At 45.1% G+C, this 57,215-nt stretch carries 65 protein-coding genes and 1 riboswitch (1 of these 66 only partly in view); of the genes, 51 read left to right on the top strand and 14 right to left on the bottom strand.

The window, feature by feature from the left end; all coding sequences use genetic code 11:
- Positions 1-115: 115 nt before the first annotated feature.
- From E4665_RS09585 to E4665_RS09550, 8 genes are all read left to right on the top strand, one after another.
- Positions 116-1,111, top strand: coding sequence for a thiamine pyrophosphate-dependent dehydrogenase E1 component subunit alpha (locus E4665_RS09585; RefSeq protein ID WP_135348574.1), 996 nt, complete (start codon positions 116-118; stop codon positions 1,109-1,111).
- 33 nt (positions 1,112-1,144) lie between these two features.
- Complete coding sequence (locus E4665_RS09580; RefSeq protein WP_135348573.1) at positions 1,145-2,179, top strand: alpha-ketoacid dehydrogenase subunit beta; 1,035 nt, start codon at positions 1,145-1,147, stop codon at positions 2,177-2,179.
- 81 nt (positions 2,180-2,260) lie between these two features.
- Complete coding sequence (locus E4665_RS09575) at positions 2,261-3,499, top strand: dihydrolipoamide acetyltransferase family protein (RefSeq protein ID WP_135348572.1); 1,239 nt, start codon at positions 2,261-2,263, stop codon at positions 3,497-3,499.
- A 226-nt stretch (positions 3,500-3,725) separates the two neighbouring features.
- Positions 3,726-4,802 (top strand): AI-2E family transporter, encoded by a 1,077-nt coding sequence (locus tag E4665_RS09570; RefSeq protein ID WP_135348571.1) that lies wholly within the window; start codon positions 3,726-3,728, stop codon positions 4,800-4,802.
- Between the two features lie 135 nt (positions 4,803-4,937).
- Positions 4,938-5,438 (top strand): FMN-binding protein, encoded by a 501-nt coding sequence (locus E4665_RS09565; protein ID WP_135348570.1) that lies wholly within the window; start codon positions 4,938-4,940, stop codon positions 5,436-5,438.
- 30 nt (positions 5,439-5,468) lie between these two features.
- On the top strand, positions 5,469-6,398 hold the full coding sequence (locus E4665_RS09560; RefSeq protein ID WP_241654780.1) for an FAD:protein FMN transferase: 930 nt from the start codon (positions 5,469-5,471) through the stop codon (positions 6,396-6,398).
- Positions 6,386-7,273 (top strand): RnfABCDGE type electron transport complex subunit D, encoded by an 888-nt coding sequence (locus E4665_RS09555; RefSeq protein ID WP_135348569.1) that lies wholly within the window; start codon positions 6,386-6,388, stop codon positions 7,271-7,273. The genes E4665_RS09560 and E4665_RS09555 overlap by 13 nt, the downstream gene beginning before the upstream one ends.
- 76 nt (positions 7,274-7,349) lie before the next feature.
- Positions 7,350-7,832, top strand: a complete 483-nt coding sequence (locus E4665_RS09550) for an NUDIX hydrolase (protein WP_135348568.1) — start codon at positions 7,350-7,352, stop codon at positions 7,830-7,832.
- Positions 7,833-7,868: 36 nt separating this feature from the next.
- Here E4665_RS09550 and deoD read toward each other — a convergent pair whose 3' ends face one another.
- Positions 7,869-8,573: a purine-nucleoside phosphorylase gene (gene deoD / locus E4665_RS09545; RefSeq protein WP_135348567.1), complete on the bottom strand. Its 705-nt coding sequence runs from the start codon at positions 8,571-8,573 to the stop codon at positions 7,869-7,871.
- 77 nt (positions 8,574-8,650) lie between these two features.
- The gene (gene gloA2 / locus E4665_RS09540; protein ID WP_135348566.1) at positions 8,651-9,043 is read right to left on the bottom strand and encodes an SMU1112c/YaeR family gloxylase I-like metalloprotein; all 393 of its coding nucleotides are present in this window, start codon (positions 9,041-9,043) and stop codon (positions 8,651-8,653) included.
- A gap of 200 nt (positions 9,044-9,243) precedes the next feature.
- On the opposite strand from gloA2, the gene E4665_RS09535 reads away from it, so the two are divergent.
- Positions 9,244-10,185: a cation diffusion facilitator family transporter gene (locus E4665_RS09535; RefSeq protein WP_135348565.1), complete on the top strand. Its 942-nt coding sequence runs from the start codon at positions 9,244-9,246 to the stop codon at positions 10,183-10,185.
- Positions 10,186-10,259: 74 nt separating this feature from the next.
- Here E4665_RS09535 and E4665_RS09530 read toward each other — a convergent pair whose 3' ends face one another.
- Positions 10,260-10,574, bottom strand: coding sequence for a thioredoxin family protein (locus E4665_RS09530; RefSeq protein ID WP_135348564.1), 315 nt, complete (start codon positions 10,572-10,574; stop codon positions 10,260-10,262).
- Positions 10,575-10,726: 152 nt separating this feature from the next.
- On the opposite strand from E4665_RS09530, the gene E4665_RS09525 reads away from it, so the two are divergent.
- Together E4665_RS09525 and E4665_RS09520 are read left to right on the top strand one after the other, a co-directional pair.
- Positions 10,727-11,269, top strand: coding sequence for a cysteine hydrolase family protein (locus E4665_RS09525; RefSeq protein ID WP_135348563.1), 543 nt, complete (start codon positions 10,727-10,729; stop codon positions 11,267-11,269).
- Between the two features lie 45 nt (positions 11,270-11,314).
- Positions 11,315-11,917, top strand: coding sequence for a DNA-3-methyladenine glycosylase I (locus E4665_RS09520; RefSeq protein WP_135348562.1), 603 nt, complete (start codon positions 11,315-11,317; stop codon positions 11,915-11,917).
- A 13-nt stretch (positions 11,918-11,930) separates the two neighbouring features.
- Here E4665_RS09520 and E4665_RS09515 read toward each other — a convergent pair whose 3' ends face one another.
- Complete coding sequence (locus E4665_RS09515) at positions 11,931-13,190, bottom strand: MFS transporter (RefSeq protein WP_135348561.1); 1,260 nt, start codon at positions 13,188-13,190, stop codon at positions 11,931-11,933.
- A gap of 182 nt (positions 13,191-13,372) precedes the next feature.
- Between E4665_RS09515 and E4665_RS09510 the strand changes: the two genes are divergently transcribed.
- The 6 genes from E4665_RS09510 to E4665_RS09485 all read left to right on the top strand — a co-directional run bounded on the left by E4665_RS09510 (position 13,373) and on the right by E4665_RS09485 (position 17,634).
- Complete coding sequence (locus E4665_RS09510; protein ID WP_135348560.1) at positions 13,373-13,915, top strand: NUDIX hydrolase; 543 nt, start codon at positions 13,373-13,375, stop codon at positions 13,913-13,915.
- Positions 13,916-14,027: 112 nt separating this feature from the next.
- Positions 14,028-14,660, top strand: a complete 633-nt coding sequence (spoIIM, locus tag E4665_RS09505) for a stage II sporulation protein M (RefSeq protein WP_135348559.1) — start codon at positions 14,028-14,030, stop codon at positions 14,658-14,660.
- Positions 14,661-14,926: 266 nt separating this feature from the next.
- Complete coding sequence (fur, locus tag E4665_RS09500; protein WP_135348558.1) at positions 14,927-15,427, top strand: ferric iron uptake transcriptional regulator; 501 nt, start codon at positions 14,927-14,929, stop codon at positions 15,425-15,427.
- Positions 15,428-15,645: 218 nt separating this feature from the next.
- Positions 15,646-15,894 carry a DUF4227 family protein gene (locus E4665_RS09495; protein WP_167815173.1) on the top strand — a complete coding sequence of 83 codons (249 nt, stop codon included), beginning with the start codon at positions 15,646-15,648 and terminating at the stop codon, positions 15,892-15,894.
- A complete protein-coding gene (locus E4665_RS09490) occupies positions 15,891-16,796 on the top strand; it encodes a tyrosine-type recombinase/integrase (RefSeq protein ID WP_135348556.1) in 906 nt (301 codons plus the stop codon). Before E4665_RS09495 ends, E4665_RS09490 begins: the two co-directional genes overlap by 4 nt.
- A 28-nt stretch (positions 16,797-16,824) precedes the next feature.
- Positions 16,825-17,634 (top strand): purine-nucleoside phosphorylase, encoded by an 810-nt coding sequence (locus E4665_RS09485; protein ID WP_135348555.1) that lies wholly within the window; start codon positions 16,825-16,827, stop codon positions 17,632-17,634.
- Between the two features lie 111 nt (positions 17,635-17,745).
- Here the strand turns inward: E4665_RS09485 and E4665_RS09480 are convergent, their stop codons facing one another.
- The 6 genes from E4665_RS09480 to E4665_RS09455 form a co-directional block, all read right to left on the bottom strand.
- Positions 17,746-18,519 carry a Cof-type HAD-IIB family hydrolase gene (locus tag E4665_RS09480; protein ID WP_135348554.1) on the bottom strand — a complete coding sequence of 258 codons (774 nt, stop codon included), beginning with the start codon at positions 18,517-18,519 and terminating at the stop codon, positions 17,746-17,748.
- A 143-nt stretch (positions 18,520-18,662) separates the two neighbouring features.
- Positions 18,663-19,130 (bottom strand): NUDIX hydrolase, encoded by a 468-nt coding sequence (locus tag E4665_RS09475; protein WP_206663576.1) that lies wholly within the window; start codon positions 19,128-19,130, stop codon positions 18,663-18,665.
- A 153-nt stretch (positions 19,131-19,283) separates the two neighbouring features.
- Entirely contained in the window at positions 19,284-20,096 is an 813-nt protein-coding gene (locus E4665_RS09470) for an ABC transporter permease (protein ID WP_135348553.1), read from the bottom strand.
- Positions 20,093-21,076 carry an ABC transporter ATP-binding protein gene (locus E4665_RS09465; protein ID WP_135348552.1) on the bottom strand — a complete coding sequence of 328 codons (984 nt, stop codon included), beginning with the start codon at positions 21,074-21,076 and terminating at the stop codon, positions 20,093-20,095. Before E4665_RS09465 ends, E4665_RS09470 begins: the two co-directional genes overlap by 4 nt.
- A gap of 13 nt (positions 21,077-21,089) precedes the next feature.
- Entirely contained in the window at positions 21,090-21,899 is an 810-nt protein-coding gene (locus tag E4665_RS09460) for an ABC transporter permease (protein ID WP_135348551.1), read from the bottom strand.
- Positions 21,899-22,927 carry an ArsR/SmtB family transcription factor gene (locus E4665_RS09455; RefSeq protein WP_167815172.1) on the bottom strand — a complete coding sequence of 343 codons (1,029 nt, stop codon included), beginning with the start codon at positions 22,925-22,927 and terminating at the stop codon, positions 21,899-21,901. The genes E4665_RS09460 and E4665_RS09455 overlap by 1 nt, the downstream gene beginning before the upstream one ends.
- 216 nt (positions 22,928-23,143) lie before the next feature.
- Between E4665_RS09455 and E4665_RS09450 the strand changes: the two genes are divergently transcribed.
- From E4665_RS09450 to E4665_RS09365, 18 genes are all read left to right on the top strand, one after another.
- On the top strand, positions 23,144-24,316 hold the full coding sequence (locus tag E4665_RS09450) for a D-alanyl-D-alanine carboxypeptidase family protein (RefSeq protein ID WP_135348549.1): 1,173 nt from the start codon (positions 23,144-23,146) through the stop codon (positions 24,314-24,316).
- Positions 24,317-24,497: 181 nt separating this feature from the next.
- On the top strand, positions 24,498-24,848 hold the full coding sequence (gene spoIIAA, locus E4665_RS09445) for an anti-sigma F factor antagonist (protein WP_135348548.1): 351 nt from the start codon (positions 24,498-24,500) through the stop codon (positions 24,846-24,848).
- A complete protein-coding gene (gene spoIIAB / locus E4665_RS09440) occupies positions 24,849-25,289 on the top strand; it encodes an anti-sigma F factor (RefSeq protein ID WP_135348547.1) in 441 nt (146 codons plus the stop codon).
- Positions 25,290-25,301: 12 nt separating this feature from the next.
- Positions 25,302-26,060, top strand: coding sequence for an RNA polymerase sporulation sigma factor SigF (gene sigF / locus E4665_RS09435; RefSeq protein ID WP_135348546.1), 759 nt, complete (start codon positions 25,302-25,304; stop codon positions 26,058-26,060).
- 207 nt (positions 26,061-26,267) lie between these two features.
- Positions 26,268-26,717, top strand: a complete 450-nt coding sequence (spoVAC, locus tag E4665_RS09430; RefSeq protein ID WP_135348545.1) for a stage V sporulation protein AC — start codon at positions 26,268-26,270, stop codon at positions 26,715-26,717.
- Positions 26,718-26,732: 15 nt separating this feature from the next.
- Positions 26,733-27,752: a stage V sporulation protein AD gene (gene spoVAD, locus E4665_RS09425; RefSeq protein ID WP_135348544.1), complete on the top strand. Its 1,020-nt coding sequence runs from the start codon at positions 26,733-26,735 to the stop codon at positions 27,750-27,752.
- Complete coding sequence (spoVAE, locus tag E4665_RS09420) at positions 27,749-28,099, top strand: stage V sporulation protein AE (RefSeq protein WP_135348543.1); 351 nt, start codon at positions 27,749-27,751, stop codon at positions 28,097-28,099. Before spoVAD ends, spoVAE begins: the two co-directional genes overlap by 4 nt.
- Positions 28,100-28,127: 28 nt before the next feature.
- Positions 28,128-29,615, top strand: coding sequence for a spore germination protein (locus E4665_RS09415; RefSeq protein WP_135348542.1), 1,488 nt, complete (start codon positions 28,128-28,130; stop codon positions 29,613-29,615).
- A 52-nt stretch (positions 29,616-29,667) separates the two neighbouring features.
- Positions 29,668-29,846, top strand: a riboswitch (Lysine riboswitch).
- A gap of 141 nt (positions 29,847-29,987) precedes the next feature.
- Complete coding sequence (lysA, locus tag E4665_RS09410; RefSeq protein WP_135348541.1) at positions 29,988-31,310, top strand: diaminopimelate decarboxylase; 1,323 nt, start codon at positions 29,988-29,990, stop codon at positions 31,308-31,310.
- A gap of 142 nt (positions 31,311-31,452) precedes the next feature.
- The gene (locus E4665_RS09405; protein WP_135348540.1) at positions 31,453-31,830 is read left to right on the top strand and encodes a GNAT family N-acetyltransferase; all 378 of its coding nucleotides are present in this window, start codon (positions 31,453-31,455) and stop codon (positions 31,828-31,830) included.
- 128 nt (positions 31,831-31,958) lie between these two features.
- Positions 31,959-32,747, top strand: a complete 789-nt coding sequence (locus E4665_RS09400) for a segregation/condensation protein A (RefSeq protein ID WP_135348539.1) — start codon at positions 31,959-31,961, stop codon at positions 32,745-32,747.
- Entirely contained in the window at positions 32,716-33,312 is a 597-nt protein-coding gene (gene scpB, locus E4665_RS09395) for an SMC-Scp complex subunit ScpB (RefSeq protein ID WP_135348538.1), read from the top strand. The genes E4665_RS09400 and scpB overlap by 32 nt, the downstream gene beginning before the upstream one ends.
- 165 nt (positions 33,313-33,477) lie before the next feature.
- Complete coding sequence (locus E4665_RS09390; RefSeq protein ID WP_135348537.1) at positions 33,478-34,629, top strand: D-alanyl-D-alanine carboxypeptidase family protein; 1,152 nt, start codon at positions 33,478-33,480, stop codon at positions 34,627-34,629.
- On the top strand, positions 34,626-35,219 hold the full coding sequence (locus E4665_RS09385; RefSeq protein WP_135348536.1) for a nucleoside recognition domain-containing protein: 594 nt from the start codon (positions 34,626-34,628) through the stop codon (positions 35,217-35,219). The genes E4665_RS09390 and E4665_RS09385 overlap by 4 nt, the downstream gene beginning before the upstream one ends.
- A 1-nt stretch (position 35,220) precedes the next feature.
- Positions 35,221-35,754 (top strand): spore maturation protein, encoded by a 534-nt coding sequence (locus E4665_RS09380; protein WP_135348535.1) that lies wholly within the window; start codon positions 35,221-35,223, stop codon positions 35,752-35,754.
- Between the two features lie 121 nt (positions 35,755-35,875).
- On the top strand, positions 35,876-36,607 hold the full coding sequence (locus E4665_RS09375; RefSeq protein WP_135348534.1) for a pseudouridine synthase: 732 nt from the start codon (positions 35,876-35,878) through the stop codon (positions 36,605-36,607).
- A 221-nt stretch (positions 36,608-36,828) separates the two neighbouring features.
- Positions 36,829-37,551, top strand: a complete 723-nt coding sequence (locus E4665_RS09370; RefSeq protein WP_135348533.1) for a response regulator transcription factor — start codon at positions 36,829-36,831, stop codon at positions 37,549-37,551.
- Positions 37,548-39,308: an ATP-binding protein gene (locus E4665_RS09365; RefSeq protein ID WP_135348532.1), complete on the top strand. Its 1,761-nt coding sequence runs from the start codon at positions 37,548-37,550 to the stop codon at positions 39,306-39,308. The genes E4665_RS09370 and E4665_RS09365 overlap by 4 nt, the downstream gene beginning before the upstream one ends.
- 59 nt (positions 39,309-39,367) lie before the next feature.
- Here the strand turns inward: E4665_RS09365 and E4665_RS09360 are convergent, their stop codons facing one another.
- A complete protein-coding gene (locus tag E4665_RS09360) occupies positions 39,368-39,655 on the bottom strand; it encodes a ferredoxin (RefSeq protein WP_422067253.1) in 288 nt (95 codons plus the stop codon).
- A 178-nt stretch (positions 39,656-39,833) separates the two neighbouring features.
- Between E4665_RS09360 and E4665_RS09355 the strand changes: the two genes are divergently transcribed.
- The 3 genes from E4665_RS09355 (at position 39,834) to E4665_RS09345 (ending at position 42,986) form a co-directional block, all read left to right on the top strand.
- Positions 39,834-40,898 carry a YpbB family protein gene (locus E4665_RS09355; protein WP_167815171.1) on the top strand — a complete coding sequence of 355 codons (1,065 nt, stop codon included), beginning with the start codon at positions 39,834-39,836 and terminating at the stop codon, positions 40,896-40,898.
- On the top strand, positions 40,899-42,467 hold the full coding sequence (locus tag E4665_RS09350) for a RecQ family ATP-dependent DNA helicase (protein WP_135348529.1): 1,569 nt from the start codon (positions 40,899-40,901) through the stop codon (positions 42,465-42,467).
- Positions 42,468-42,539: 72 nt separating this feature from the next.
- Positions 42,540-42,986, top strand: a complete 447-nt coding sequence (locus tag E4665_RS09345) for a DUF2663 family protein (protein WP_167815170.1) — start codon at positions 42,540-42,542, stop codon at positions 42,984-42,986.
- A 289-nt stretch (positions 42,987-43,275) separates the two neighbouring features.
- Here E4665_RS09345 and E4665_RS09340 read toward each other — a convergent pair whose 3' ends face one another.
- The 3 genes from E4665_RS09340 to E4665_RS09330 are packed head-to-tail and all read right to left on the bottom strand — an operon-like array spanning position 43,276 to position 44,401.
- A complete protein-coding gene (locus E4665_RS09340; protein WP_135348527.1) occupies positions 43,276-43,845 on the bottom strand; it encodes a manganese catalase family protein in 570 nt (189 codons plus the stop codon).
- 57 nt (positions 43,846-43,902) lie between these two features.
- On the bottom strand, positions 43,903-44,172 hold the full coding sequence (locus E4665_RS09335; RefSeq protein ID WP_135348526.1) for a spore coat protein CotJB: 270 nt from the start codon (positions 44,170-44,172) through the stop codon (positions 43,903-43,905).
- Positions 44,173-44,176: 4 nt separating this feature from the next.
- Positions 44,177-44,401: a spore coat associated protein CotJA gene (locus tag E4665_RS09330; RefSeq protein ID WP_135348525.1), complete on the bottom strand. Its 225-nt coding sequence runs from the start codon at positions 44,399-44,401 to the stop codon at positions 44,177-44,179.
- Positions 44,402-44,771: 370 nt separating this feature from the next.
- Between E4665_RS09330 and E4665_RS09325 the strand changes: the two genes are divergently transcribed.
- The 13 genes from E4665_RS09325 to spoIVA all read left to right on the top strand — a co-directional run.
- Positions 44,772-45,389, top strand: a complete 618-nt coding sequence (locus E4665_RS09325; protein WP_135348524.1) for a genetic competence negative regulator — start codon at positions 44,772-44,774, stop codon at positions 45,387-45,389.
- Between the two features lie 149 nt (positions 45,390-45,538).
- Positions 45,539-46,816, top strand: a complete 1,278-nt coding sequence (locus E4665_RS09320) for a Glu/Leu/Phe/Val family dehydrogenase (RefSeq protein WP_241654779.1) — start codon at positions 45,539-45,541, stop codon at positions 46,814-46,816.
- 293 nt (positions 46,817-47,109) lie between these two features.
- The gene (gene sleB / locus E4665_RS09315; RefSeq protein ID WP_422067252.1) at positions 47,110-47,958 is read left to right on the top strand and encodes a spore cortex-lytic enzyme; all 849 of its coding nucleotides are present in this window, start codon (positions 47,110-47,112) and stop codon (positions 47,956-47,958) included.
- A 16-nt stretch (positions 47,959-47,974) separates the two neighbouring features.
- Complete coding sequence (gene ypeB, locus E4665_RS09310; protein WP_135348522.1) at positions 47,975-49,303, top strand: germination protein YpeB; 1,329 nt, start codon at positions 47,975-47,977, stop codon at positions 49,301-49,303.
- A gap of 133 nt (positions 49,304-49,436) precedes the next feature.
- Complete coding sequence (locus E4665_RS09305; protein ID WP_135348521.1) at positions 49,437-50,120, top strand: flagellar brake protein; 684 nt, start codon at positions 49,437-49,439, stop codon at positions 50,118-50,120.
- A 91-nt stretch (positions 50,121-50,211) separates the two neighbouring features.
- On the top strand, positions 50,212-50,889 hold the full coding sequence (gene cmk / locus E4665_RS09300) for a (d)CMP kinase (RefSeq protein WP_135348520.1): 678 nt from the start codon (positions 50,212-50,214) through the stop codon (positions 50,887-50,889).
- Positions 50,886-51,467: a lysophospholipid acyltransferase family protein gene (locus tag E4665_RS09295; RefSeq protein WP_135348519.1), complete on the top strand. Its 582-nt coding sequence runs from the start codon at positions 50,886-50,888 to the stop codon at positions 51,465-51,467. The genes cmk and E4665_RS09295 overlap by 4 nt, the downstream gene beginning before the upstream one ends.
- A gap of 102 nt (positions 51,468-51,569) precedes the next feature.
- A complete protein-coding gene (gene rpsA / locus E4665_RS09290) occupies positions 51,570-52,730 on the top strand; it encodes a 30S ribosomal protein S1 (RefSeq protein ID WP_135348518.1) in 1,161 nt (386 codons plus the stop codon).
- A 326-nt stretch (positions 52,731-53,056) separates the two neighbouring features.
- Positions 53,057-54,373: a ribosome biogenesis GTPase Der gene (gene der, locus E4665_RS09285; protein WP_135348517.1), complete on the top strand. Its 1,317-nt coding sequence runs from the start codon at positions 53,057-53,059 to the stop codon at positions 54,371-54,373.
- A gap of 15 nt (positions 54,374-54,388) precedes the next feature.
- Positions 54,389-54,991 (top strand): glycerol-3-phosphate 1-O-acyltransferase PlsY, encoded by a 603-nt coding sequence (gene plsY, locus E4665_RS09280; protein WP_135348516.1) that lies wholly within the window; start codon positions 54,389-54,391, stop codon positions 54,989-54,991.
- 53 nt (positions 54,992-55,044) lie between these two features.
- Entirely contained in the window at positions 55,045-56,091 is a 1,047-nt protein-coding gene (locus E4665_RS09275; RefSeq protein WP_135348515.1) for an NAD(P)H-dependent glycerol-3-phosphate dehydrogenase, read from the top strand.
- A gap of 68 nt (positions 56,092-56,159) precedes the next feature.
- The gene (locus E4665_RS09270) at positions 56,160-56,423 is read left to right on the top strand and encodes a stage VI sporulation protein F (RefSeq protein WP_135348514.1); all 264 of its coding nucleotides are present in this window, start codon (positions 56,160-56,162) and stop codon (positions 56,421-56,423) included.
- 351 nt (positions 56,424-56,774) lie between these two features.
- Positions 56,775-57,215, top strand: the 5' end (the start) of a protein-coding gene (spoIVA, locus tag E4665_RS09265; RefSeq protein ID WP_135348586.1) for a stage IV sporulation protein A. 1,047 nt of this gene lie beyond the right edge of the window; 441 of the gene's 1,488 nt are visible here — the first part of the coding sequence; its start codon is at positions 56,775-56,777; the stop codon falls past the right edge of the window.

The following is a 57,215-nucleotide window of genomic DNA, read 5'->3' as shown; positions in this document are numbered from 1 at the left end:
GGTACCGGCCGGATATGCTTTGCAATATTGATAGGAATAGGCTATCATAAACGTGTAAGAAAACGCTTACATGTTTATTTTTTATATGCAGGCACATAAGACGGGAGGAGTCAGAATGCAAGCTGAAAAAAAAGCATCCGCAAAAGACATGACCGCTCTTAAGGCAAGTTGGATCTATCAAAAAATGCAGGAGATCCGGCAGTTTGAAAACGCAGTCCATGAAATCTTTGAAAAGGGAGAAATTCCGGGATTTGTGCATCTTTACGCCGGTGAAGAAGCTGTTGCGGTGGGAGTCTGTGCCCATCTGACAGACAAAGACAGTATCACAAGCACCCACCGCGGACACGGGCATTGTATCGCAAAAGGTTGTGACATAGATGGAATGATGGCGGAAATATTCGGCCGTTCAACAGGACTGTGTAAGGGAAAGGGGGGGTCAATGCATATTGCCGACGTTTCAAAAGGAATGCTTGGAGCAAATGGTATTGTAGGAGCTGGTTTGCCGCTTGCAATCGGTGCCGGATTGACAGCCAAGGTTAAGAAAACGGATGACGTAGCTGTTTGCTTCTTCGGTGACGGAGCGAGCAACCACGGTACATTTCATGAAGCGGTGAATATGGCAGCTATTTGGAAACTGCCTGTTCTTTTTGTCTGCGAAAACAACGGATTTGGAGAGGCCTCCACTTTTGACTATGCCGCGGCAACGGACAGGATCTCTGAGTACGCGAAAGCTTATAAAATTGTCGGTGAAACCGTGGACGGCCGTGATCTTCCCTCAGTGTACGAAGCAGCGGGAAATGCTGTGGCACGCGCGAGAAGAGGCGAAGGGCCCACCATCCTGGAGTGTCTGACTTATCGTGATTACGGGCATTTCGAGGGAGACACTCAAACTTATAAAGATAAGGATGTCCAGGACCGGGCACTTAATGAAGATGACGCGATTCTGAGATTCCAGAACTACGCAAAATCAAATCGACTGCTTGGCGAAGATGAGATCAAGACCATTGATGCTTTGGTCAAAGCTGAAATAGATCATGCGATCAAATTTGCTGAAGAAAGTCCGTTTCCTGACGCGTCGCAAGTAACGACAGATGTCTATGTCTCCTATTGATTTCCATCCGAAAAAATCCGGAGGTGAATATTCATGACAATAAAAATGTCTTATTCAGATGCGATTAATGACGCAATTCGGCTGGCCATGCGTAAAGATGAAAACGTTATCTTAATCGGAGAGGACGTGGCCGGAGGCGCTGAAGTTGATCATTTACAGGACCAGGGCGCCTGGGGTGGTGTTTTCGGTGTGACTAAAGGGATTGTAGAAGAATTCGGGCGCGGCAGGGTCATTGATACACCTATTGCCGAAGCGGGGTATATGGGGGCTGCTGTCTCAGCCGCCGCAACGGGATTGCGGCCAATTTCAGAACTCATGTTTAATGATTTCATCGGAAGCTGTCTGGATGAGGTTATGAATCAGGCTGCTAAATTCCATTACATGTTCGGCGGGAAAGCGAAAGTCCCATTAACTATCAGAACGATTGACGGAGCCGGATTCAATGCGGCGGCGCAGCATTCACAAAGCCTTTACGCACTGTTCACACATATACCGGGACTGAAGGTTGTTGTTCCAAGCAATCCGTCTGATATGAAAGGTTTGCTTCTTAACGCGGTTTTTGATGATGATCCAGTCATTGTTTTTGAAGATAAAACACTTTACGGAATGAAGGGAGAAGTCGAAGAAGGCTTTTACACGATTCCTTTTGGCAAAGCTGAAATTAAACGGGCAGGTAGTGACCTGACCATAGTGGGTATAGGCAAACAGGTACTGACGGCATTAAAGGCCGCTGACCAACTGGCGAAAAAGGGATTTGAAACAGAAGTCATTGATCCAAGAACGCTTTCGCCTTTGGATGAAGAGACAATTATTAACTCTGTAAAGAAAACAGGACGCCTTATCATTGTTGACGAGGCTTATCCAAGATGCAGCGCGGCGACAGACATTGCAGCGATTGTAGGCGACAAAGCATTTGATTATCTGGATGCCCCAATCAAAAGGGTGACAGCACCGCACAGTCCCGTTCCATTCTCTCCTCCTCTGGAAAAGCTCTATATGCCTTCACCGGAAAAAATCATCAACGCGTTCAGTTTGATGGTCGGTGATAAAGTTTTTACAACGGCATGAAATTAAAGATTAGTTTGATTTAATAAAGGAGGGCACAGCTTCTGTGTTTTCCTCCTTTTGATCAGAAAGGAGTGGGCCAAGATGGCGACGGAAATAATTATGCCCAAAATGGGCATGGGAATGGAAGAAGGAACAGTTGTAGAGTGGCTGAAACGCACGGGTGATTCAGTTAAAAAGGGAGAATCGGTGGTTTCTATCAGTTCGGACAAAATTGAGAAGGATCTTGAAGCACCTGAAGACGGAGTCCTGATCGATATTGAGGCCGACGTGGATGCGGTTGTGCCCATTGGGCAGGCGCTCGGATACATTGGGGTAGAGGGGGAGTCTGTCGGTCACGAATCTGCTGGATCCCCTGAGGCTTCTATAATGACAAAGGAAACCGTTTCAAATGTGGTTGTAAGTCCTTCTCTACCAGATCTGTCTGAAAAAGACCAACCGCGTCTGCGTGTTTCACCTGCGGCAAGAAAACTGGCAAAAACGGGAAACGTGGATCTGAACAAAGTAGCCGGCACCGGTCCCGCAGGCAGAATTACAAAAATTGATGTGGCAGCGGTAATTGAAGAAATGAAGCGTCAGCCAGCCGCGATTTCTCAGCCTTCCGTCCAAGAAATTGGGAACGCGCCTCTAATTGGCGGTACAACAAAAAAAGTGACCGGCATGAGAAAAGTGATTGCTCAGCACATGCTTGAAAGCCTTCAGAAGACCGCTCAGCTGACGTTGCAGACAACGGCGGACGTCACTGATCTAATCGACTTCCAGAAAAAAGCCAGAGAAGCATATGTGATCAATGATGAAGTTAGACTGACGATTACTGATTTCATTGCCAAGGCAGTGGTCAATGCCCTGCTTGATCATAAGGAAATGAACGCGGTTTATCAGGATGATTCGATTACAACATTTAATGATGTTCATCTAGGGGTCGCCGTGGCTCTTAGTGAAGGCTTAGTTGTACCTGTCATAAGAGATGCGGGCAAGAAAACATTAAGCGCTATCTCACGGGAAATTCGTAGAGCGAGTCAGGCAGCTCGAAAGGGTAGTCTTGACACGCTTCAGCTCAGCGGGTCAACGTTCTCAATAACTTCACTTGGAACCTATGGGATTGGTTTCTTCACTCCGGTCCTCAACCCACCAGAAATTGGTATTCTCGGTGTTGGGACAATCAGTGACCGACCGGTTTATACCGGAGACGAGCTGCAGAGAAGAAGTCTGCTCCCGCTAAGCCTGACTTTTGATCATCGGGCAATTGACGGCGCTCCTGCTGCGGCCTTTCTTGTGGCAGTTAAGGCCAATCTGGAAGCCCCTCTTAAACTCGTACTCTAATCTTAATAAAAAAGATGAAACATAGGCGAACGGTTCGTTCCGGATAATATATCCGGAATTTTTTTTAATGAACCCGAATCCAAATAGTGTCAGTCTGCTTTTCTGTTATATTCTCCAGTAAAAAGGTTACAATTAATATAAGTTAGTTAATTGGCAGATGGCTATTAATGTATTAGAATTTTATTGAACAGAACTAATATTGTATCCATGCTTAAGGGGAATTGTCATGCCGAAATCAAGGTATTTTCGTTTTGCCGTTTGGGTTTTAATCACTTTTGTGATCTTGCTTGTTGGTTCAAAACTGACCTTTATACTCAGCCCGATCGGTGTTCTGTTTACCTCACTCGCGGCGCCGCTGATAATCTCCGGATTGCTCTATTATCTTTTGAGGCCTTTGGTGAGGGGACTCGTCAGTTTAAAAATCCCAAAAATTATCGCAATTCTTATCATTTACCTGATCGCGATCGGGCTCATCGCCTTTCTCATTTTCTGGTTCGGGCCGCTTCTTTATAATCAATTTCTGTCATTGGTTACAAGCATGCCTGGCCTGATCAATCAGTTGGGATATCAACTCAGTAACTTTCAAAATAGTGAACTGTTCTCTAAGCTGAATCTTAACGGTATCTCATATATGGACATCACCAGTAAGTTCTCCAGTTCTCTTTCATCAGTTGTGACGTCTGTGGGGAATAACGTTCTGTCAATCGCTCAGTCTGTGACCGGCACCATGTTGATCATAGTGACGGTTCCGTTTATTCTATTCTACCTGCTGAAAGACGGGGACAGGATGTCTCACGGAGTAATGAATTTTATTCCGGAAGAACATAGGGAAAAAGCAAAAGAAATTCTGACGGATATGGATGAGGCGTTGAGCGGTTATATCCAGGGACAGATGATCGTTTTGCTCTTTGACTTTGTTTTCATTTATATATGGTACTTAATTATTGGGCTTAATTATTCTCTGGTTCTGGCACTCGTCATTCTATTTACCAACGTGATTCCGTTCATTGGATCCTTTATAGCGACCGTTCCCGCAGTGATTGTCGCTTTTATTCAGGAGCCGATTCTGGCTGTCTATGTCATCGTCGGGGTGATCGTCGTTCAGCAAATCGAAGGGAATGTGGTCTCTCCTTTTGTGATGGGGAAAAAGCTGGATGTCCATCCGCTGACCATCATCTGTATTTTACTTGTAGCTGGTAACCTGGCGGGAATTATCGGCATGTTGCTGGCTATTCCCGTTTACGCTGTCTGCAAGGTCATTGTGACGCGGGTTTATCAATTGATTCAGCTGCGCCGTAAGTAAAGTGTCTATATATCCGAAATCATTCAGACTTGAAGGGCTCCCTGAACTGGGAGCTCTTTTTTCAGCAAATCTTCAGATTCTGTTGCTAGACTGTGGATTGTTAAGTAAAAAGACAGTTTAACTGGAGGTTATTTTATGGGAAAACTAAGCCCGAAGTGGATCGCCTTGTGTACGGCAACGATCGGACTTGCTTATACTGCGGGATATATTGTAACCGAGCCTAAGGCGGTTGCTGTTTCATCGGCTGTTCAGGCAAACGTGAACCCGGTTCAAACGCAACCGAGCTCAAACACTTCCGATCAGAGCAGCCAAAGTTCCAGCACGGCTTCTTCCAGCACAGCATCTTCCAGTCAGCCGGCGCAGAATAAATCCGGTTATAAGGATGGCACTTTCTCTGGCCAGGGAATGAACAGAATTGGTTCTGTTGCGGTGAGTGTGACTATTAAACAAGGGAAGATCACTAATGTACAGATTACGGATTGTACAACGTCATATCCTCAAAGCCTGATTGATCCACTGCCCGGGCAGGTTGTCTCCCGGCAAAATGTTTCTGTTGATAATGTTTCCGGAGCGACGGAAAGCACGGATGATTTTGTCACCGCTGTGACTCAGGCATTGCAACAGGCAAAGGCATGAGTTGTGCGGCCAGGTGAGGGGAGGTATCTGATGCCGATGCATTGTAAAAAACGTTTTATCTGTATGGATACCGTTGTAACGATACAGATCATTTCCGGTGAAAGCAAGGATCATCTTGACGCGGAGATCGATAAGGCCGTCGCAATGTTTTATCAGGTGGAGCGGATTTGCACCAGATTTGATCCAGAAAGTGAATTAATGAAGCTTTCAAGCCAAACAGGGGTCTGGGTATCTGTATCCCGGATTTTATATTCAGCCATTCGTTTTGCGGTTGAAACAGCGCGCGAAACGGGCGGTGCCTTTGATCCTTCAATAGGAAGAAAACAGGAACAAAGGGGTTTTAATGAAAATTATTTATCCGGTAAAACAATATCATCTGAATTTGCAGATGTTGAAAATACGAGCTATCGTGACATTATTATTGATGACAAGCGTCAGGCTGTTTTATTAAAGAAGCAGATGGTCATCGATTTGGGGGCGGTGGCAAAAGGGCTGGCGATTGATCTTGCCGCTCAGGAACTCCATGCGCGCAGTTACAAAAATTTTTTGATCAACGCGGGGGGAGATCTGTACGCCTCCGGTTCTGATGAAAATGGAGAACCCTGGATCGTGGGCATCAGACATCCCATTCGGAACAGAGAGCTTGCCGGGACGATCCGTCTCACCGATGCGGCAATTTGTACTTCAGGAGATTATGAACGTTTGAGCCCTGTCTTACCAGGCGAGAATCATATACTGGATCCTCATAAAAATCAATCGCCTGATGTGCTGGCAAGCTGTACAGTGATTGCGCCATTTGCGATGCTGGCCGACTCTTTTTCAACAGCGGCATTTGTCATGGGAATGGATTCAGGAGTTAGGAAGATGGAAAAAATGAATCTCGATTGCTTGATGATCAGCCGATCTATGTCATTTGTTTCAACAAAAAAATTTAAGGAGAAATGGTCATGGCAGGATTAGGAACGACTACCAAAACCGCACGCAATTATCGTGTGGAAACACGAACCGAGCTGAAACGTCAGTCTAAGAAAAAGCATACCTTTAGTTTCACCAAATTCGTTAAATCTCCAAAAGGAATTGTCTTTTTTATTATCTTATTACTTTCTGTTATTGGCCTTGCATATCCGAATAGTTCCGGAGGAGTTAACAATATTATACTTTCAGTAGGCACGGGATTGTTCATGGATTTTGTTATCGCTTATGTGATGTATCGCCCCAAATTTTTTTCGGATGGAGCGCTCATTACAGGATTGATTATCGGGGGTATACTAGGGTCGGCCGTTCCGTGGTATCTGGTGATGTTCGCCACGATTGTCGCACTTGCCATGAAGCATCTTTTCAAGGACAAGAGAAAGCCTGTTTTTAATCCGGCGGCAATCGGTCTTCTTGCCAGTGCAACACTGTTTTCTACCGGGGAGAGCTGGTGGAGCGGATTATCGATGCTTCCCGCCTGGACGGCTGTTCTTATGATCGCGGGAGGTTTCTATCTGGCGAATAGAATAAATAAATTTCCTCTCGTTTTCTCTTTTCTTGCGGTCTACGTCTTATTCTTTATGATTGCCGGACTGGCAGGTGTTCCCGAGGCGGGATACGCGCTCCGCATGCCTTATATGAATGCCGCCTTATTCCTTGCATTTTTTATGCTCACTGATCCGCCAACTTCTCCAGCCAAAGACGGTGAACAAATCGTCTTTGGTATTCTGGCCGCTTTAATCAGTGGTGCCGCTTATCTGTATCTGAGCAAAGTTACATTTCTTCTGATTGGATTGCTGGCGGCTAATGCTCTTAAGGCGCTGCAGGCACGCAGCCGAAGCCCGAGAAGGGCGACTGCCTGAAATCGGGAGACTCCGTAGTGCAAGAGTCATCAGAAATTTATTTCTGTGATATACTTGCTATCATCGGGGTGAGATTATGGGATATATTGAAGATATCCGGCGGCTTGTGGGACACAGACCTCTGATACTTGTCGGGGCTACGGCACTGATAAGTGACGAGGCAGGGCGGATTTTGCTTCAGAAACGCCGATTTCCGAAAGATTGTTGGGGAATTCCTGGCGGACTGATGGAACTGGGCGAGTCAACAGAAGAGACTGCGAAACGTGAAGTCCGGGAAGAAACTGGACTTCATATTGATAATTTAAAACTGTTGGGTGTTTATACTGGATTACGTGGACTCTCTATTGCTCATAACGGTGATCAGTATCAACCAGTTACGATCGCTTATTACACACAAAACTATCATGGAAAATTGGTGACGGACCCCGAAGAATCGCTCAGATTCGAATTCCGGGCACTCGATGACCTACCGGATCATATTCTTAACAATCACTGTGTGATTCTTAATGACTTTCTTGCTAAAATGAAATCTGATAATAATAAAGAGGACCAGCTTTAACGGCTGGTCCTCCCATCTTTTTAGGGAAATTTTTATTCAATTAATGGCGGTTTTAAGCGCGATCCGGATCATGTCATTAAAAGTTGTCTGCCGCTCCTGAGCTGTTGTGTCTTCCCCGCTAAACACATGATCACTGACTGTAAGTATCGTTAATGCCTGTGCACCGTATTTCGCAGCGAGCGTATATAAAGCGCTTGTTTCCATTTCAACAGCGAGGACGCCGTAGTCAGCCAACTTCTTCATGATATCCATACTGTCGCGATAAAAGACGTCCGCTGACAATACGCCACCTGCACGTAGAGAGACTCCTAGTTCCGTACCAATATCGTACGCTTTTTTCAGGAGTTCAAAATCAGCGGTTGGAGCAAAATCTATATTGGGGAAAACAGCATGGTTAACCGCTGAATCCGTTGTTGCTGACATGGCTAGAATGACATCGCGAACGTGGATGCCGTCTTGGATACCGCCACAGGTGCCGACACGTATAAGTTTCTTTACGCCATAGTCCCTGATCAATTCATTGACATAAATGGAGATTGAAGGAATGCCCATGCCGGTTCCCTGTACAGATATCTTTTTCCCTTTATAAAATCCGGTATAGCCAAGCATGCCGCGAACCTGATTATACTGAACCGGATCTTCAAGATATGTTTCTGCAATATATTTAGCCCTCAGCGGATCGCCAGGCAGCAATATGCTGTCGGCGATTTCCCCTTGCCCTGCTTCAATATGTATACTCATTTTTATCCTCCCTGTAATGATTCGGATCGCATACTACCATCCACTAAACATCGTAGTGATGTAAATGCCGTCCTCTGTTATTTTTCATAGATTTCAATTGGAAGATCATCAGGATCCCTGAAAAAAGTAAACCTTTTTCCCGTCAATGAATCTTTTCTCACTGGTTCAGTTTCAATACCCAGTCGCTTTAATGTTTCAGTTGTCTTTTCGACATTAGTTACATCAAACGCCAGATGTCTGAGGCCACAGGCTTCAGGATGGGTTAACCTTTTCGGAGGATCCGGGAAAGAGAATAATTCAATTTGTCCTGAAAATGCGTTACCAATTTTCAGATCCAGCTTATATGATTTCCGTTCCTCCCGATAAGTCTCATTTATAATAGTAAAACCAAGCAGATCAACATAAAAATGTTTGGACTTATGGTAATCGGAACAGATGATCGCACAATGGTGGATACTTGAAAAAAGCATAAAGCGACTTCCCTCCCTACTGGAATCTGAATAAAGTATAACAAAGCGGAAAGGACTTTGTGAAGCTGATTTTTTCCTTGACATTTTTGACAGAAAGCCACATATTGAACATATGAATATCTGCTCATATGTTTAGAATGCTAATACGCCTTAATAAACCAGTTTAAATGCGTATAATTGATTGCGAGGGTGAATCATCCATGGAAAGTGCCGAACTCACCAAAGGTATCAAAGATACCGGAATCAAAAATCATGATCACGGCCATTCGGCCAATCAAGGCGCTCTCTTCGCCAGTTTTTTTCTGATCACGTGCTTTATGATTGTAGAATTCATCGGAGGACTGTACAGCCACAGTCTGGCACTGTTATCTGACGCGGGACATATGCTGAGTGATTCGATTTCATTGGGGCTCAGCTTTACGGCATTGATGGTCGGAGCAAGAGTGCCCGCAAATAATAAGAAAACATTTGGCTACCGAAGATTTGAAATTCTCTCCGCACTCTTTAATGGCGTTTTGCTGCTGGCAATTTCCGTCTGGATTACCATTGAAGCGCTCCTGCGGCTCTCGCGGCCGGTAGAGGTGGCCAGTACTGAGATGTTGGTCATCGCTTCAATCGGAATGCTGGTTAATTTGGCGGTAGCTTGGATACTAATGCGGGGCGAGGCAAAAGAGAATCTTAACGTTCGCAGCGCGTTGATCCATGTGCTTGGTGATCTGCTGGGTTCCGTAGGGGCAATTGCAGCAGCAGTAATTATCGGTTTAACGGGCTGGCAGTTTGCCGATCCGATTGCAAGCATCATTGTTTCGCTGATCATATTAAAGAGCGGTTGGCAGGTGGCCAGAGAATCCGTCAATATTTTGATGGAAAGTAAACCGGATTATCTCAATCTGGACGAAATACGTCTTGAGGTCTGCACCATTAAGGGTGTCGTCGACCTGCATGATCTTCATGTATGGACAATCACTTCAGGATTTCATTCGCTAAGCTGCCATCTGAAGGTGGCCGAAGAGGCGGATCGTGATGATATTCTAAGAAAAGTAGAGCAAATTCTTGAAAAATATAAATTGGAACATTCGACGATTCAGATCGAAGGCGCTCATTATGCGGACTGCCACTCAGATTGCGCACACCAAAAATAAAATCATGATTAATAATTAAAGACCGCTCAGTAAATGGCTGAACGGTCCCTTTGTTTGGGTCATTTTTTCTGTTCTTAGGCGTCGATGGTCTTCAAGTAATCACGTATTTCTTCAGGCGATTGATCATCTGCTCTCAGGTGGGCCGTTTTTTTGCCGTTTTTAAATGCGAGAAGACTCGGAATGCCAAGCACCTGATAATCCTTCCCAAGATCCGGGAACTTGTCTCGATCCGCGGAAAACCATTCAAACTTAAAATCCTTGACAATGTCATCAACATACATATTCAAACGTTTGCAGTCCGGGCACCAGGTCGTCTCAAATTTTATGATGACTGTTTTCGGTCCGCTGATTACTTTTTGAAACTCTTCTACAGATTCTATTGCTTTCATGATGCAGACTCCTTCTTTATATCGGTTTAATGAATTTATCATACCAGATTTCGAAAGGAGTGCAATGAATTTGCCCGATGAGTGCAGTCACTTTTTATCTGCTCAGAAACCTGCTACAGTAAGGTCAGAAAATAAGTAAAGGGGTGTTCGGTATGGCTGATGAAGCTCTGCTGATTATTGATATGAGTAATGACTTTGTAGATGATGAAGGCGGACTGACTGCGGGAAAGCCTGCCCAGAAGATTTTGCCGTTTATCACTGATTTGGCCGATCAGTTTCACCGTGATAAAAAGCTCGTGGTTTTCTGTATGGATGCCCATGAAAAAAATGATCCGCATTTTCAATTGTGGCCGCCCCATAACGTGAAAGGCAGCTGGGGGGCACAGATATACGGAGAACTGGGCCAGTGGTATGACACGCACTGCGAGGAAGAAGGCGTCATTTTTGTTCCGAAACCCGAGTATGACGCGTTCATCGGAACAAATTTGGATCAGATCCTGAAAGCACATCATATTGAAAAGGTCCACCTGACAGGGGTATGCACAGATATATGTGATTTTCTGACAGCGTACGGAGCATATTCTCGGGGATATAAAACAATCGCCTATAATCAAGGAATGGCGACATTCACCAGCCAGCATGCCATGTTTCTGAATCAGATGAAGGCGATCTTCAAAACTGAAATTATTGAATAAATTTCAATTGGGTTACTTGAGTGTAAAATAAAAGGACGTGAATCAATGAATCACCTCGAAAGTAAAATTGAACCACGCAGATGCAACTGGAATACGAAAGATCCGGTTTATTTGGCCTATCATGACACCGAATGGGGAAGACCCTTACACGATTCCAAAGCGCTTTTTGAAATGCTCTGCCTTGAAGGGATGCAGGCGGGACTGAGCTGGATTACGATCCTGAAACGTCGCGAAAGTTATCGCAAGGCCTTTGCCGGATTTGACCCAAAACAGGTTTCGCTTTTTTCTAGAGAAAAACAGGAACAGTTAATGAGTAATAGCGGGATCATCCGTAACCGCCTAAAAATCCAAGCTATTATAGTGAATGCCAAAGGGTACCTTGAAATTGAAAAAGAAAAGTCATTCAGTGATTATATTTGGTCTTTTACAGAGGGAAATCCGATCATTCATCATTACAAGGCACATGACCATATCCCTGCTTTTACGGAAGAGTCTGTGAAAATGAGTAAGGACTTGAAAAAACGCGGGTTCAAATTTGTTGGTCAAACGATATGCTATGCCTTTATGCAGGCTGTCGGGATGGTTAATGATCATGAAACCGACTGCTTCTGTTATGAACCCATTTCCAGATTGAGTGGAAAATATTAATGACTAAGTACATTCAGTCAAACTTTCGTATGCCTGGTATACATAAAATCAGCAGGGTAGAAACGACAACGACAGCGCCCATGATCATCATTGCGAAGCTGCCGCCGACAGCTTTGGCGAACCATCCGGTAAAAAGGTATCCTGCGGGGAGAAGTGCAAAGGAGCCAAGCATGTCAAGACTGGCTACACGGCCAAAAGCTTCCGGTGCGACAAGTTCCTGAAGACTTGTTTCCCAGACGAGTCCGAAGGCCATCATTCCCATGCCTTCGACAGTCATTAAAGCGATGATCAGCGATACCTGGTGGATGAGCGGCATGAAGAAAAGTGAGAGTCCGACGACGCAGATTCCGCCGTAAGCGATGAATCCACGAAAACGCCAGGTCTTGCGCATACCGAAAATGAAAGCTGCCAGAGCTGCTCCAATCGCTTCTCCGGACATGATCAATCCATAGACATAGGCTGGAAAAGCATCGTGGACATTAATCAGCCAGGGAACCAATATCACAATAACTCCGGCCGTGCAGATGTTGAGAAAGCTGAACGCCACTATTGTGACCCAGAGCCAAGTGTTTTTCATAATCACTTGAATGCCTCCGAAGCATTCACGAATAAAGGAGACTTTTCCGGGAGATTTTACAGTCTTGATGATTCTCCCCTCATTGGTGAGAAAAAGTAGGCAAATGAATGAGATGAGATAGGTCAGACCGTCAATGCCAAAACCGATCGGGGCAGAAAGAAAACCAACAATCAGGCCGCCAATTGCCGGCCCGAACAGACGCGTGCTCTGGACACTGAGCTGATTTAGCGCATTGGCCGAATTTCTGATTTCTGGTGCAAAGACAGTGGCGCGTAATGCTGAGAAGGCAGGCTGAAATAAACCATCCATAAATCCGAGAAGAGCCATGATGACGGTTAACACTTGGATGGTGAGCTGCCCGGCTAACCCGAGTAACATAACGAGAAAGGCCAACAGACAGCGGATGATGTCCGCTGATCTCATCAGCTTCGCCCGATTTATTCTGTCGACAAAAATGCCGGCGAAGGGCAGAATGAGAACATTCGGAAGCATGTAGGCAGTCATGATGAGGCCCATGGCAACTGTTGAGTGGCTTAGTGAATAGACCAGAATCGGTACGATGACTCCTGAAATCGAAGAACCGAAAACCGAAAGAGAGTTACCGATCCATAGCGCACGGAAGGGCTTTGAAATGACCAGTGGTTCGAATATCAGCGGGTATTTTTTATTATTGATGATTGGATTGGGTTCAGGCATGATCTAACCTCAGCAGAATTTTTTTCTTCTTTTTTGACTAAAGCACTTTATAAACTATAGAACAAATTAAGGATATCGTCACGGAAAAAAGGGGGAAGATTATGATTAATTAATCATTGCTTAATATGAAAATTACGGATATTGTTGAAATTGAAAAGTATATAAAGTGAGGCGGTATTTTTATGGATGGATTGACAGAAACAAGGACTGAATCAAAGGAAATATTCAAAGGAAAAATCGTTCATCTTTTTTTAGATAAAGTCAGCCTTCCGGACGGCCGCAGTGCATCGCGTGAAGTGGTGAAGCATCCTGGCGCAGTTGCAATTATTGCTGCAGACGACGAAGGTAAACTTCTTCTGGTCAGGCAGTATCGATATCCAATGAACAAAATCCTTTATGAAATTCCGGCTGGCAAGCTGGAACCCGGGGAAAATCCTGATGATGCTGCCCGGCGCGAACTTGAAGAAGAGACGGGGTACCAGTGTGAGGAAATGAAGAAAGTGTCTTCATTTTATTCTTCACCAGGTTTTTCAGATGAACTGCTGCATGTTTATTTTACACATTCCCTTATTTCCGGCAAGCAGCATCTGGATGAAGACGAATTTTTGGAAGTTTACGCTGTTACTTTGGAAGAGGCGGAACATATGGTTGAGGATCACCGGATTGCCGATGCAAAGACGGTTTACGCGGTTCAGTACATGCGGCTGCGCTCTTTGAAAAAATAAAAATTGGTTCTTTCCAATAGAATAGAGCATCCCCTTGTTATAGCTTTCAGAAGTTAATCATAGACTGGTTAATAGACTTTATCCGAAAGAAAGCTGGCGGGGGGATTTGCTTATGTCCGGAAATAGATTCACCAGACTACTGGCAACTCATTTGAAAGATTGCAGGTCTCTGTACACTTTTGTTATTGCATTGTTTTTGATGGGAATTATTTTTGGGGCGATTGTTGTCAATAGTCTGCCTTACGAAACAAAAACAGATCTTTTTCATTACCTGCAACAATTTTTTGGAGAACTATCGCACGGACAGATTGCCGACCCTCAATTGCTGTTCCGAGAAAGCTTACTCAATGATTTGCAGTATATCGGCCTTATCTGGATACTCGGCCTTTCTGTGATTGGACTTCCCATCATATTTATACTGGTTTTTGTCAAGGGAATGGTACTCGGATTTACCGTTGGATTTCTTGTCAGCCAAATGGGGATAAACGGCTTTCTGACCGCACTGGTCAGTGTGTTTCCGCAAAATTTGCTTCTGATACCTTGCGACTTGTTCATCTCAGTGGTTGCAGTCGTCTGCTCTCTTAAAATCATCCGGCAATTATTAATCAAGACGCGCAGGGAACCCCTTTTCCCGCAGATTATCAGCTACGCTTTGCTGTTATTGATCTCAGGGTGCATTGTGGCGTTTGCGAGTGGCTATGAGGCCTATATTTCACCCGCATTGATCCGCTTATTTATTTCGTGATTTTTTGATAAACAACTGATGAACAACCAGAGAAAATATGACATACGATAAACTATAATTGATCATAAGTTTTTTAAAACAAAGCGGGGCAGGCTGTTTTTTTATTCTCAAAATAAATTGATTACAATTTTATAATCATTATATTTATCATTGACACGCAAATCGGTTGGGATTATAATTTTTGTGAGTATAAGGAACGAATTTTCCTGTCAGATTAATAATGAAATTGATCATGTTTGTACAGTTTTGCAGAGGGAGGGGTTTGTGTGGAAGGCAGAATTAATCGGATTAAGAAACAGCTGCATGCGCAAAAATACAAACTGACACCTCAACGGGAAGCAACAGTACGTGTATTGCTTGAGAATGAACAGGATCATCTGAGTGCGGAAGATGTTTATCTCTTGGTAAAAGAGAAGGCCCCGGAGATCGGCCTTGCAACAGTATACAGAACACTTGAATTATTGACTGAACTGAAAGTTGTGGATAAAATCAATTTTGGTGATGGCGTCTCCCGGTATGATCTTCGCCGTGAGGGGGCTAATCATTTTCATCATCATCTTGTGTGCATTGAATGCGGATCAGTGGATGAAATACAGGAAGACTTACTTGGCGAAGTAGAAAAAATTGTTGAACGGAAATGGCACTTTAAGGTAAAGGATCATCGTCTCACTTTTCACGGAATCTGCCACCGATGCCTTGAGAAGCACAAGGAAGAAGGCTTGCCCGGTCAGAATCTGGAGGCAGAGCCTGAAGTGGAAAAAGTGTAAATCATTATTTTTCAACAAAGGAACAGCAGGAACAAAGCTGTTCCTTTGTTTATGGCTTTCCACGTGTTAAAGTACAGATACAGTAACACATTTAAGGATCTTCATTCGTACTCGAATTTGCAGCGCTGATGATTATTCAGCATGTTCACCTCATGTTACCGCATAATCTTTTAGGACAAAGTAAAAATCTGTCCATGCAGACTGAGGTGATCTGTTTAATGAAAGATAATCTGAGAATGATCCCAATAGTTTGGAAGATGTTCCTGCTTTTTATTATACTGACAACAGTGTTTTATGTTGGAATAACCTGGATTGACCAGAATCTTTCTCATGTTCAGCGGTATGAAGATCCGGGGAATGGTGCCATTCAAGTGGTACAGTATCAAGAAGAAACAAGAAAAGAAAACAGTGGAAAGTCTATTAGTCCTTCTATGAGATTACTGGAGTTCTTGGGAGACGGGGAATGAAAGCAGTGCAAAAACAGATTAATGATTTTCTGACTGAGTTAAGTGATGAGCACAGGCTATCTACTAATACATTGGATGCCTACCGGAGTGATCTTGGTCAGTATTCCTCTTTTCTAAGGGAAAAAGAAGGCTGCTCCAGCTGGTCGGAGGTTTCAGAGCTTGCTGATGTTAATTATCTGTACTGGCTGAGAGATATGGGCAATTCATCGACAACTATTGCGAGAAAAGCAGCATCTGTCCGCGGATTCCATCGCTTTTTGCTTCGAAATCATCTTGCGGAAACAGATCCTACGATCGCGATGAAAGTGCCCAAATCAGAGAATAAGCCGCGGGCAGTACTTTCTATTGAAGAAATGAATACTCTCCTGAGCCATTCGGATCAGAAAACGAATATTGGAATACGTGACCGGGCCATGCTGGAACTTTTGTACGCGACAGGCATGCGGGTATCTGAATTGATTCGTCTGAATGTTCAGGATCTGGACCTCACTCTTGGCTTTGTCCGCTGCGGAGGTACCAGCCGCAACGAAAGGATCATTCCCATCGGTGAACCTGCACGACAGGCATTAGAGGTATACATAACTGAAGTAAGAAATAAAGTAAAGACCGGCCAGGATCAACAGACACTCTTTTTGAACAGACAAAAAAAAGAGCTGACCAGGCAGGGCGTCTGGAAGATACTGAAGCAGAGCGCGGAACGGGCTGGAATAAGACCGTCGTTTTCACCGGAAATGATCAGGCAGTCTCTTGCCGCACATCTGATTGAAAGGGGAGCGGACTTTGAGTCGGTCGATGAACTTATGGGGCGGGAAAATACGTATGTCACCCGCAGGTTTCCGGATCGGCCGAAACATCAACTCAAGGAAGTTTACTCACGCTGTCATCCCCGCGCAGCACTTTAAGCAAAATCATATTAATGGAGAGATGAAAATGAGCCATGTTGAAGAAGTAATGGAAATAATTCGAAACCAAACCGGACAGGCTCCGGAGATCGGACTGATTCTTGGTTCAGGGCTTGGTGATCTGGCAGATGACATTGAACATGCAGACTACATTCCTTATCATTCATTGCCGTATTTTCCGGAACCTACAGTTAAAGGTCATAAAGGAAGATTCGTGATCGGCAGACTCGAAGGAAAAACAGTCATTGCGATGCAGGGCCGATATCATCATTATGAAGGCTACTCCCTGAAGCAAGTGGCTTTCCCGGTTGAAGTAATGAAAGCACTTGGCATCCGGACATTGATTGTAACGAACGCAGCCGGCGGTATTAATTTGAACTATTCCCCGGGGGATCTGATGCTGATACAGGATCACATCAACATGCTGGGTGCAAGTCCGCTGATCGGTCCAAACGATGATCAGATCGGTCCTCGTTTTCCGGATATGTCTGCTTCCTATGATCCTTCTTTGATCGAATTGGCAAAGAAAGAAGCGAAAAAGTACGACATCAAGGTCAGGGAAGGTGTGTATCTAGCGACGCCGGGACCACAGTATGAGACGCCGGCGGAAATCAGAATGATGCGCACAATGGGTGCCGATGCAGTAGGCATGTCGACCGTTCCTGAAGTCATTACCGCGCGCCACGCGGGGCTGAAGATTCTCGGAATTTCCTGTATTACCAATATGGCCAGCGGTATTCTGGATCAGCCTTTGTCTCATGCAGAGGTTATTGAGACTGCCGACCTGGTCAAGGAGAATTTCACTTCTTTGGTAAAGGGAATTGTGAAAAATATATAATTTGGCAAGAATTCTTAAAGAGCCGTAATGGGAGGTGCATCTCTCATTACGGCTCTTAATGTCCTAATAACCTTTTATTATTCCCGTGTAACAGATGGGTCTAAGCAGGCACTAACCCAATAAATGTTCCAGTGTTTTAGCTACTCCATCTTGATCATTGGAGTCAGTAACTTCTGCTGCCAGTTGCTTTAACTCAGGTACGGCATTTTTCATTGCAACAGGATAGCCACAGCACTTAAATAACCCCAGATCATTGAAGTCATCACCAAAGACTACGACTTGATCGAGAGACAGCCCAAGCTTCTCAGATAGAAGGGAAACAGCAAATTCTTTTGATATGTTGTGCTTCATAATTTGTGTCAATTGGTTTGAATCCGTAGTTATAATCGTGACCTGACTGGCCAATTTGTTCCCTAGTGACAAAGGTGAATCCAGATGCGATACCAATATTTTTGTCGGGTTGATTTTTTTCAGGGCTTTTAAAGTGATTTTTTCAGGATTGCTTGTTATTTGCATCGTTTTTGTAAAATCCAAATCCTGATAGCTGTACCAGTGATCTTCCGCTTCAATCGACAAACAGTGCTGCGGCTCCGTTTCTATCAAATACTTAATGATGTCCGTGCTTATCTTTGAATCGATTGAAAAGTGATAATGAATATTTAAAGACTTGCCGTCGATCAATGCCCCATTGTAATAAACCATAAATGCTGATGACCGTATTTCTTCGGGAAGCATCTGTTTTACCGATCGCGGGGGGCGGGCGGTAGCAATGATCATCGGGATATCTCTCTTTATGACTTCTTTAAGTGCTCTTAAATTTCTTCCGCTGACTTTTTTATCTGAGTTTAACAGTGTTCCATCCAAGTCAAGAACTAACGCGTCCATCTAAATGTTCCTCTCTATTTAACATTTGAGAATCATCTATGGTGTATCTTTGGTTGAACGATAGGAAAGGTTATAGATGATGACTGACTATAAAGCTGTTTCTTTTTTTTCAGTAAACACGTATTACGAAATCTAAAATTTTTTTAAAAATTACATTTTGAAAAAAGAAATGGCTGTATTGATGGATAAGTTAGGTTTTCAGGAAGCTCACTGAATGGTGCAACTGTTCCAATTTCTGATTTGGGCAATTCACCTAATATAGATATATTCGAAATAAAAAGCTGACCAAAAGATTCGTCATTTTCTCTTAGTACAGAATAAATACAAATGGGTGTTAAGGAAAACTCCTTGGCACCCGTTTCTTCCCATAGTTCCCTCCTAGCAGCGCTTTCTGCTGATTCGCCTTTTTCTATTTTTCCACCTGGAATTTCCCAAGTTTCTCTTTTTCTATGTTTAACGAACAACCATTTATCATTTATTTTTGAAGAAATAACAACATACTTCAATTTTTCGTTAGGAATGGTCTCCAAATCATAGAAATTAACCCTCACCAAAATTGTCCCCTCGATCATAGAAGATTTGTGTCGCTTTTTTTGCTCATTATAAGCCAATTTTTTTATCACTTTATTTGGTAATGAAACAATTTTACAGCGCAGGAATGCGGCTTTATAACTTATCATGAAACAGTTTTATATAGTCCCAAAAAATCATACATCCTGTTGACCTTGTATAAGCAAGATAAAATTTGGATCGATGAACTGGTTTTAAAACAATGTCAGATTTCCGGTCTCTTTTGCATGCCGTTCTGCAACCCTGACTAAGAAGAGTGATGCAATGACAAGGACAGTTAAAACACCTAAAAGCAGGATTAGAGAACCGCTCAGGTCACGAAAAGTTTTACCTTCCATGACAACACCTCTCAAAATAGTTAAGACATAGGTGAGCGGAAAAAGAAAGGCAATAGACTTTGCCCAGATGGGAAACGCAAGCACAGGCATCCTCACTCCTGAAAAAAATTCCATGGGTGCTTCAAACAGTGTATAGAGGACGCCGGCATCGCGGGAAAATAAGAAAATAATATTTAGAAATCCGCCCCAGATTACAGCCGACAAAACGAGCAAAACAATGGCGACAGGTACCAGCCACCACTCGGCGACATGGACACCGCCCATGAACAGAATGATCAATAAGGAAAAAGCCGAAAACAGCCAGACTGCTTCGATGAGATTAGCTGCTGCTCTGCCAAACATGAGCCAAATTCTTGGCACAGGAGTCAGAAGGAGGAGCTCAAGTGTTCCCTGCTGACGTTCGTAAGCCATCTGCCAGGCGGACTGAACCAAACTCCAGAAAAAGATGTAGGCCAAATAACCGGTAATTAGAAAAAGGCCAAGTTTGTCAAATGGAACAAATCGGGCGAGCGGGCTGCCTGCCTGCAAATTAAAAGGTTTAAATGCATAGTAGGCATTGATAAACAAAATAGCTGGCCAGACAAAAAGTGAAAAATAAACAAGATGGTTATTAAAATTATGCCGGTGGCTTTTTCTGACTTCCGCCCATATGATACTCAATAGATTCATGAGGCATGGCTCTCCTCTGCAAGCTTAATAATTGCGTCCTCAAGATTTGGCTTTGTAGCCTCCAACTTTTTTAAAATCAAACCCTGCTTGGCGACAAGTGCAATAAAAGAGGCAGTCATGTCAAATGAAGCCGTCATATGAAGGAGTTTTCCTTCGTCACTATCTTTAACGCTGACCTGGACGTTTCTTTTTTCAAGTTCCTGCTTCAGCCAGATAGAATCGGAGGACTGTCCGCTGACAACAGCCTGAAGATGGAAAATATTCACCACTGTCTGGATAATCCTCTCGGGTGTACCATGCAGAAGCAGGTGTCCTTTTTCGATAATATAAACCCTGTCACAAAGTTCTTGTACCTCTTCAAGATAATGGCTGGTGAGTAGAATCCCTTTATTTCTCACCTTTGCCAAGTCCTTAACCGTTTTTCTCAATTGGCGGGCAACCGGTGCATCAAGTCCGAGCGTTGGCTCATCCAAAAAAAGATAGTCAGGATCATTGATCAAACCTCTTGCGATTTGCAGCCGCTGTTTCATTCCTTTCGAATATCGCTCAACCGGATGGTCGGCAGCCTCGTCTAATCCTACAAGACGGATCAGTTGTCTGCATCGTTCGGTGAGCGTCTGGCCGTGTAAACCATACAACTTTCCAAAGTACATTAAATTTTCCCGCGCAGTCAGGCGCCAGTATAACATCCGTTCACCGCCAGCGATCATATTAACTTGCTGTTTGATTCGATTAGGCTGTTCGACCACATTGGTTCCGTCCACTGTTATGGTGCCTGAAGTCGGCGTCAGCAAGGTTGACAACATTTTAATGGTCGTTGTTTTCCCTGCACCGTTAACTCCGAGAAGCCCGACAATTTCACCCTTATCGATTGATAAATCAATTTCATCAACGGCCCGGATCAGCTGCTTTTCCCGGGAAAACCACCCGGTTTTTTCTTTGACGGTATAATATTTTTTAAGATGCCTTGCTTCGAGCATGATTTGTCCTCCTTTAACCAAAGTATTTTTCAACAACAGTTTTCTCTGTGCGTTTGATGAAAATAGAGCCCGCTATAAAATAAAGGACGCCGAGTCCAAAAAGCAGAAAGAGATCCTGAGTCATAGATCCGGACCAGTGTTCCTCGATCACAACACCACGGAACAAATTCAGTCCATAGGACAGCGGCATGATACAGCTTAAAGTGTGCAGCCACCCGGGAAGAAACTGAGGTGGAAAACTGACACCGCTGACAAGCGTCATGATGACAAAGAGGGTGTTCTGAGTAATATAAGTATCCCGGAAAACAAGCATAAAACTGCCGAGAACGAGCGCCTGCGAGAAAATGGCAAAACAGAAAACAGAGAGAACCGGGATGAGTATCAGAGCGTTTACGGACACCATTTTCAATCCGAAGAAAAGGCCAATTGAAAAAATCGCGATCATCTCGATACATGAGCGCATCAGTCCCTGGACGGCGGCGCCAAGAAAATAGCCCTGACGCGAGGAGGGCGTCAGCAGGAGGGCTTCAAGTGTCCCCTCACGCATTTCTGTAATCAGCATTCGGCTTACAATCATAAGCAATGAAACGGAAAAAGAATTAAGCATGCCACCAATCATCGCGTATGATAGATAATTTGATGTTCCCGTGTAGGAGGTAAAATTTTTATTCAATTGTCCCTGGAAAATAAAGTGGTAGGACAGATAGGCAAAAATAATGATATATACCCCGTCCAAAATATGACCGATAAAGAACGACCATGGATAGGCCCGGCGCATGGTCATGAATTGGCGATTAAATGTCGCTGAAAATGACGCCCACATTAGTTTTGTTCCTCCTTCTCAAGCTTTGGCTGATCAAAAAACTGATCCATGTCTACCCGGAGCATTTCTAAAAGATAGGCATTTGTACGATAAAATACATAATGGCTGCTGCGTTCGCTCCGAATCAGCCCTGATTTCTCAAGTACCTTTAAATGCTTGGAAACGGTGGCTTTCGCGAGCTTTACTTTTTCTGTGAGCTGCTGTGTACAGTAGGGGTGATAGAGCATCGCCCGGACCATAATCAGACGGGTCGGGTCCGCCAGTGCTTTAAGTGCGCGCAACAGGTCCTGGGGTGTTTCTTCAACCCTTTCTGATGAAGGAATGATCACTTGTTTGTCCACTTTAATATCAGGTGATTCAGTATCAATCAGAAGATGGGGAGCAATGAACGTTGATGGTAAAATTGTGATCGAATTCAGCTCCGAATAATTAAACTGGTAGGTTCGCGCTTTTAAAAATTGGATATATTTTTCCTTGACGAGAAAACGTGGATGAATGGACCGCAAGGTTTCGACCGGATTTTCTTGAAATCCGGCATTGCAGCTGTTCACCGCTTTTACGAGCCAGGGCTCAACCGCATAGAGCTCTCGTGCGAAGAAATCTTTTTGGTATGCTTGAAGCAGGTGGTAGAGTCTCTTTTGATGCCACTTAGGACGGCGCAGGATATCTCTTGCTTCTTTGCTCTGTTTTGATGTACTCTGTTCATAATTTTTTCCGAGTATGAAGCGGCAAAACTGAATTTCACTGATTACGTTCCATTTCTCAATTGATTCCTCCACGTATCGGCTGTCAGAATAAAATGCAGCTTCGCAGTCCATCGCAAAAAACCATTCCTCTGTCACTTTTCCATAAAATAAAATTTGATCGACCATTTCCCGGTCCATGTTCTGATGTACGTTCCTGACCCAATTAAGGCGGGATAGATGGTGATCCGGGTTAACTAAAACGTGAAGACTTACAAGCAATTCATGATACGGTGAATAGACGGCTTTCACATGCCTTCTGATCCATTGTTCCAAGGGGTGCATGGCCATGCTCCTTTGCCTCTGATTCGCTTTTTATCGAATCAAATGATGCATTTTGCAAAATTATTTAGATTATAGAGAGAGGTTCACAGACTGTCAAGGGTATTTGAATGTACACGGAAAGAAACAACGTTTGGCTAGTTTTCTTCCTCTCACTTTCCGGTATAAAAGGAATGATAATGGAAAGAATATTAAAGATAATCGTAAGGAGGTAGATTCATGAAGGCATTTTATACATGGTTTATATGTATGGTTCTTTTGCTCACAGCAATAGTGCCTGCAGGCATTGCTTCTGCAGAAACGAAAAAGACGAGTGAAAGTAATAACAGCGGTGCAAGGTCAGCTATTGTTATTGAGCAGGAGACAGGGAAAATTCTCTATCAAAAAAATGCGAATAAGGAACTGCCACCTGCCAGTATGACAAAAGTGATGACGCTGTTGCTGATTTTTAAAGCGTTGAGCAGTCACCAGATTTCATTGACTGACAAGGTCAGTGTCAGCGAGCACGCAGCTTCAATGGGCGGATCACAGGTATTTCTAGAACCAGGCGAAACGATGACCGTAGATGAGATGCTTAAGGCCATCGCTATCGCGTCTGGAAATGATGCATCCGTTGCTATGGCAGAGTTTGTCAGTGGCTCTGAAAAAGCATTTGTTGAAAAGATGAACCAGGAAGCGAAACAATTGGGGCTCACACACACACATTTTGAAAATCCGACAGGCCTTCCGGTAAAGAACCATTACACGACTGCTCATGATATGGCAGTGATGGCAAGCGCACTGGCCAACTATGAAAAGGTATTTAACTACACATCTAAGTATGAGGACTACCTCCGTGAGAATACGGATCAGAAATTTTGGCTGGTCAACACCAATAAATTGATTAAAACCTATCCGGGAGCGGATGGAATGAAGACGGGATTCACTAATGAAGCGAAGTACTGTCTAACTGCGACGGCAAAAAGAAACGGAATGCGGGTGATAGCTGTTGTGATGGGGGCTCCAACACCGAAAGAACGGAACACGGAGATTGCGGGGCTGATGAATCAGGCTTTCTCCAGCTATACAACCAAGAAACTACTCGATAAAAATAAAACGATAACTATGGCCAATGTGAATAAAGGGGATCACGGCAAGGTTCCTATTGTTACCCAAAAACCGGCAGTACTGCTCCTTAAAAAAGGCGAAAATGAACAGGGTTTCAAGGAAAAAGCTGTTGTGAACGGGACTCTTCAGGCTCCTATCAAAGCGGGAACAGTCGTTGGTTACTATAATGTCACAAAAAATGGGAAGTTGCTGTCAAAAACCCCGTTAATTGTCAGGGAAAATGTCAATCGCGCTTCATGGTGGCAGTTATTTAAAAGAGTTTCCGCGTCGCTCCTCACCAAATAAAGCAGGTTGAGGACACAAGTATAAGTCAGCGGAATCACTTATTTTGCCGAATAAACACTAGTTTTGACAACATGCAGGAAACCTGAGTTCAGAAGAAGAAATCTGAAAGACGAGACCTATATTATTAGATTATTAATTGAGAAAAGACGGTAGTTCCTTATCAGGGGAGGAGAGATCTGTAATGAGTTTGAAAATGGATCTGGAAGTCAGAAATGGTGTGCTCTGCATCCGGCTCGAGGGGGAACTTGACCACCACACGGCAGATGAACTGCGTACCAGGGTCAATGAATTGATGGATGAAGAAATGGTGCAGCATATACTGCTGAATCTCGGGAGCCTGGAGTTTATGGATAGTTCAGGACTCGGCGTTATTCTCGGTCGGTACAAAAAGATAGCTGGACTGGGCGGCGAAATGGTCGTCTGCTCGATATCGCCTGCTGTGCACCGGTTATTCGAACTGAGCGGGATGTTTAAAATTATCCGGCTTGAGTCTGACGAGAAATATGCACTTCATACGCTGGGGGTGGCCTGAATGACAAACGAAATGTCACTGGCTTTTTCTGCACTTGGTGAAAATGAGTCATTTGCCCGTGTGGCCGTAGCGGCTTTCGTTGCCCAGCTTGATCCGACACTGGACGAACTGACTGAGATTAAAACGGTTGTGTCCGAGGCAGTCACGAACTGTATCATTCACGGGTACGAGAACAGTGGTACTGGAAAAGTGGAAATCAATGTGAAACTGGAAGATGGCACAGTCAGCCTGAGGATTCATGATGACGGAATCGGGATTGGAGACGTAGAGCAGGCCAAGCAGCCATTGTTCACGACAAAACCCGAACTGGAAAGGTCAGGAATGGGTTTTACGATCATGGAAAACTTTATGGATCATGTGGCCATTGAAACCGAAGTCGGCAAGGGGACAACCATACTGATGACTAAAGAAGTCAGTCATAACAGAGCGGCATGCAAGTAGGGAGGCATGCATATGGAGCTTGATCACAAAATTGGAGCAAGAGAGCAGCTGCTGGATGACAGGGAAGTCAAAAAACTGATTAAGCAAAGCCAGTCCGGTGATCGCGATGCGCGGGATCGGCTTGTTCAAAAGAACATGAGACTCGTCTGGTCCGTTGTCCAGCGATTCGTCAATCGTGGCTATGAACCCGACGATTTGTTTCAGATTGGTTGTATTGGTCTGCTCAAATCCGTTGATAAGTTCGATCTTAAGTTTGATGTGAAATTTTCAACCTACGCGGTTCCAATGATCATTGGTGAGATTCAGCGATTTATTCGCGATGACGGAGCAGTCAAAGTCAGCCGTTCATTGAAGGAAACTGGAATCAGAGCCAGAAAAAAGAGGGACGAACTTTCAAAAAAGTTGGGGCGTAATCCGACAATCAACGAGCTGGCAGACGCGCTTGAATTATCCCCCGAGGAGATTGTACTCTCTCAGGAAGCGATCCGCTCGCCATCCTCTATTCATGAAACTGTTTTTGAGAACGACGGCGATCCGATCACAATTCTTGATCAGATATCTGACAGCGAAAGCGGAAAATGGTTTGATAAAATGATTATCCGGGATGCTGTAGAGCAGCTGGATGACCGTGAAAAGCTGATCGTTTATCTGCGTTATTTCAAGGATCAGACACAGACCGAAGTCGCTGCCCGGCTCGGTATCTCTCAGGTGCAGGTTTCGAGACTGGAGAAGAAAATCCTTGAAGAAATAAAAAGCCAGATGGCTGAATAATTGTTCCATAGATCTCAGATAAAAAAGAGACTGTCTCTGCGGGCAGTCTCTTTTTTATTCATGCCCTTTGCCTGGCAAATGATCCATCTTCGGCATTACTTATGCCTCTGATTGAACCTGAAGGCTTGCCAATCAGCGAGTTTCCTTAATATTTTTTGATATATGGCAGATACTATCCTTTAGCAGACTGATGAGGAGGCAGAGTTGATGCTTAATGATCCAAAAAATTACAGTGAAAATATTAAACCTTTTCAGCCCAGAATACCTTATGCGGCCAACTGTGTCCGCGCTTTTCTGTCGGGCGGACTGATCTGTCTCGCCGGCCAGTTTATGGAAACATTTTATATTCACTTTTTTCATTTCACGAAACAATCCGCCGGGAATCCGACCGTGGCGACTCTGATTCTTCTGGCGGCTCTCATGACGGGGATTGGGGTTTACGATAAGATCGCCCGGTTTGCCGGAGCAGGTTCAATCGTTCCAGTGACTGGTTTCGCCAATTCGATTACAAGCGCCGCGCTGGAACATAAAAGCGAGGGCATTGTCCTGGGCATTGCCACCAACCTTTTCTCGCTGGCGGGGGAAGTCATTGTTTTCGGAGTGGTCTCGGCGGCTGTCCTTGGCATCATCCGGCTATTTATTGAACAGTTTTTCTGAAAGGAGACATATCTGGTGAGTAAATTGAGAAAGCAAACCTGGCGCTTTGATCATCCGATTTATCTTGCTTCAACAGGGACCGTTGTCGGTCCCCTGGAGTCGCGAGGACCTCTCTCAGGCAGTTTTGACAAAGAGTACGGTGCTTTGGACTGCGGTGAGAAGAACTGGACGGAGGCGGAACGTGCTCTGATGAGAAGAGCCATCTCATTTTGTCTGGCGAAGGCGGGAAAAAAGGAGGGAGACATGGATCTTTTTCTTGCCGGAGATTTAATGGATCAGACCGTGACCTCAAACTTTATTGCCAGAGAAAACAGGATCCCATTTATCGGTATGTTCGGTGCCTGCTCAACCTCAATGGAGACACTGGCTGCGGGTGCGCAGCTTGTAGACAGCGGCTACGCGGACAATGTACTGTGCGCGGTCAGCAGTCACAATGCAACTGCAGAACGCCAATTCCGTTATCCTACTGAATATGGCGGACCGATGAACCTAACTCAGACTTTTACCGTAACTGGTGCGGGCGCAGCAATCGTGACTAAGGAGCCTGGAAAAGTCAGAGTGGCTGAAGCGACAATTGGCAGGGTCATTGACTGGGGCATTGGAGACGCAAATAACATGGGTTCTGCAATGGCACCCGCAGCTGCAGACACAATCTGGACGCATTTTCAGGATACCGGTCGTAAACCTGAGGACTACGATCTGATCGTCACCGGTGATCTTTCCAGTGTCGGTTCCCCTATATTAAAACAGCTGCTTTTTGAGAAGGGCCTCGATATCGGTAAGATCCATCAGGATTGCGGACTGATGATATACAGCCCGGATCAACCGGTCAACGCGGGTGGAAGCGGGTGTGCTTGTTCGGCGGTCGTTACATACGGCTATCTTTTTAAAAGGCTGGCTGAGGGTTCGCTGAGACGAGTATTTGTGGTAGCGACCGGGGCTCTCTTGAATAGCGCGACACCAAAACAAAAGGATACCATTCCCTGCGTTGCTCATGGAGTTGTTCTTGAATCTGCAAAGGAGGAAAAGAAATGATTTTTCTTTATGCTTTCCTTGTGGGGGGAGCAATCTGTGTCATTGGACAGCTGTTGATGGACGTTTTCAAGCTGACGCCGGCGCATGTTGTTGCATCTTTTGTTGTACTGGGAGCTTTATTTGACGCTTTCGGGATCTATGATTGGTTGATTAATTTTGCGGGAGCGGGGGCTACTGTCCCGATTACCAGTTTTGGACACTCCCTGCTTCATGGGGCGATGGCGGAAGGGCATGAACATGGTTATCTGGGTATTGCCATCGGTATTTTCAAGCTGACTTCCGCGGGCATTACTTCGGCGATTTTGTTTGGCTTCCTTGTTGCTCTTTTTTTTAAACCAAAAGGATAAGTGCTTATGAAAAGCGGGGGATTTGAGCATGCCTAAGGAAGCTGCTAAAAAGATTGATCAGGAAATCAAGGAAAACGCAAGACAGATGAGTGAAATTCTTGATATCGGCCCGAAAAATTTCGATGTTGGGGAACGCATCATTAAGATACTCGGCCGCGAATGCAGAATTTATTATACAAACAGCCTTGTGGATTCTACAATCATTGCCATGATGATGCGTGAATTCATGCGTCTGTCCAATAATAATGAGCATACAATAGACGTATATCAGGAAATTAAGCAGCATCTTGTCCACTATCAGGTCGAAGAGATCACGACAATCAATGATACGGTGGATAAAATGCTCACGGGTCGTATCGTTCTTCTCATCGATGGTGAAACTGCCGGCTTCAGCATCGATTTACGACACTATCCCGGGAGGCAGCCGCAGGAACCGGATGTTGAGAAGGTTGTTCGCGGTTCGAAGGATGGTTTTACAGAAAACATCATTGAAAATTCCGGCTTGATCAGGCGCCGCATCCGGGATCCACGGTTCCGCAGTGAAATGATGCAGATCGGGGAGCGCTCAAAAACAGACATTAGTCTCTGTTATCTGAAAGATGTGACCAACCCGGGTTTGCTCAAAACCTTGAGAAAAGAACTTCAGTCGATTTGTGTTGACGGAATTCCAATGGCTGACAATGCGCTTGAAGAATTTATTCTTAAGCAAGGCTGGAATCCATTTCCGCTTGTCCGCTATACCGGCCGTCCGGATGTCGCGGCCGCGCATATACTGGAAGGTCATGTCGTTCTGATTACCGATACCTCACCCAGTGTGATGATTTTGCCGACGACACTCTTCCACCACCTTCAGCACGCGGAAGAGTATCGCCAGGTGACCGCGTCGGGAGCTTTGCTGAGATGGGTGCGTTTTATTGCTGTGCTGGGATCGGTATTCCTCGTTCCACTCTGGCTTTTACTTGTCCAAGAACATCTGCTTCCGGAACAGCTCGGCTTCATAGGGCCGAATAGCAAACACTATAATATACCTCTGCTTGTTCAGATTCTGATTGCGGAAGTTGGCATTGAAACTTTGAGGATGGCGGCGATTCATACACCGACATCCCTTTCAACTGCACTCGGCCTGATCGCTGCCGTTCTGATCGGACAGATTGCCATAGAAGCAGGGGTATTCATTCCCGAGGTGATCCTTTATACTTCTGTCGCTGCGATCGGGGGATTTGCGACACCTAGCTACGAACTCCAATTGGCCAATAAAATTGTGAGATTGACGCTTATTCTTGCTGTAGGGCTTCTACATGTTCCGGGATTTATGCTTGCTGTCACTTTATTTATTATCTATTTGTCGCATGTCATGAACCTGAACACACCCTATCTATGGCCGTTTATCCCGTTCAATCCGACAGGACTCTATAATATTCTGATTCGCAGGGCGCTTCCGACATCAGTTCTTCGGCCGAGTATCGTGCGCCCGCTGGATAAATACCGTCAGCCGGCAAAGAGCAAATCCAAGTGACACTTGTCATTGAATACGAATCATGCTAAACTACAAATAAATTTTATCCTTCAAGCAGATAAGAGGAGCAGGGCGAAAAAGTAAGGGACGGGAGCCAGGAAGAGCGAGGATCGTTCCCTAAAGGTCAACCTGCCGAAGCGGTCGCTTTTTCCGGAAACGACGCGCTGGGCTGCAGCTGAACAGGTTGCAGACTGTCACTGCATGAACTTGCGGTGGAGCACTTCTCGGGCTTTGGGTGTACGTTCCGGCCTGTATACTTTGTGTGCAGGCTTTTTTGCGTCGCTGATTAGCATCCTCTGAAGGTCACCACTTTTTGTGAGTTACGATTGATTGATAGATGGAGAGTAACAGTTCTGAAAGGGGAGATTTTTGGTGCGCGGAACACAGACGATCAGCGCTTCAGGGCATCTTGTCATCGGAGGGGTGGACACGGTCGAACTTGCTCGTGAGTATGGTACCCCGCTTTACGTATATGACACGGCACTGATCAAAGAAAGAATCAACCAGTATAAAGAGGCATTTGCAGCATACAACGGAATGGATTGGCAGGTCGCTTATGCAAGCAAAGCGTTCTCGACGATTGCGATTCTTCAGCTCGTCAATGAATTCGGACTTTCCCTCGATGTAGTCTCTGGCGGGGAGCTATATACCGCTTTAAAAGCAGGTTTTCCAGCCGGAAGAATTCATTTTCACGGAAATAACAAGTCTGACGACGAACTGATATTGGCCCTTGACGCGAACATTGGCAACGTCATCGTTGATAACTTTTATGAATTGGAACGCCTTGAAGATTTGTGCGCGGCAAAAGGACGGGAGATGGAAATTCTTCTAAGAGTTACTCCCGGGGTTGAAGCGCATACACATGAATTTATCATGACCGGGCATGATGATACAAAGTTCGGCTTTAATCTTGATAATGGAATGGCTGATCAGGCTGTTCAGCTTGCTTTGAAGGCTCCGCATCTGATTCTGAAAGGTATTCATTGCCATATAGGCTCACAGATTTTTGAGACTGAAGGTTTTGTAAGGGCGATCAGGGTTATTTTCAGTTATGCAGAGAAGTGGAAACGTTCGTTTGATTTCTCAATGCAGGTTTTGAATGTTGGTGGAGGATTTGGCATCAGGTATACGGAGGAAGACCATCCCCTGCCGGTCAAAAATTATATTGACAGCATAGTTGCCGTAGTTACCGAAGAGTGTAAAGCACGGGCCCTCAGTGTTCCTGCGGTATGGATCGAGCCGGGCCGTTCCATTGTCGGTGAATCAGGAACGACGCTTTATACAGTCGGGGCATTAAAAGATATCCCCGGCATACGTAAGTACGTGTCGGTGGATGGGGGCATGGCCGACAATATTCGTCCGGCACTCTATCAGGCGCACTACGAGGCGCTCTGCGCAAGCAGGGCAAACGAGCCGGCTGATCAATCGGTTGCGATCGCCGGTAAGTGCTGTGAAAACGGAGATGTTTTGATAAAGAAAGCGAATCTGCCGGAGTCGTGCAGGGCCGGTGATATTCTGGCAGTACTTTGTACCGGCGCGTATGGTTATTCTATGGCCAGCCATTATAACCGGCTGCCGAACCCCGCTGTTGTTTTTGTGGAAAACGGTGAAAGCCAGTTAGTGGTCCGCAGAGAAAGCTATGACGACCTGATACGTATGGATCAACCGCTTAAAATGTTCTCCTCACATGAATAGACAGGGGTATCAATAGGGAAACACGATTCTGACATATAAGTGCACATTTTTTCTCTATTGGTTATAATATAGGACGTGAGAGCTTTTCAGTGCTGTGATTTATTTTTATTCCTGTTCTTATCATGGTAATGAGGGGTTAAAAATGCTTATTCGCTATAAAAAGAATTATGAAAAGATTGCTATGGGCCTACTTTCTTATGTTCCCTCCGAGAAAGAAATCAAGATGCTTCTTCAGACCGTCAGGAAATATGAGGAAGAGGAAAGTTGGCAACTATTTTTATGGAAAGATGGGGAAGACATTCTCGGTGTTATTGGGATTCACATGGAAGATCCCGGCAAAGCCACTGTAGAACACATCAGTGTTAACCCATCGTACCGGGCAGAAGGAATTGGTAAGAAAATGCTGCTCGCGCTTCAGCCGATTCTTGGAAATGATGTTGATATTACTCCTTCCGCAGCGATCAAATCTTATTTTGATAATTGTTTTCATGAGAAGGGGGAACAGGAGACCGAAAAATAATCGGTTTCCTGTTTTTATTTGTTCCATTGTGTGTGTTGTAAAATGTAGCTGCATGATACCCGGATTCACGGAATGCCTGTTCTATGCTATGATAGTGGCATATTGTACCATACCCAGGGGGATGGCTTTTGGAATATAAAGTAAAAATCGATGCCTTCGAAGGGCCTCTTGATTTGCTTCTGCATCTGATCAAGACGCTGGAGATAGACATTTATGATATTCCTGTTGCAGAAATTACGGATCAGTATCTTGACTTTATCCACAATATGCAGAAACTGGAACTAAACGTTGCCAGTGAATATCTGGTGATGGCCGCAACACTGATCGCGATGAAAAGCAGGATGCTGCTTCCGAAACCTGAGGTTTATGACGAGGCGGCTGATGAACCTTATGAGGATCCCGAGGAAACGCGTCAGACGCTGATGCAGCAGCTTCTGGAATACCGACAGTACAAAGAGGCCGCGCAATCCCTGCGCTCCGGTGAGTCGGAAAGACTCCTGCTATTCTCAAAGCAGCCGGAGGATTTAAGCGAATTTGAAAGAGAAGACGTGACCGCCATTCCGAAATCCGAGCGGGCAACCGTTCATGATATGATGCGAGCATTTCAGAGAATGCTGATTCGTAAGAAACTTGAGACGCCGCTTGATACAAAGATCGATCGGCAGGTTCTTCCGATTGGGCAGCAGATGAACAGAGTTCTAGAGGATCTGAAACGGGCCAGACATCCGCTGCGATTTGATTTGCTATTTACAAAAAAAGACCGCGCACATATTATTGTGACTTTTCTCGCGTTACTGGAATTAATGAAAAAAGATGCTGTATTCTGCGAACAGGATCGGAACTTTGCGGATATTTTTGTCAGTCTGGGAAAGGGGGCTGCTTTACTTGACACCGGAGAAAATGCGTTCAATTATTGAGGGACTCCTTTATCTGACTGGGGAAGAAGGATTGTTACTGGATCAGATCAGCAAAGTGCTTTCAGACTGTCCGGTTCGGGATATTACAGATACAATTGAAAAAATGAAAGCCGATTTTGAGAACGATGATGCTTGCGGCCTGATGGTTGCTGACCTTCCAAACGGGTACAGGCTTACCACAAAGCCATTTATGGCGGGCTATGCTGAAAAATTTGCAGCCATTCCTAAATCATCGCCGCTCTCGCAGGCATCACTTGAGACTGTGGCAATTGTTGCTTACAAACAGCCCGTCTCCAGAATCACAATTGATGAAATCAGGGGGGTTAAATCAGAGCGGGCACTGCAAACCCTGATGGTCAGAGGGTTGATCAAGGAGGTCGGACGTGCTGAAGGGGCTGGTAGAGCCATCCTATATGGTGTCACTTCAACTTTTCTTGATTACTTCGGGCTCCATTCGCTTGATGAAATGCCGCCGCTTATTGAGGCTGTGAAACAGCCTAACGAGCAGCTTGACGCTTATGATCTTTTCTACGATAAGTATAAAGAAACAGTAAATAACCTATAAACGCTTCATTTTGCTTCCCGTCCATACAGAGATCCCATGGGCGGGACTTTTATTTGAGAATACATCAATTAACAGCCTGACGCCTTGACAACATCTCAATAACTGGCTCATAAACCTCTTATCCTTGCATAAGCTTGTATTAGCGATAGGACAAGGGGGCATCCCATGAAACGTATCTTGAAAAGTTCGCTGATCGGATTGCTTTGCACTGCTTTAGGATTGACTGTATTTCCGGGATCGGTGCGGGCGAATGAGCCCTCCGTTTCAGCACAATCCGCTGCGCTGATCGAACAATCATCAGGCCGTCTGCTCTATGAAAAGGATAGTCATGAAAAGCTTCCGATCGCAAGCATTACAAAAGTGATGACTGCGATCCTGGCCATTGAATCCGGGAAAATGAATCATGTTGTGACAGTCAGCAATCAGGCGATCAAAGCTGAAGGTTCTTCCATCTATCTGAAAGCGGGGGAAAGGCTGCCCCTGCGTGACCTTGTATATGGCCTGATGCTGCGTTCAGGGAACGATGCATCTGTGGCTATCGCTGAAGGAGTTGCGGGCAGTGAGCAGGGCTTTGTTTTTATGATGAATGAAAAGGCAAAGGAATTGGGTCTTTCAGATACACACTTTGCCAATCCCAACGGTCTTGACAGTCCGGATCACTATTCAACGGCAAGCGATATGGCCAATTTGACACGATACGCCATGGACAATAAAGATTTCCGGAAAATCGTTGGCACCCGATCTTATCGCGCCGGGGCAACGAATAAGGAAGGAATCCGAGTCTGGAATAACAAAAATAAAATGCTTCGGCTCTACAAGTTCGCAACCGGCGGCAAAACGGGATTCACTAAAAAATCGGGTCGTACGCTCATATCTACTGCCTCCAATGGTAAAATGTCGCTTATTGCCGTTACGCTGAATGACGGGGATGACTGGCGTGATCACGCAAACCTTTTTGAATGGGGCTTTTCAACTTATAGTCTGACACTGGTTGCACGCAGCGGGCAGTTAAAAGCCGATACTGATCCCTTTTACCAGGATCATCTCTATATAAAAAGGTCTGTTTTTGTTCCATTATCCGGGGACGAGCAGTCCAATATCAGCAAGAAGCTGGTACTGGTTCAGGCCCAGCCCGATGACAGAAAATGGATACCGCCCGAACCTGCAGGTGATCTTCAGATTATGCTGGACCAGAAACAGATTGCTTCGATCCCGGTATATTACAAGTCTACGGGAAAGAAAAAAAGAGCATTCTGGAAAATTTTCAGCGGCTTGCTTGAGTCCATTGTATCCGGAAGGGAGCAGCCTTTTTCATGATCAATATAATCTGGGTTGCCCTTTTTTGTATTGGGATTGTCTATGCCTCCTTCAGTGGAACAATGGGACAGGTGAATAACGCCATTTTCAAATCAGCAACTGACGCTGTGACGTTGTGCATCGGATTGGCCAGTATTCTCATATTCTGGCTTGGATTGATGAAAATTGCAGAAAAATCCGGTTTGCTTGAGAAGCTCTCATTTATTTTTAAACCTGTAGTGCGTCGTATTTTTCCGGAAGTTCCGCCGGACCATCCGGCAATGGGCTACATTCTCTCAAATATCATTGCCAATCTTTTCGGGCTCGGCAACGCTGCAACACCGATGGGGATTAAAGCAATGCAGGAGCTTAAGAAATTGAATGGAGGGCTTAATAAGCCAAGCAGATCGATGATTACATTGCTTGCGCTGAACACTTCAGGGCTGACATTAGTCCCGGCAACGGTGATTGCCATTCGAATGCAATACCGATCATCTTCGCCAGCGGACATCGTCGGGCCAACGCTTATGGCCACTCTTTGTACTACATTGTCGGCCTTAATTATTGATCGGATTTTTTATTATTTACGTAAGCGGAAGGAGAAAAAATAATATGGCCTTTATGACAGCACTGTCCCTGTGGCTGATTCCTATCCTGATTGCTGTCATTCTTCTTTACGGAACCTTCAGAAAAACAGCAACATATGAAACTTTTGTTGAAGGAGGAAAAGATGGATTTTCGCTTGCTGTATCCATTATGCCTTTTCTTGTCGGCATGCTGACAGCCATCGGAGTATTCCGTGCGTCGGGAGCGATGGATGCTTTGATAAGGGCAATTGAACCCTTTCTTTCCGCTGTGGGGATGCCTGCGGAGGTTGTTCCTCTTGCCCTTATGCGACCAATTTCCGGCACAGGCGCGCTAGGACTGATGGCCGAACTGATAAAGATACACGGACCCGATTCGTTCATCGGCCGGCTGGCATCGGTTATGCAGGGAAGTACAGATACCACGTTTTATGTTGTGACCGTCTATTTCGGGGCCGTCGGGATTCACCGGATCGGAGATGCACTGAAGGTAGGGCTGCTTGCCGACGCGGTTGGCGTGATCTGTTCCGTGGTGATCGTGACGCTTATTTTCGGAGCATAATTTAAGCGCGGGAGAATGTTGGATTCGCATAGAAATAAGGAAACTAATCCAAAAGTAGTGAACAAATATTGAAACTTGAGAAAAGCGATTGACGGCGTTATGATAACTTTGAGGTGAAAGGATGGAACGACTACAGAAAGTGATTGCGCAGGCAGGCGTAGCATCAAGAAGAAAGGCTGAACAATTGATTACTGCCGGTATGGTTCAAGTTAATGGCCGGACAGTTACTGAACTTGGCACAAAAGTCTCGGAGAAGGATGAGATTTCTGTGAATGGTATCCCGATCGATAAGGAGCTTCCCGTATATTTTTTATTTTACAAACCTGTCGGCGTTATTTCCTCCGTCACCGATGACAGAGAACGGACGACAGTCGTTGATTTTTTTAAACATGTTCCTCAGCGAATTTTCCCTGTCGGACGCCTTGACTATGATACATCGGGCGCGATACTGCTGACTAATGATGGAGAACTGGCGAATCGTCTGATGCATCCCCGTTTTGAAATTGATAAAACATACATAGCACGAATCAATCCGATTCCGAAGGCCGAGCAGTTAAAGAAACTTGCCACAGGAATTGAACTTGAAGACGGAATGACGGCGGAGGCAAAAGTAAGACTTGTCGCCAGTGACAGTGAAAAGGGAACAGCTTCGGTTCAGATCACAATTCATGAGGGGCGGAACCGGCAGGTCAGGCGCATGTTTTCAGCGCTTCATCTGCATGTGCGAAAGTTGAAACGTGAGCGGTATGGTTTTCTCAGCCTGACGGGACTGCATCCCGGTGACAGCAGAACACTCAAGCCGCATGAAGTAAAAACTCTTTATCATCTGGCCAATCGCGAGAACCAGGGATGATACCTTCGATGTTTTTTTGGTCTATTTCAACAAAATAGAAAACTAATATTGGGTTAAATAAATCGGAAAGATGTTTTTTTTTAAGAAATTGTATAAAATAAGACATAGGATTGACACATTATCTGAAATCGGGCCGAATGGGATTAGATCGGTTTTTTGTTTTTGTTCCATCATAAGGAAGTTAAGAGAGAGAACGATATGGCTGACGGGAGGATCATTGGATGATTGAGAAGAAAGCGGCAATTTTAATTGTTGATGATGAAGAGAGAATCCGAAAGTTATTAAAAATGTATCTTGAGCGGGAAGATTATCAGATTGATGAGGCAGGAGATGGTGAGACAGCGCTTCAGAAAGCACTTGACAAAGATTACGAATTAATTCTTCTTGATCTGATGCTTCCTGGAATGGATGGGATCGAAGTCTGTGAGAAACTACGTGAATTCAAGGCGACCCCTGTCATCATGCTGACTGCGAAAGGTGAAGAGGCAAACCGTGTTCAAGGCTTTGAAGTTGGAACGGATGATTACATTGTAAAACCGTTCAGCCCGCGCGAGGTTGTACTCAGGGTGAAGGCTCTGCTCAGGCGGTCATCCAAGACCAAATTTTTGGAAACAGAGACAACTTCCAAAAATGAACTTGTTTTTCCGCATCTGATGATTGATCATGACGCACACCGGGTCAAAGTAGAAAATCAGGAGGTTAATCTGACCCCAAAAGAATATGATCTCTTATACTATCTTGCTCAAAATCCCGATAAGGTTTTCTCACGTGAACAATTGCTGAAGGATGTCTGGAACTATGAATTTTTCGGGGATCTCAGAACAGTTGACACACATGTAAAACGTTTGAGAGAAAAATTGAACCGGATATCGGAAGAAGCTGCCAACATGATCGTCACAGTTTGGGGCGTTGGATACAAAATAGAAGTTGAGAGTAACGGATGATTTGGCGCGGCATCATTACAAAACTTTGGGCAACGATTATTGCCATCGTTGCCATAGCGCTTGTTTTTCTGACCATTTTGCTCTTACAATTTTTTGAAAACAGTAATTTGCATCAGACTGAACTTCAAATGCACAAAATTGGAACCAAATCGGTGCAGTTGATCGAAAATGGCGGAGACAGGCGTACGGCGCTCAATTCTATTTCGGATATCTCCGGGGTCTACTCAGCCGGCAGCGCCTTGGTAACCAATCGGGACTATTGGTTTTCTGCACCCGACAAAGGATTTCCTAGATTAAACCGCCATTTCTTTCAATCGGATCCGGTATTAAATAAAGCCCTTGTTTCCGGCAAATTTGTGGAAAAACAAGGCGCTTTTAGTAATGGCGGTACTACCCCGGCAAAGATGATCATCATTGGCCTGCCTGTTCATACCCGTTTAGGTGAAAATGGCGCCCTATACATATTTCAGACGCTGAATATCGCTCAAAATGCGATCGATCAATCTAAAAAGCTGATCTATATCAGTACAGGCATAGCGATCATTCTGACGACCTTTTTTGCCTTTTTTCTGTCCACCCGTATCGGAGCCCCTTTGCGTAGAATGCGCACAGCGGTTCTTCAGGTAGCCCGCGGAAATTTTGATATTAATGTTCCTGTCGTCACAAGGGATGAAGTTGGTGATCTGGCCGTAGCATTCAACAAAATGAGAGATGATTTGAAAGCGAATATGACGGCTCTCAACCAGGAAAAAGAACAGCTGGCCGGAATACTTGATAATATGGCAGACGGGGTCGTCCTTCTTGACGAAAATGGCAGAATTAAAGCAAAAAACCCTCCGGCGACCGCTTTTGTCCGATCCTGGGCATTTGAACATGATGATGCAAGATCTCCCTCAATCTTGACTGAAATGCTTTTAAGTGCGTCGGGCGAACGAAAACAGCAAATCCAGAATGTGACTACTCAGGGAAGGTTTTGGGTCGTGATTCTCACACCCCTTTATAGCCGTCAGAAAATCAGGGGCGCGGTCGCCGTACTTCGTGATATGACTGAAGAGCAGCATATTGATCAGATGAAAAAAGGCTTTGTCGCGAATGTGAGTCATGAACTCCGTACACCCGTCTCAATGATCCAGGGCTATAGTGAAGCGATTATTGACGGGATCGCAGAGACGGATCAGGAAAAAACAGACATGGCAAAGATTATTCTTGACGAGTCTAAAAGGCTGGGACGCCTCGTCAATGAATTGCTGGATCTTGCAAAGCTGGAAGCGGGGCACTTTCAGTTAAATAAAAAGGATGTCCCCCTGATTGACTTTTTCAGCCACACGGTGAATAAATTCAGCAATCTGGCAGAGAAAACCGGAATCAGACTTGAACTGGAAACCGACGCTGGAGAAAATGATTGCTTCGTCTTTGATCCCGATCGAGTGGAACAGGTTATGACTAATCTCATAGATAATGCGATACGTCATACTTCTGAAGAGGGATGGGTCCATATCAGCGTTCATCTGGAATCGGGTGAACTTTCTGTTAAAGTCCGGGACTCAGGAACCGGAATAGCTGAGGAAGATCTGCCCTTTGTTTTTGAACGGTTCTATAAAGCAGATAAGGCAAGAACGAGAGGAAAATCAGGGACTGGGCTTGGACTTGCTATCGCGAAGCATATTATCGATGCTCATGGCGGAGAAATCAGTGTCAATAGCAGGAAGGAACATGGGACAACTTTTCAGTTCAGTCTGCCTGATAACGGGGATTAGGATAGTTAATAAACGGAAACAAGCTTGCCCGGGAGGCAAGCTTGTTTCGTTCTGCTTAATCAGTTTTCAGCTACTTTATCTGGAGAACCATGAAACGGCTGGTCTCCGATTCTGATCGACTCAGTGGGGCAACCGTCGTAAGCGTCTGCGAGATCTTCAAGCAATTCATCAGGTACCGATACGTCTCCCTTATTGCCGTCGAGGAGAGAGAAAGCGAGACCGTCATCATCGTAATCGAACAGATCCGGTGCTGATGCGGCACACGCACCACAGGAAATGCAGGTTTCTTTATCGACAATCATATATTTTTCCACGATCTGAAAACTCCCCTTTATGAACTGTTTCATCCGCTATCATTACTTTTCTAATTGTAGGTAACAGGAGCTGCGATTTCAACCTCTTCAATAACGAAGGGTGTGAAAAATTATCGAAAGTTTTCTTTAAAAAAGATAAAATATAAGTTGAAACTAGTCTTTTCAGCATGGCGTGTTTCTTTATTTACAATTGAAATCTGGAGGAATGCATGTGTCATTTCGATATTATTTAATGCTGAAATTGATTAGTCAGATTAACGGAGAACGGACGCTCTCAGGGATCATTCATATATTACAGGGCAGACAGTCTGTTCAAGCAATTCAGGACTGCGCGTTTTTTCATATTCAACCTCTGTATCACACATTCGACATGTTAGAACGCGGACATTTATTAAGTCTATCAGATGACTGCCTCGGAAAGGGCTGGATCAGCCAGTTAAATGGAGATCACGAGAAATATGCCCTGACCCCATCTGGAATAGATACGTTGTCGCAACTAGCCGATCGTCACTCTTTCCCTCAGGATCTTAAGTATACCGAAAATGTGAGAATGGAAACTGATTTCTGGCTTAAACTGCAGCTGTGCGTTCAGACCTTGTCCGAACTGATCCATGGCAGTCATTCTTTTTTGCCGGTCTCACACCGTGCCGGTATAACAGAAGCTGTCCGACGTTTTATCATTGGGTCTCGCGCTAGAAGGAAAGATCTGGCCTGCGCACTGTATGAGGAACTATACAGCCTTCTTGAGACAATGCCTGTGACTGAGGCCGACATATTGTGCCTTCAGCTAAGCGGATACGGTATGCCTGGCCTGACAGTGGATCAGACAGGATCAGCTGTGAAAATTGACACTTACCAAAGTCACGTCTTTTCAAAAGCTGCCATTCGTCGTCTGCTGCACACGGTCAGTAATATACCTTCCGATTTTCCGACCCTAGCCCGTCTGATGAGTAAAAAACGGAATGATCTTTCGCGTTCGGCTGAGGAGACATATCATTTAATCAAAGAAGGCTTAACTTTTGAAAAATTGACTGAACAGAGACAGCTCTCCCATGGAACCATAGAAGATCATATCATTGAACTGACTCTGAAAATTCCGGGTTTTAATATTTCTTCCTTTTTGCCTGATTCAGTCAATCAGATGATCATCAAATCCGCGACCCGACTGCACACGAAACAGCTTAAGCCGATAAAGAAAGAACTCCGTGACCAGGCTTCCTATTTTCAAATCCGGCTGGCTCTAGCCAAAGAAGCAGTGGAAAGAGAGGGGAACTAATTGGATGCCCTGCAGAAACCAGAAAACAGGAACAGACCAATCGATCAAGAAATGGCGAAGGCTGAAGAAGTACTCCACAAAGTATTTGGCTATTCGGAATTTCGAAACAGGCAAAGAGAAGTTGTCAACGCGCTGCTGAAGCATCAGGATGTTTTCGCCATGATGCCAACCGGGGGCGGAAAGTCACTTTGCTATCAGTTGCCCGGATACATCCTGAACGGTCTGGTGCTTATCGTTTCACCTCTTCTTTCTCTTATGGAGGATCAGGCGGATTCACTCCGCCGTCTGGGAGAGAACAAGGTACGCACGCTGAACAGCATGCTTAACCCTGAGGAAAGAAAGCGTGTGCTGTCCCAGCTGAGGCAGCTCCGCTTTTTGTTCATTTCACCTGAAATGATCAGGCAGCCTCGTGTTTCGAGGGCCCTTGAGAAAGTGCCGATTTCTTTGTTTGTCGTCGATGAGGCGCACTGCATTTCCCAGTGGGGTCACGAGTTCCGTCCGGACTACTTGCATCTTGCTGAGATCAGGATTCGGCTTGGCTCACCTGTTTGTCTCGCTCTGACAGCAACTGCGGATCAGAGAGTCAAGAAGGATATTGTCCGCTATCTTCACTTGGAGTCGGCGCAGCAGTTCCTGATGAGCGTCGACAGACCCAATATTTCGTTTATCGTCCTTGAAGCGAAAAACAGTGAGGACAAAACAAACCAATTAATTGAACTGCTCGGAAAAGTGGAATTCCCGGGCATCATCTATTGTTCCGGCAGGGAATGGTCAGAAAAGTTATCCAAGGATATCTCAAAAAGACTGGGATTCCGTACCGCTTTCTATCATGGCGGTATGGAACCCGAAGACCGGAGAAAAATTCAAAATCAGTTTCTGAGCGGTGAACTCGACATTCTTTGCTGTACGAACGCATTTGGCATGGGTATTAATAAGGCAGATATTCGCGTCGTTGTTCACTTTCATTATCCGAGCACGATGAATGCCTACCTTCAGGAAGTGGGAAGAGCCGCGAGGGATGGTGGTCAGGGTCTTGCTGTGCTTCTTCATTCACCGGCAGATGATCGGCTGCCTGAAGCTTTTATCGACAGTAATTACCCTTCCCCATCGATTTTAAAATTTGCTCTGAATCAGTTGGATCAGGGCGAGTATCAGCTGCCGAAGGATTCAGAACGTTTCATTGATGTGATCCGTATTATGGGTGCGGGTGAAACGGCGGCCCGGTTTATTCTTGAACAGTTCATAACCAAAAGCTCCGGGAGGCCAGTTGCTTTACTTTATGATGACTGTATACGGCTGATAGAAAATCGCCGATCTGTTCAAATGAAAGATTTGGCGCGGATGCGTTCCTGGATCTCAGAAAAAGGATGCCGAAGAGTATCATGCCTAAGCTATTTTGGTGAAAAATTGGAAACAAAGCCTGATTTGTGCTGTGACCGATGTGGTGCAAAAATCGGCGATTTTCTTAGCCATCAGCACTCGGCGCTGAACAATTCGGGCATCGAAGTGGATTGGAAAAAAAGGCTGGACAGGCTCCTCGCGTGTGAAAAGGTTGAGCCTGATAGCTGAGCGTGTCACTCTGAAGAGTGGCTGTCCTAAATCTGGTTTCCAGCGCATAGCTTATTCCGAGGGGGTGGCTATGTGTCGCTGGATACACTGCGGGAAAAAGGGGCTCTTCCGGCTCTGGCATATGAAATCCTTAAGGAACTGGAAAAGAGAAAATTAAAAGAAAATCATTGGAAAAAAAGGCGGTCTGTAACCGGTTTTTTTCTGATTTTGACAAACAGTGCTTTTGTTTTATATCTACTTGTATTTGAAGGGAGGAGTATGGCTTCACTGCACGGGTTGAACCTAATGGTCAGGGAACCCGAGGTTTTGCTGCTTGGTGTATCGGGATTACTGATTCTGTTCATTTATATGCGTACGCAAAAAGAAGCTAAGGATGCGGAAGATGACTTTGATGAACTGCGTGAAGAGATGATTGACAGAGCATGGGAACTTTGGCCAAAAGAACCTGACGGATCCGGAAGATACGAAATTATGCAGTATCTTCTTAAAGAGATGGATATTAACTTATTCTATAAATAGAGGGAGGGAAGCTTAATCCTGTTAAATATAAGGTGTTAAACTTTATTGTTACTTCTGTGGCTGCTGCCAAACTGGATTTTTCACGAGCCTGCCAAAAAATAATATGGTTCTTTAACAAAGCTCAAGTAAAAAAAAACAATAAATGCTGCATTGCGCTTCATGCAGCAGGATGTTTGTTTTAAAATTAGGCTATGTTCAAATTCAATGTTGATTTTGCCCCTCCGTTGATTGAAGAGGAAAGCGAGCGCATGAAGCGAAAAACAACAGACAAGTTTAACAAAGCCTAAAATTAAAATACCTTTTTCTCTGTCCGGTCCTCCTTGATTAACTCGACCGCTTCCCGGAAACGCTGTGAATGAACGATTTCGCGCTCACGCAGGAATCCGAGCGAGTCGTTCAGTCCCTGATCATCTGATAAATTAATGATCCACTGGTAAGTCGACCGGGCCTTTTCTTCTGCGGCAATATCTTCGTAGAGATCTGCGACCGGATCCCCCTTGGACTGGATATGCGCGACGGTAAAACTCTCACCTCCGGCATTCTCGAAGTAAAGCGATTTACCATGATTTACGTAATGCGCGCCCAGTCCTGCTGCTTTCAACTGCTCAGGTGTGGCGTCTTTTGTAAGTTTATAGACCATTGTTGCGATCATTTCCAGATGGGCGAACTCTTCGGTACCTATGTCGTTCAGAAGCCCAATGACCTGATCCGGTATCGTATAGCGCTGATTCAAGTAACGAAGGGCGGCCGCCAATTCCCCGTCAGCGCCCCCGTACTGTTCTATAAGGTACTTTGCGAGCGTCGGATTGCACGTACTGACACGGACAGGATACTGGAGTTTCTTTTCATAATACCACATGAGAACTCATCTCCTGATTCTTTTTCGGGAAATGTACAGGTTGCATTCCATCTCTTTCTAAACCTGCCAGGGCCACGGAACTTTGTTCCATTGCCACGGGTACGCGGAATAGCTGTGGCCGAATTGCCTGAGCGGACCATATTGCTTTTCAAATGCGTCGCGGAGTCCGGTACTTTTCTGCGCTGCCGAATTGAATTGTTTGAGCGCTTCCAGATCATCGGGATGAGTATCCAGATAAAGCGTCAGTTCGACAAGTGTAAAATCGGTAGCCTGTAAAACCCGCAGATCCTCATAGTAATTGTTTGGAAGCTGATTCGGATCAGCCATTTTTTTAAACCTCCCTTCTTTTTTCAAGATACGGATTAGTATATGGTGTGTAAAGGCCGGGCCAAAGTGTCCCGTGCGCCAGCGCCTGCACAGGAGAAAATTGCTCCATCCCGGCAGGCTGAAAACCGAGATACAGCTGGACAGGTGTTTCGTAGCTGACAGGGGTGAGCGGGGGACACGGGTCAAAGGGACTGATAAATGGGTAAAACCATTTTCTGTATGTGGGCAATATGTGCACCTCTCTTTACCACTTTTACTATTAACATGATTTTTATATGCCCCGGAGCTTGTCACTAGTACGAAAATATGAAGCCGGTGCGGGTGGAGAAAATAGTCTACTGAAAATATCGGGGATTAACTGGTACATGATTGGTGCGCAGTGTATTAGTTCATGATCAATTAAAAGCATGTACTTTTTTTTGTTTGCGTTGTATACTACGCTTAAGTGAATCGTATATAAATTTGCAGCCCTCTGAATTTGCGGTTGTTACAACGGCAAACCGTGAGACACCGAAAACGTTAAAAAACATATAATTAAAAAGAAAAGGGTCTTCGGAAGTTCAGAGAGATAGGGCTCGGTGGCAAGGAGGGTGTTTGCGATGCGACTGGAACGTTTAAACGGGGACAGAATCAAGATATTCCTGACTTTTGACGATCTTAAAGAACGTGGCATTTCCAAAGAAGATATGTGGCACGACTTGCCGAGAGTGGAGCAGCTTTTTCGTGATATGATGCTTGAGGCCGATGACGAACTCGGTTTTGAAGCAAACGGTCCCATTGATGTAGAGATATTTTCGCTGCCGGCGCAAGGTATGGTTGTGATCGTATCTAGAGGCCGGACGTATGGCGATTCGGAAAGTGACGATGCGTTCGATGATGATGAATTCATTCAGATGCAGGTCACCATGGATGAGAGCCAGGATGTGCTTTATCAGTTTAATCAGTTTGAGGATATCATCACACTCTCGAAAACACTTCATGATCTTGGCATAAAGAATGGCAGCCTTTACCAGCTTGAACATAAATATTATTTATACTTTGAAGAAGAGGAATTTGACAGTGAGACCGATCTTGAAACACTGATCGCTTTACTTGCGGAGTTCGGCAATACGTCAACAATGACAGTCCATCGTCTTGAAGAATATGGTAAATGTTTGATCAAAGATAGGGCTATTTCCGATATTTACAAATATTTTATTAATACTCCGCACAATTGATGGTGCGGATTTTTTTTGCAGCTCTTTTTCGCAAGCACAAATTCATTTTATGCGAGTTATGCGCGGTTCATGTCCTGCAGTCTTCATTTTTTCTGTTTTGCAGGAAACAAAAATGGAAACAGTGTTCCTAGTCAGAAGGGATGATTTTTTTGGCATCAGAAAGTTTTAAAACCGATGGAGATATAATACCAAGGGAAAAACTTCTTCATTATGTACAGGCTGTGGTTCGCTCATCATTAACGGAACTTGGTTATGCTCAGGATCTGATCCGCTATCTTGAGGAACCGCAGCGAATTCTTAAAGTAAAAATCCCCGTGAAACTGGATCAAACCGGGACACGCGTTTTTACCGGTTACAGGGTTCAGTATAATGACGCACCCGGTCCGACAAAAGGAGGGGTGCTCTTTCATCCTGATATAGAGGTAGATAAACTTCAGGCAATGTCTATGTGGAACGGAATAAAATCGTCTGTTCTTAATCTCCCTTTTGGAGGAGCGAAAGGCGGCATAATATGTGATCCAAGGGAACTTTCTTTTCGTGAGATGGAAGGGCTGGCGAGAGGATATATCCGAGAAATTTCACCGATCATCGGCCCGGACAAAGATATACCAGCGATGGACGCGAGTTCGAATTCTCAGGTTATGGCTTGGATGATGGATGAATTCAGCAGGATCCATCCGGAAGGTCTCTCTACGTTTTTTACAGGAAAGCCGTTGATATTTGGAGGACTCGCCAAACGTGATTCAGCGATCGCAGACGGCATCACTGTTGTTGTCAAGGAGGCTGCGAGGCTTAAAAAAATTAATCTTAATCATGCTCAAATCATAATACAGGGTTTTGGAAGTGCTGGGAGTCTGATCGCGAAGTCACTTTCCAGATCTGGGATTCGGATTGTTGGAATTTCAGACGCTTATGGTGGACTTTATGCTCCTGAAGGTCTTGATATCGATGAATTGCTCGACAGCCGGGACAGTTTTGGGACAGTGACTAAGCTCTTTGAACAGACCATAACGAATCAGGAACTTCTCGAGAAACCCTGTGATTTACTTATACTGGCAGCAATTGAAAACCAGATCACTGATAAAAATGAGGAGAATATTAAGGCGAAGATAGTCATTGAAGGAACCGGGAGAGCTGTGTCCGAACATGCAGCCGAATCAATGACGGCAAGGGACATCCTACTGGTGCCTGAAATTCTTGCGGGTGCAGGGGATGTGGCAGTTTCGTATCTGGAATGGGTTCAGCATCTGCAGGGAAACATATGGACTAATGAAGAGGTAGACCGCAGATTCCATCAAATAATAGGAGCGGCTTTTCAGTCGGTCGCTGAAACTGCGGAAGAACGGAACATGACGATGAGAAGAGCTGCTTATTTGAACGGGATCCAAAGACTCGCTGAAAAAGTAAGGTTTCGAGGTTGGATTTAGATATGGCAGCATAAAAAAATGTTAGACATGATTGGGCAGGAAAAAGTGAACTTCTTTTTCCTGCCCTTATTGTGCTATAGACATTATAAAAATGAGACGAACGAAGTAAGCGCGGTTATGCCGTTTGGCTGTGCCTGAAAGCCTGTCAATCGGCAAATTTTCTTTATCCATAAAATCTGTGAATATTCCGGCTGATAATTGGCAATATAAGCATGATTTCTGGGAGAAAAGAAGCTTAAATGGCGCGGTGGATTCAACACTGGCGGTGGAATGTTTATGAGGAGGAATAGTGATTGAAAAAGCATCAGATCATTCATGTACTGGGTATATTGCTGGCCCTGTCCGGATTCCTGATCTACTCGGAGCACGCGGTGGCCTTTTCATCTCAGGTCATCACGCAGGGCGCCTCCGGAGACGATGTCATTGAACTGCAGTCGCGCCTTCAGTACAGCGGTTTCTATAAGGGAAAAATTGATGGTCATTTCGGATATGGGACTTATTGGGCGCTGCGCACTTTCCAGGAACAATTCGGACTCACTGTAGACGGACAGGCCGGAACATCGACCAAGCAAAAATTGATCCATGCATCAAAGTTTGATAAAGCCTATATTTACCAGAATCTGCAGGAGGGAAACACATTTACTTATTATGGCGGGATTCCACTCGACCAGCAGGTGAAAAAGGATTCCCGAAAGTCGGATACTTCGGGTGGCGGTCAATCATCGGGAGGGAACAAACTACCATCTTCAAATGGAAAATATACGATTGATAATCTTCCTCAGGGTTATACAAAAGCCGATGTTAACCTGATGGCCAACGCGGTTTACGGAGAATCCAGAGGGGAGCCTTATATCGGGCAGGTCGCTGTTTCAGCGGTTATTATCAACCGGGTCGCCGATCCGCGCTTTCCCAACAATATATCGGACGTGATTTTTCAGCCTGGTGCGTTCACTGCAGTTTCAGACGGACAGATTTGGCTGACCCCAAATGAGACGGCGAAGAGAGCTGTAATGGATGCGATTAACGGATGGGACCCTTCCCAGGGCGCTCTGTATTATTTTAATCCTGACACGGCAACCTCCGCCTGGATCTGGACACGGCCGCAGATTCAGAAAATTGGAAAGCATATCTTCTGCAAATGAGGGGGGGAATGAGTAGATGAGAAGACGCAATAAGTTCATTTTTGGAGCTGTCGCCATCGTAGCCATTCTTGCACTGGCTTTTTGGGGTTTTCAGGAGCATCGATTGAGGAATCTCGTAACCATTCATGCCGAAAATCACTACCAGCAGTCCTTCCACGAGCTGGCGTATTATGTGGATTCACTGGAGGAGTCGCTCGGAATGTCCCTCGCCATGCAGTCGCGTGATACGATGAGACCGCAGCTGGTTGAGACGTGGAGATTGAGCGCACTGGCACATGCGGCGGCGAATGAACTTCCGCTGACCCTTCTCCCGTTTAACCGGACCAATGAATTCCTAGCACACGTTGGGGAATTCACCTATAACTCCGGTGTTAAATCCAGCAGTGACCGGAAGCTTTCTGGAAAAGAGTATCAAACCCTTCAGAAGTTGTACCGGGAATCCAAGACAATCAGTGAAGGTTTGAGGGAAGTGCAGGGTCAAGTGATGTCCCATCATTTAAGATGGATGGATGTTGAGTGGGCGCTGAAAGGCAAGAAACAAAATCAGGATAACCAGGTTATCGACGGATTGAAACGGATTGACGGACAGGCAACAGACTATACACAGAGTTTCAGCCCGGAAAATCCACGCAATATGGTGCTGGAGAAAAAGAAATTCAATCAGATGACAGGACCTGAAATAACCAAAGATGAAGCAGTCAGCCGTTTAAAAAAATGGCTGTCCCTAGATAATGCCCGAGTTAAAAGAATAAGTGAAACCGGCAAAGGGTCAAATGAGGATTTTTATGACATCACTTTAAATCCGGCTGGCGGAAAACCTGTTGCAGCCGCGGTTACGAAAAAAGGCGGACACGTGGTCTGGTTTATTTCCAGCCGCAATGTGACGAAGGAAGAAATAAGTTTATTTGATGCTGTACAAAGATCGTCCTTATTTTTAAAACAACACCGGATGATGGGAATGCAACTGACAAAAAGAGACCAATATCAAAACGTGGCCGTGTTGACTTACGTGTTGAAAAAAGGAAATGTGCGGTTTTATCCAGCATCAGTAAAAATAAAGGTGGCATTAGACAATGGGGATATCCTTGCGTTTGATCAGACGGATTTTCTGTTCAACAAGAGTGAGGGCGCACCATTGAAACCGAAACTTTCCGAACAGCAGGTGAGGAGGCAAATTAATAAGGACTTAAAGATTCAGGAAACAAATCTGGCTGTTTTTCAAAACTCACTTCTTAAAAATGTTTTATGTTATGAATTTTTCGCCACAAAAGGTGACAATACTTACCGTCTGCTGCTGAACGCCCGGAATGGTGATCAGGAAAAAGTCGAATTGCTGAGAAATTAGGGAAAAGAATCATTTTTTTCTTTTCCTTTTTTCATGTATAATAATTGCTGGAAGATCGCAGTTCTTTTTGCCTGCCTGCTTCCGTATGGCTCGGATTCGTTTCCGGGAATAACACGAATGCGGGGGCTTGAGCGTGCTGTTAAAGATCGGAGAAACCCTGATTCTTGAACTGACAGAGGATAATGGAAGTGTGCAGCGTTTCCGTTGCAAAATTGCTGAACTGAGAGAAAATGAAATCCTGATTGATTACCCGATTGATGAAACAACAGGAAAAACAGCAATTTTCTTGAATGGAGCTCTGATGATGGCTAATTATGTTGTCGACAATCATGTGTTTCGTTTCAGAACGGAATTTCTTCATCGTGTACCGGGTAATGTGCCGTTAATGCTTCTCAAGTATGAAGGAGAAGAGGGTCTTGAGAGGATTCAGAGGAGAAATTTCGTCAGGGTGGACGCCAGTCTTGATATCGCCGTTCATTCCTCAGACAATCTCTTCAGACCTTTTGTCACGCTGACAAGCGATATCGGAGGTGGCGGGGTGCTGGTCCTGCTGCCGGAGGGTACAGAAATCAGCGAAGGGGAAACAGTCGATATGTGGATTTGCTTCGCATCATCTTCAAGTAGAAATCAATATTTGAAAATAAAAGGGGAAATTGTCCGGATTTTTATAGACAAACTCTCTCATATAAAGAAGGCGTCTATTGAATTTTTTATCGACAATGAAAAAGAACGCCAGCCGATTATCAGGTTTTGCTTCGAGAAACAGCTTGAGAGTCGAAAAAAACTGCTTGAATGGGAAATGGACCATCAGCATTGAAAAAGATCTTTGACCTATATATGTTAAACCTTTTTCATGGATAAAAAACGTTCTGATTAAGATGATAAGAGAGATAGGGGCAGTAATGGAGATGGAGAGGCTATTTCAAATTGCAATTGACGGACCGGCCGCCGCAGGGAAAAGTACAGTGGCTAAAATTGTAGCAGGAAAATTAGGGTATGTTTACATAGACACCGGAGCAATGTACCGCTCACTGACGTATAAAGCTCTCAAAACCGGGACAGATTTGAATAACGGTGCCGGATTACTTGAGCTCCTGAACAGGACTGAGATCAATCTGCTTACAGGGGAAAACGGCCAGAGAGTGCTTGTCGACGGTGACGATGTTACAGAGCGTATCCGCTATCCTGAGGTATCCGCACAGGTATCATTGGTATCCTCATTTCAGGAGGTCAGGACCGAGATGGTTCGCAGGCAGAGACGGCTGACTGAAAGTTGTAATGTGGTCATGGATGGCCGGGATATCGGGACGCACGTTCTTCCTGATGCCCAGGTGAAAATTTTTCTAAAGGCGTCTGTGGATGAGCGTGCAGTCAGGCGGTATAAAGAGGAAAAGTTAAAGGGGATGAATCCCTCTATAGAGGCATTGAAAAGTGCGATCGCTCTAAGGGATAAAATGGATACTGAACGTGCTGTATCCCCGCTGGTCAAGGCCGAAGGCGCTATAGAGGTGGACACAACATCGCTTTCTATTGAAGAAGTGGTTTCCGAGATACTTCGGATCGTGAAGGAGAGGCGTTCCCTTTGAGCCTTTACTCGTTTGGCAAACCGATCGTGTACGCTTTTTACAAAATTTTTTTTCGAATTTCGGTTGAAGGAGTCGAAAACATTCCCAATGAGGGAGGGGTATTGATCTGCAGCAATCACTTGTCTAATTTCGACCCGCCTCTTATTGGAATTTTGATTAAGCGCAGTTTAAGTTTTGTGGCAAAAGAAGAACTTTTCAAAATTCCTTTTTTAGGCCGATTACTCAGACACTTACAGGCTTTCCCGATAAAACGCGGTTCGGGAGACAGGGGTGCGATACGGACGGCGATGCAGTTGCTAAGAAATGGGCACGCTCTGTTAATTTTTCCTGAAGGCCACCGCAATCCGAACGCACCGCTCCGTCAAGGCCTCTCAGGCGCCGGCTTTTTTGCTCTGAAAACGGACGCATCTATCATTCCATGTGCGATCATCGGGCATTATGGTTTCAGAGAAAGAATGAAAGTTGTTTTCGGATCGCCTATTGATTCTGATTTATTGAAACGTCAAATCAATAAATCATCTGAAGCAAGCGCAGTTATTATGAAGCATATTCAGGAACTGCTTGATCGGCAGCAGTGACAGGGCTTTCAATGAGTTCATCTGCTTGACAAAATGCTCTATTTGTAAGAAGTTATGTGTAGGGTATTTCGTGTTTTGTTTATCTAAAGGGGGTCCCGGAGAATGGTTGAAGATTTTAAGGATGAAATGGCATCATTTGATGCACTCAAAGTAGGAGACGTTATCAACGGGAAAGTTACAAAAGTTGAAGAAAAACATGCGTTAGTGGATGTTGGATATAAAGTTGACGGCATTCTCCCCATCAGTGAGCTGTCCAGCCTGCATGTCGAGAAGGTCATAGATCTGCTGCATGAAGGTGATGACGTTACTGTGAAGGTCACAAAACTTGAAGATGACGAACTTGTTTTGTCCAAGCGTGAAGTGGACGCAGACAAGGCATGGGACGATCTCGAACAAAAATATAATGAAAAGAAAACATTTTCCGTTGAGATCGCGGATGTAGTTAGGGGTGGCCTTGTTGTCGACCTCGGTGTACGCGGATTTATTCCGGCTTCACTGGTCGAACGCCACTTTGTGGAGGATTTCAGTGACTATAAAGGAAAACCTCTGGATGTTAAAATTGTTGAACTTGACCGTGAAAAAAGAAAGGTTATTCTTTCACATCGGGCTGTTCTTGATGAAGAAGCAGATAAAAAGAAAGAAGATACGCTGGCATCAATCAATGTGGGCGACGTGATTGAAGGCACAATTCAGCGTCTGACAGATTTCGGAGCATTCGTTGATATCGGCGGAGTCGACGGTCTGGTGCATATTTCACAGCTAGCGTATTATCATGTCGAAACACCTTCCGAAGTTGTCTCCGAAGGTGATAAAGTGAAGGTCAAAGTGCTGGCGGTTGACCCCGAAAGTGAACGGATTTCCCTTTCAATAAAAGCGACACAACCTGGGCCTTGGGAAACCGCGAAGGATAAGATTCACCCAGGGGATACTCTTGAAGGAACAGTGAAACGTCTCGTACCGTTCGGTGCATTTGTGGAATTGATTCCGGGAGTAGAAGGACTTGTCCATATCTCAGAGATTTCCCATGCGCATATTGGGACTCCTGATGAAGTGCTCTCGGAGGGGCAGGTCATTAAAGTCAAGGTTCTGGATGCCGACTTTGATGATCAGAGGGTATCCCTCAGCATCAAGGCTCTTGAAGAAGCAGAGCCTGTCAACCAGGCACCTGTTCCTTCCCAGAACAGCCAGCCGGACGATGATGACTCATCATCCGGATTTTCACTTGGCGATATGATTGGCGATCAGTTGAAGAAGTATAAATAATCAACTTTGTTTTTTTATGAAGCGGGAATTGGGGAAACCGTCTGTTTCCCCAATTCTCGCTTTTTTTGCGCACAATACACTTTTCTATCCTCGTTGAGCGAGTTTGCTTTTTTTGATAAGATAAGTTCGATGGAACATCCAAGGAAGTAACAGCCGCTGAAAAACATGAGCCAACCGCTCAAATAAGAATGATACATGCCTCTTTGTGAACAATGGAGTCAGGCGTGTTGGAAAAGTTGCCCGGCTGAGCAGGATTTTTAAACGAAGATGAACCTCTCCCGGAAGACGGGAAGGTTTCTTTTATTAATAAAAGAAGGTGGTTTCAAATGTCAAAACCAACGGTAGCAATCGTCGGCAGGCCAAATGTTGGCAAATCAACAATCTTTAACCGGATTGTGGGGGGGCGCACGGCGATTGTTGAAGACAGACCGGGTGTTACCCGTGACCGACTGTACGGGCATGGCGAATGGCTTAACCATGAATTCCATGTGATTGATACGGGCGGTATTGAAATAAGTGATGAACCGCTCTTGGGACAGATGCGTGCCCAGGCGGAAATCGCTGTCGACGAATCGGATGTCATTCTGTTTATTGTGGACGGCAGAACGGGTATGACAGATGCGGATGAAGCGGTCGCGCAGATTCTGCGGCGTTCAAAAAAACCGGTTGTTCTGGGTGTTAATAAATTGGATAACTATGCCCAGAGAGATCAGATGTACGAATTTTATGCGCTTGGACTAGGGGATCCCCAGGGTATATCCGGAGCGCACGGACTTGGAATCGGGGATCTTCTTGATAAGGTTGTTGGTAAATTTCCGGAGCACATGAGAGAAGAGGAAAACGAAGGTGCTATTCGGTTTGCTCTGATTGGGCGCCCGAATGTTGGAAAATCTTCTCTTGTTAATGCCATTCTGGGAAAAGAACGCGTTATTGTGAGTGATATCGCTGGAACGACCAGAGACGCGATTGATACCCCCTTTTCCCGTGATGGACAGGATTATGTGATTGTTGATACGGCGGGAATCAGGCGAAGGGGCAGGGTGTACGAGAAAACGGAAAAGTACAGCGTCCTGCGCGCCCAGCACGCAATTGAGGATGCCGATGTGGTTATGGTACTGATCGATGGCGAGGAAGGGATCATCGAACAGGATAAGAAGATTGCGGGTTACGCGCACGATGCAGGTCGAGCGATGATTATTGTAGTCAACAAATGGGATGCTGTTGACAAAGACGAGAAAACGATGGACAAGTTCAGGAAAAAAATTCGCGATGAATTTCAGTTCCTAAGCTATGCACCAATTGTTTTCCTGTCCGCTCTGACTGGAAAAAGGATTCCTCAGCTCCTGCCCGTCATTCAGCAGGTCGCTGAAAATCACAGTCTTCGGATCCAAACCAGTGTGCTGAATGACTGTATCATGGATACTGTGGCGATGACACCGCCTCCATCTGATAAGGGGAAAAGGCTTAAAATCTATTACGCGACTCAGGTGGCAGTGCGGCCCCCGGTTTTTGTTTTGTTTGTCAACGAACCGGAACTGCTTCATTTTTCCTATGTACGGCATCTCGAGAACCGACTCAGAGAAACATTTGGTTTTGTCGGGACACCCATCAGAATCCTGTCAAGAAAACGAAATGAAAAATAAAGGGGTGCTTTTTCCGTGTTAACGGTAGTGTCGTTTATTCTTTCCTATCTGATTGGATCAATCAGTTTCAGTTATCTGATCACAAAAAAAATAAAGAAGATTGATATCCGAAAAACAGGCAGTGGCAATGCAGGCGCGACAAACACAATGCGCGTTCTCGGTACCGGACCGGCTGTTGTTGTTCTTCTGCTTGATGTGTTGAAAGGTATCGCCTGCATACTGATCGCGCGTGCATTCGGGCTACCGGATTGGGCGATCGTTGTTTCCGGCCTCCTTGCGATCCTGGGACACGACTTTCCTGTTTATTTCGGTTTCAAAGGTGGGAAAGGGGTAGCAACGACAATTGGTGTCTTTTTTATGATTTTTCCACTCTTTGCATTAATTGCCGGTCTGGCAACAATCCTGATTATTGCAGTTACCCGTTATGTGTCGCTCGGATCCCTTTTCTTTCTTTTATTTACCCCTTTACTGGGCTGGATTTTCGGACATTACTCCTGGGGTGTACTGACTGCGGCTTTTATAATTGCGTTGCTGGCCTATATTCAGCACAGGGCTAATATTGTACGTCTGATTCATGGGAACGAGAATAAGCTTGGGCATAAAAATGCACAGGCATGATCCGACAGCGTGAAGATTCTCCGCACGTATTTTTCGAGAAGGAGACAGACAAAATGAAAAAAATCACAGTCGTTGGCGCGGGAAGCTGGGGAACGGCGCTTTCCATGGTACTCGCCGATAACGGCAATTTTGTAAGTTTATGGAGTCACCGTGAAGATCAGGCGGATGAAATCAGAAACAAGCATATCAATTCGAAGTATTTGCCGGGCATTATTCTTCCGGCAGGAGTGAAAGGCACCTCAAGTCTTGCTGAAGCTCTTGAAGACTCAGATGCAGTGTTGCTCGTGGTCCCTGCCAAATCAATGAGAGAAGTGCTCGGAAAAATCAAGGGACTGTTGAAGCACCCAGTACTGTTCATTCATGGTGTAAAAGGAATAGAACCTGGCACATTTAAAAGAATGTCAGAAATCATTAAAGAGGAAATTCCTCCGGAGTTGCGGAAGGCAGTGGTGGTCCTCTCGGGGCCAAGTCACGCTGAAGAAGTTTCTCTCCGTCACCCCACAACTGTTGCTGTCGCCTCAGAGGATAACGGGGCTGCGAAGGAAGCGCAGGATATTTTCTTCAACCACTATTTCAGAGTGTATACAAACGAAGATATCATCGGTGTGGAAATTGGCGGTGCATTGAAAAATATTATTGCACTTGGGGCTGGAATCTCAGATGGACTCGGATATGGTGACAATGCGAAAGCCGCGCTGATTACAAGGGGACTTGCTGAAATATCAAGACTTGGCACAAAACTCGGGGCGCACCCTCTGACTTTTATCGGATTGACAGGAATGGGGGATCTGATTGTAACCTGCACGAGTGTGCACAGCAGAAACTGGCGTGCAGGAAACATGCTAGGAAAAGGTCAGAATCTTCGGGACATCCTGGCTCGAATGGGTATGGTCGTTGAAGGCGTGCGCACCGCGGAAGCCGCTTTCGCGCTTTCTCAAAAAGAAAAGGTAGAAATGCCGATCACGGAAGCTATATATCGTGTGCTGTTTGAAGAAAAACTGCCCAAGGATGCCGTGGATGAGTTGATGGGACGCGACAAGAAAGATGAGATTGCTGCGCTGACTGAAAGCCTGCAAGACAAAAAGTGGAGCGAATCTTAAGGATTTGAGCACGCTGCTCTCCTTCCCGCATACGATGTAGGGAATGCAGGAGAAAAGGAGGACGCTCATTGAATTCGAATAATCCTTTTTTTGATAATATCGAAAAGAAGACGCAGATGAAGAAAGAAGACGTTTTTGCCATTGCCAATTCGGTTTCTAATGCTGATTTTAGCAACCCTGAGGTTGTCAGGGCATTGATTGCGCGTATCGGAAAAACGGCTGGTGTCACCGTACCTAAAGAAAAAGAGGAGGCCTTAGTCAAGGCAATTACTTCGGGCAATGTGCCTGGCAATTTCTCTTCTCTGTCCAAAATGTTTGGCCCAAAACAGTAACGATGGGCTGACGTCAGCGGCAATTGTTATCGAAATAACATACGTTATAGCGTGCGTCAGTCATTCTGCAAGAGATGTATGGCGTGGGAGGATTTAGTCAAGCAGGGAGAAAACGATTCCGTTTTCTCCCGCTTTTTCTATTCAAAAGTTTTCCTGACTGAAAGAGTCATATTTTCATATTCGGACAATATTTTTAAAAGGAAAGGCAGCCTCGTACAGGCAGCCAGCTGAAATCGACGTGATAGCGGCACGGTTCGGTTAATTTTCTGGCATAATCATTGGACAAAGTCAATATGCATAGAACTATCACCGGGCGTCATCGATAGAAGGAGGAGCGGGAGGGTGCAAACTTTGGAAAAACTTGAGCGAGTGGATATTTTTAAAGACATTGCTGAAAGAACAGGCGGAGATATTTACCTTGGGGTTGTCGGGGCTGTTCGGACAGGAAAATCAACATTTATTAAAAAATTCATGGAACTTATCGTGCTGCCGAACATTGATAATGAGGCGGATCGTGTACGGGCCCAGGATGAGCTTCCGCAAAGCGCAGCCGGTAAGCAAATTATGACGACTGAGCCTAAATTTGTTCCCAATCATGCGGTGACTGTTACAGTTGAGGACGGACTGGAAGTGAACATTCGCGTTGTAGACTGTGTTGGATACGCAGTAAAAGGGGCAAAAGGATTTGAAGACGAGAATGGCCCCCGTATGGTTCACACCCCTTGGTATGACGAACCAATCCCTTTCCAGGAAGCAGCGGAGATCGGCACGAGAAAAGTGATCCAGGAGCAC

The organism is Sporolactobacillus shoreae (assembly GCF_004684935.1).
In the GTDB taxonomy this organism is placed as follows: domain Bacteria; phylum Bacillota; class Bacilli; order Bacillales; family Sporolactobacillaceae; genus Sporolactobacillus; species Sporolactobacillus shoreae.
The sequence above is the reverse complement of the archived record's forward strand: the minus strand, read 5'-3'. Positions and strand labels throughout refer to the sequence as shown.

Bases quoted from the DNA above. Each gene is read 5' to 3' on its own strand.
- der (WP_135348517.1), top strand. From the start codon at position 53,057: ATGTCAAAACCAACGGTAGCAATCGTCGGCAGGCCAAATGTTGGCAAA.
- E4665_RS09385 (WP_135348536.1), top strand. From the start codon at position 34,626: ATGATCAATATAATCTGGGTTGCCCTTTTTTGTATTGGGATTGTCTAT.
- E4665_RS09405 (WP_135348540.1), top strand. From the start codon at position 31,453: ATGCTTATTCGCTATAAAAAGAATTATGAAAAGATTGCTATGGGCCTA.
- E4665_RS09550 (WP_135348568.1), top strand. From the start codon at position 7,350: ATGGGATATATTGAAGATATCCGGCGGCTTGTGGGACACAGACCTCTG.
- spoVAE (WP_135348543.1), top strand. From the start codon at position 27,749: ATGATTTTTCTTTATGCTTTCCTTGTGGGGGGAGCAATCTGTGTCATT.
- E4665_RS09570 (WP_135348571.1), top strand. From the start codon at position 3,726: ATGCCGAAATCAAGGTATTTTCGTTTTGCCGTTTGGGTTTTAATCACT.
- E4665_RS09360 (WP_422067253.1), bottom strand. From the start codon at position 39,655: ATGAAACAGTTCATAAAGGGGAGTTTTCAGATCGTGGAAAAATATATG.
- E4665_RS09390 (WP_135348537.1), top strand. From the start codon at position 33,478: ATGAAACGTATCTTGAAAAGTTCGCTGATCGGATTGCTTTGCACTGCT.
- E4665_RS09325 (WP_135348524.1), top strand. From the start codon at position 44,772: ATGCGACTGGAACGTTTAAACGGGGACAGAATCAAGATATTCCTGACT.
- E4665_RS09450 (WP_135348549.1), top strand. From the start codon at position 23,144: ATGAAGGCATTTTATACATGGTTTATATGTATGGTTCTTTTGCTCACA.
- cmk (WP_135348520.1), top strand. From the start codon at position 50,212: ATGGAGAGGCTATTTCAAATTGCAATTGACGGACCGGCCGCCGCAGGG.
- E4665_RS09525 (WP_135348563.1), top strand. From the start codon at position 10,727: ATGGCTGATGAAGCTCTGCTGATTATTGATATGAGTAATGACTTTGTA.
- spoIIAA (WP_135348548.1), top strand. From the start codon at position 24,498: ATGAGTTTGAAAATGGATCTGGAAGTCAGAAATGGTGTGCTCTGCATC.
- deoD (WP_135348567.1), bottom strand. From the start codon at position 8,573: ATGAGTATACATATTGAAGCAGGGCAAGGGGAAATCGCCGACAGCATA.
- E4665_RS09480 (WP_135348554.1), bottom strand. From the start codon at position 18,519: ATGGACGCGTTAGTTCTTGACTTGGATGGAACACTGTTAAACTCAGAT.
- ypeB (WP_135348522.1), top strand. From the start codon at position 47,975: ATGAGAAGACGCAATAAGTTCATTTTTGGAGCTGTCGCCATCGTAGCC.
- E4665_RS09510 (WP_135348560.1), top strand. From the start codon at position 13,373: ATGGATGGATTGACAGAAACAAGGACTGAATCAAAGGAAATATTCAAA.
- E4665_RS09485 (WP_135348555.1), top strand. From the start codon at position 16,825: ATGAGCCATGTTGAAGAAGTAATGGAAATAATTCGAAACCAAACCGGA.
- E4665_RS09460 (WP_135348551.1), bottom strand. From the start codon at position 21,899: ATGTGGGCGTCATTTTCAGCGACATTTAATCGCCAATTCATGACCATG.
- E4665_RS09575 (WP_135348572.1), top strand. From the start codon at position 2,261: ATGGCGACGGAAATAATTATGCCCAAAATGGGCATGGGAATGGAAGAA.
- E4665_RS09465 (WP_135348552.1), bottom strand. From the start codon at position 21,076: ATGCTCGAAGCAAGGCATCTTAAAAAATATTATACCGTCAAAGAAAAA.
- E4665_RS09555 (WP_135348569.1), top strand. From the start codon at position 6,386: ATGGCAGGATTAGGAACGACTACCAAAACCGCACGCAATTATCGTGTG.
- E4665_RS09470 (WP_135348553.1), bottom strand. From the start codon at position 20,096: ATGAATCTATTGAGTATCATATGGGCGGAAGTCAGAAAAAGCCACCGG.
- E4665_RS09580 (WP_135348573.1), top strand. From the start codon at position 1,145: ATGACAATAAAAATGTCTTATTCAGATGCGATTAATGACGCAATTCGG.
- E4665_RS09380 (WP_135348535.1), top strand. From the start codon at position 35,221: ATGGCCTTTATGACAGCACTGTCCCTGTGGCTGATTCCTATCCTGATT.
- E4665_RS09415 (WP_135348542.1), top strand. From the start codon at position 28,128: ATGCCTAAGGAAGCTGCTAAAAAGATTGATCAGGAAATCAAGGAAAAC.
- spoIIAB (WP_135348547.1), top strand. From the start codon at position 24,849: ATGACAAACGAAATGTCACTGGCTTTTTCTGCACTTGGTGAAAATGAG.
- E4665_RS09490 (WP_135348556.1), top strand. From the start codon at position 15,891: ATGAAAGCAGTGCAAAAACAGATTAATGATTTTCTGACTGAGTTAAGT.
- E4665_RS09495 (WP_167815173.1), top strand. From the start codon at position 15,646: ATGAAAGATAATCTGAGAATGATCCCAATAGTTTGGAAGATGTTCCTG.
- E4665_RS09275 (WP_135348515.1), top strand. From the start codon at position 55,045: ATGAAAAAAATCACAGTCGTTGGCGCGGGAAGCTGGGGAACGGCGCTT.
- E4665_RS09370 (WP_135348533.1), top strand. From the start codon at position 36,829: ATGATTGAGAAGAAAGCGGCAATTTTAATTGTTGATGATGAAGAGAGA.
- E4665_RS09335 (WP_135348526.1), bottom strand. From the start codon at position 44,172: ATGGCTGATCCGAATCAGCTTCCAAACAATTACTATGAGGATCTGCGG.
- spoVAC (WP_135348545.1), top strand. From the start codon at position 26,268: ATGCTTAATGATCCAAAAAATTACAGTGAAAATATTAAACCTTTTCAG.
- E4665_RS09585 (WP_135348574.1), top strand. From the start codon at position 116: ATGCAAGCTGAAAAAAAAGCATCCGCAAAAGACATGACCGCTCTTAAG.
- gloA2 (WP_135348566.1), bottom strand. From the start codon at position 9,043: ATGCTTTTTTCAAGTATCCACCATTGTGCGATCATCTGTTCCGATTAC.
- E4665_RS09365 (WP_135348532.1), top strand. From the start codon at position 37,548: ATGATTTGGCGCGGCATCATTACAAAACTTTGGGCAACGATTATTGCC.
- sigF (WP_135348546.1), top strand. From the start codon at position 25,302: ATGGAGCTTGATCACAAAATTGGAGCAAGAGAGCAGCTGCTGGATGAC.
- E4665_RS09520 (WP_135348562.1), top strand. From the start codon at position 11,315: ATGAATCACCTCGAAAGTAAAATTGAACCACGCAGATGCAACTGGAAT.
- E4665_RS09455 (WP_167815172.1), bottom strand. From the start codon at position 22,927: ATGCACCCCTTGGAACAATGGATCAGAAGGCATGTGAAAGCCGTCTAT.
- E4665_RS09565 (WP_135348570.1), top strand. From the start codon at position 4,938: ATGGGAAAACTAAGCCCGAAGTGGATCGCCTTGTGTACGGCAACGATC.
- E4665_RS09560 (WP_241654780.1), top strand. From the start codon at position 5,469: ATGCCGATGCATTGTAAAAAACGTTTTATCTGTATGGATACCGTTGTA.
- rpsA (WP_135348518.1), top strand. From the start codon at position 51,570: ATGGTTGAAGATTTTAAGGATGAAATGGCATCATTTGATGCACTCAAA.
- E4665_RS09340 (WP_135348527.1), bottom strand. From the start codon at position 43,845: ATGTGGTATTATGAAAAGAAACTCCAGTATCCTGTCCGTGTCAGTACG.
- E4665_RS09530 (WP_135348564.1), bottom strand. From the start codon at position 10,574: ATGAAAGCAATAGAATCTGTAGAAGAGTTTCAAAAAGTAATCAGCGGA.
- spoIIM (WP_135348559.1), top strand. From the start codon at position 14,028: ATGTCCGGAAATAGATTCACCAGACTACTGGCAACTCATTTGAAAGAT.
- E4665_RS09535 (WP_135348565.1), top strand. From the start codon at position 9,244: ATGGAAAGTGCCGAACTCACCAAAGGTATCAAAGATACCGGAATCAAA.
- E4665_RS09515 (WP_135348561.1), bottom strand. From the start codon at position 13,190: ATGCCTGAACCCAATCCAATCATCAATAATAAAAAATACCCGCTGATA.
- E4665_RS09375 (WP_135348534.1), top strand. From the start codon at position 35,876: ATGGAACGACTACAGAAAGTGATTGCGCAGGCAGGCGTAGCATCAAGA.